This is a genomic window from Serratia sp. K-E0102, assembly GCF_029962625.1.
GTDB classification, from domain to species: Bacteria; Pseudomonadota; Gammaproteobacteria; order Enterobacterales; family Enterobacteriaceae; genus Serratia; species Serratia sarumanii.
Window position 1 is genome coordinate 1360478 of record NZ_CP124754.1, and the last position, 54613, is coordinate 1415090.

The 54613-nt window shown below is 61.9% G+C and carries 58 protein-coding genes and 1 pseudogene (2 of these 59 cut by a window edge); 28 read left to right on the top strand and 31 right to left on the bottom strand.

The window, feature by feature from the left end; translation table 11 throughout:
- From SSARUM2_RS06495 to SSARUM2_RS06505, 3 genes are all read right to left on the bottom strand, one after another.
- Positions 1-289: the start of an MASE1 domain-containing protein gene (locus SSARUM2_RS06495; RefSeq protein WP_033653494.1), read on the bottom strand. It extends 1253 nt beyond the left edge of the window; 289 of the gene's 1542 nt are visible here — the first part of the coding sequence; the start codon lies at positions 287-289; its stop codon lies off the left edge, out of view.
- Complete coding sequence (locus SSARUM2_RS06500; RefSeq protein WP_060438977.1) at positions 289-918, bottom strand: response regulator transcription factor; 630 nt, start codon at positions 916-918, stop codon at positions 289-291. The genes SSARUM2_RS06495 and SSARUM2_RS06500 overlap by 1 nt, the downstream gene beginning before the upstream one ends.
- Before the next feature lie 123 nt (positions 919-1041).
- On the bottom strand, positions 1042-1806 hold the full coding sequence (locus SSARUM2_RS06505; RefSeq protein WP_060429703.1) for an arylamine N-acetyltransferase: 765 nt from the start codon (positions 1804-1806) through the stop codon (positions 1042-1044).
- A 151-nt stretch (positions 1807-1957) separates the two neighbouring features.
- Here SSARUM2_RS06505 and SSARUM2_RS06510 point away from each other — a divergent pair, with 151 nt between their 5' ends.
- Entirely contained in the window at positions 1958-2710 is a 753-nt protein-coding gene (locus tag SSARUM2_RS06510) for an SDR family NAD(P)-dependent oxidoreductase (RefSeq protein ID WP_049234992.1), read from the top strand.
- Here SSARUM2_RS06510 and SSARUM2_RS06515 read toward each other — a convergent pair.
- The gene (locus tag SSARUM2_RS06515) at positions 2695-3591 is read right to left on the bottom strand and encodes a LysR substrate-binding domain-containing protein (RefSeq protein ID WP_049234990.1); all 897 of its coding nucleotides are present in this window, start codon (positions 3589-3591) and stop codon (positions 2695-2697) included. The genes SSARUM2_RS06510 and SSARUM2_RS06515 overlap by 16 nt on opposite strands.
- 116 nt (positions 3592-3707) lie before the next feature.
- On the opposite strand from SSARUM2_RS06515, the gene SSARUM2_RS06520 reads away from it, so the two are divergent.
- Complete coding sequence (locus SSARUM2_RS06520) at positions 3708-4487, top strand: 2OG-Fe(II) oxygenase (protein ID WP_049234988.1); 780 nt, start codon at positions 3708-3710, stop codon at positions 4485-4487.
- Positions 4488-4524: 37 nt separating this feature from the next.
- Here the strand turns inward: SSARUM2_RS06520 and ansP are convergent, their stop codons facing one another.
- Complete coding sequence (gene ansP, locus SSARUM2_RS06525) at positions 4525-5991, bottom strand: L-asparagine permease (RefSeq protein WP_033637529.1); 1467 nt, start codon at positions 5989-5991, stop codon at positions 4525-4527.
- Between the two features lie 436 nt (positions 5992-6427).
- Complete coding sequence (locus SSARUM2_RS06530) at positions 6428-6865, bottom strand: PACE efflux transporter (protein ID WP_041033976.1); 438 nt, start codon at positions 6863-6865, stop codon at positions 6428-6430.
- A gap of 112 nt (positions 6866-6977) precedes the next feature.
- On the opposite strand from SSARUM2_RS06530, the gene SSARUM2_RS06535 reads away from it, so the two are divergent.
- Positions 6978-7871: a LysR family transcriptional regulator gene (locus SSARUM2_RS06535; protein WP_033637531.1), complete on the top strand. Its 894-nt coding sequence runs from the start codon at positions 6978-6980 to the stop codon at positions 7869-7871.
- Positions 7872-7887: 16 nt separating this feature from the next.
- On the opposite strand, the gene SSARUM2_RS06540 is transcribed toward SSARUM2_RS06535, so the two are convergent.
- Both SSARUM2_RS06540 and SSARUM2_RS06545 read right to left on the bottom strand, forming a co-directional pair.
- Entirely contained in the window at positions 7888-8451 is a 564-nt protein-coding gene (locus SSARUM2_RS06540; RefSeq protein WP_033647075.1) for a DedA family protein, read from the bottom strand.
- 50 nt (positions 8452-8501) lie between these two features.
- Positions 8502-9179 (bottom strand): DJ-1/PfpI family protein, encoded by a 678-nt coding sequence (locus SSARUM2_RS06545; RefSeq protein ID WP_047568783.1) that lies wholly within the window; start codon positions 9177-9179, stop codon positions 8502-8504.
- Between the two features lie 91 nt (positions 9180-9270).
- Between SSARUM2_RS06545 and SSARUM2_RS06550 the strand changes: the two genes are divergently transcribed.
- The 3 genes from SSARUM2_RS06550 (at position 9271) to pbpG (ending at position 12445) form a co-directional block, all read left to right on the top strand.
- Positions 9271-10215 carry a GlxA family transcriptional regulator gene (locus SSARUM2_RS06550; RefSeq protein ID WP_049234986.1) on the top strand — a complete coding sequence of 315 codons (945 nt, stop codon included), beginning with the start codon at positions 9271-9273 and terminating at the stop codon, positions 10213-10215.
- A 45-nt stretch (positions 10216-10260) separates the two neighbouring features.
- Complete coding sequence (locus tag SSARUM2_RS06555) at positions 10261-11364, top strand: adenosylhomocysteinase (protein WP_049234984.1); 1104 nt, start codon at positions 10261-10263, stop codon at positions 11362-11364.
- 151 nt (positions 11365-11515) lie between these two features.
- Positions 11516-12445, top strand: coding sequence for a D-alanyl-D-alanine endopeptidase (pbpG, locus tag SSARUM2_RS06560; RefSeq protein WP_041033978.1), 930 nt, complete (start codon positions 11516-11518; stop codon positions 12443-12445).
- Positions 12446-12479: 34 nt separating this feature from the next.
- Here the strand turns inward: pbpG and SSARUM2_RS06565 are convergent, their stop codons facing one another.
- The gene (locus SSARUM2_RS06565) at positions 12480-12935 is read right to left on the bottom strand and encodes a GNAT family N-acetyltransferase (protein WP_033647069.1); all 456 of its coding nucleotides are present in this window, start codon (positions 12933-12935) and stop codon (positions 12480-12482) included.
- A gap of 75 nt (positions 12936-13010) precedes the next feature.
- Here SSARUM2_RS06565 and SSARUM2_RS06570 point away from each other — a divergent pair, with 75 nt between their 5' ends.
- The 3 genes from SSARUM2_RS06570 (at position 13011) to SSARUM2_RS06580 (ending at position 15483) form a co-directional block, all read left to right on the top strand.
- On the top strand, positions 13011-13415 hold the full coding sequence (locus SSARUM2_RS06570; protein ID WP_049234983.1) for a VOC family protein: 405 nt from the start codon (positions 13011-13013) through the stop codon (positions 13413-13415).
- Between the two features lie 79 nt (positions 13416-13494).
- A complete protein-coding gene (locus SSARUM2_RS06575; protein WP_226907352.1) occupies positions 13495-14460 on the top strand; it encodes an alpha/beta fold hydrolase in 966 nt (321 codons plus the stop codon).
- Positions 14461-14562: 102 nt separating this feature from the next.
- Positions 14563-15483 carry a DUF808 domain-containing protein gene (locus tag SSARUM2_RS06580; protein WP_033653484.1) on the top strand — a complete coding sequence of 307 codons (921 nt, stop codon included), beginning with the start codon at positions 14563-14565 and terminating at the stop codon, positions 15481-15483.
- Positions 15484-15712: 229 nt separating this feature from the next.
- On the opposite strand, the gene SSARUM2_RS06585 is transcribed toward SSARUM2_RS06580, so the two are convergent.
- The 5 genes and pseudogenes from SSARUM2_RS06585 to SSARUM2_RS06605 all read right to left on the bottom strand — a co-directional run bounded on the left by SSARUM2_RS06585 (position 15713) and on the right by SSARUM2_RS06605 (position 19319).
- Positions 15713-16252: a GNAT family N-acetyltransferase gene (locus SSARUM2_RS06585; protein ID WP_033653482.1), complete on the bottom strand. Its 540-nt coding sequence runs from the start codon at positions 16250-16252 to the stop codon at positions 15713-15715.
- Positions 16253-16410: 158 nt separating this feature from the next.
- Positions 16411-17223 (bottom strand): MetQ/NlpA family lipoprotein, encoded by an 813-nt coding sequence (locus SSARUM2_RS06590; RefSeq protein WP_033653481.1) that lies wholly within the window; start codon positions 17221-17223, stop codon positions 16411-16413.
- A gap of 130 nt (positions 17224-17353) precedes the next feature.
- Positions 17354-18205: pseudogene (locus SSARUM2_RS06595) on the bottom strand (DUF1460 domain-containing protein).
- A 104-nt stretch (positions 18206-18309) separates the two neighbouring features.
- Complete coding sequence (locus SSARUM2_RS06600) at positions 18310-18852, bottom strand: GNAT family N-acetyltransferase (protein ID WP_060452734.1); 543 nt, start codon at positions 18850-18852, stop codon at positions 18310-18312.
- A complete protein-coding gene (locus tag SSARUM2_RS06605) occupies positions 18852-19319 on the bottom strand; it encodes an acyltransferase (protein WP_049212816.1) in 468 nt (155 codons plus the stop codon). Before SSARUM2_RS06605 ends, SSARUM2_RS06600 begins: the two co-directional genes overlap by 1 nt.
- A gap of 205 nt (positions 19320-19524) precedes the next feature.
- Between SSARUM2_RS06605 and SSARUM2_RS06610 the strand changes: the two genes are divergently transcribed.
- Entirely contained in the window at positions 19525-20115 is a 591-nt protein-coding gene (locus SSARUM2_RS06610) for a Yip1 family protein (protein WP_033637547.1), read from the top strand.
- A gap of 57 nt (positions 20116-20172) precedes the next feature.
- Here SSARUM2_RS06610 and SSARUM2_RS06615 read toward each other — a convergent pair whose 3' ends face one another.
- The gene (locus tag SSARUM2_RS06615; protein WP_060452735.1) at positions 20173-21024 is read right to left on the bottom strand and encodes a DMT family transporter; all 852 of its coding nucleotides are present in this window, start codon (positions 21022-21024) and stop codon (positions 20173-20175) included.
- A gap of 598 nt (positions 21025-21622) precedes the next feature.
- Between SSARUM2_RS06615 and SSARUM2_RS06620 the strand changes: the two genes are divergently transcribed.
- From SSARUM2_RS06620 to SSARUM2_RS06630, 3 genes are read left to right on the top strand one after another with little or no spacing between them, the layout of a single operon-like run.
- Positions 21623-22339: an ABC transporter ATP-binding protein gene (locus SSARUM2_RS06620; RefSeq protein WP_060452736.1), complete on the top strand. Its 717-nt coding sequence runs from the start codon at positions 21623-21625 to the stop codon at positions 22337-22339.
- Positions 22340-22355: 16 nt separating this feature from the next.
- On the top strand, positions 22356-23312 hold the full coding sequence (locus tag SSARUM2_RS06625; protein WP_060452737.1) for an ABC transporter substrate-binding protein: 957 nt from the start codon (positions 22356-22358) through the stop codon (positions 23310-23312).
- Positions 23309-24316 carry an iron ABC transporter permease gene (locus tag SSARUM2_RS06630; protein WP_033653475.1) on the top strand — a complete coding sequence of 336 codons (1008 nt, stop codon included), beginning with the start codon at positions 23309-23311 and terminating at the stop codon, positions 24314-24316. Before SSARUM2_RS06625 ends, SSARUM2_RS06630 begins: the two co-directional genes overlap by 4 nt.
- A gap of 13 nt (positions 24317-24329) precedes the next feature.
- Here SSARUM2_RS06630 and SSARUM2_RS06635 read toward each other — a convergent pair whose 3' ends face one another.
- The 5 genes from SSARUM2_RS06635 to SSARUM2_RS06655 form a co-directional block, all read right to left on the bottom strand.
- A complete protein-coding gene (locus SSARUM2_RS06635; RefSeq protein ID WP_060438974.1) occupies positions 24330-25853 on the bottom strand; it encodes a sulfite reductase flavoprotein subunit alpha in 1524 nt (507 codons plus the stop codon).
- A gap of 5 nt (positions 25854-25858) precedes the next feature.
- On the bottom strand, positions 25859-26284 hold the full coding sequence (locus SSARUM2_RS06640) for a PAS sensor domain-containing protein (protein ID WP_033647052.1): 426 nt from the start codon (positions 26282-26284) through the stop codon (positions 25859-25861).
- Positions 26285-26506: 222 nt separating this feature from the next.
- On the bottom strand, positions 26507-28213 hold the full coding sequence (gene dld, locus SSARUM2_RS06645) for a D-lactate dehydrogenase (protein WP_047568764.1): 1707 nt from the start codon (positions 28211-28213) through the stop codon (positions 26507-26509).
- A 125-nt stretch (positions 28214-28338) separates the two neighbouring features.
- Positions 28339-29133, bottom strand: coding sequence for a type I methionyl aminopeptidase (gene map / locus SSARUM2_RS06650; RefSeq protein ID WP_060452738.1), 795 nt, complete (start codon positions 29131-29133; stop codon positions 28339-28341).
- The gene (locus tag SSARUM2_RS06655; RefSeq protein ID WP_006324220.1) at positions 29130-29333 is read right to left on the bottom strand and encodes a ParD-like family protein; all 204 of its coding nucleotides are present in this window, start codon (positions 29331-29333) and stop codon (positions 29130-29132) included. Before SSARUM2_RS06655 ends, map begins: the two co-directional genes overlap by 4 nt.
- Before the next feature lie 168 nt (positions 29334-29501).
- Between SSARUM2_RS06655 and ddlA the strand changes: the two genes are divergently transcribed.
- Complete coding sequence (ddlA, locus tag SSARUM2_RS06660) at positions 29502-30605, top strand: D-alanine--D-alanine ligase (RefSeq protein WP_049195873.1); 1104 nt, start codon at positions 29502-29504, stop codon at positions 30603-30605.
- A 34-nt stretch (positions 30606-30639) separates the two neighbouring features.
- Here ddlA and SSARUM2_RS06665 read toward each other — a convergent pair whose 3' ends face one another.
- Both SSARUM2_RS06665 and SSARUM2_RS06670 read right to left on the bottom strand, forming a co-directional pair.
- Positions 30640-31419: an ABC transporter substrate-binding protein gene (locus SSARUM2_RS06665; protein WP_060387421.1), complete on the bottom strand. Its 780-nt coding sequence runs from the start codon at positions 31417-31419 to the stop codon at positions 30640-30642.
- Positions 31420-31453: 34 nt separating this feature from the next.
- On the bottom strand, positions 31454-32608 hold the full coding sequence (locus tag SSARUM2_RS06670; protein WP_060438973.1) for a methionine aminotransferase: 1155 nt from the start codon (positions 32606-32608) through the stop codon (positions 31454-31456).
- Positions 32609-32726: 118 nt separating this feature from the next.
- On the opposite strand from SSARUM2_RS06670, the gene SSARUM2_RS06675 reads away from it, so the two are divergent.
- The 3 genes from SSARUM2_RS06675 (at position 32727) to SSARUM2_RS06685 (ending at position 37054) form a co-directional block, all read left to right on the top strand.
- Positions 32727-33647 (top strand): LysR substrate-binding domain-containing protein, encoded by a 921-nt coding sequence (locus tag SSARUM2_RS06675; RefSeq protein WP_033653469.1) that lies wholly within the window; start codon positions 32727-32729, stop codon positions 33645-33647.
- A gap of 112 nt (positions 33648-33759) precedes the next feature.
- A complete protein-coding gene (gene bglX, locus SSARUM2_RS06680; protein WP_060438972.1) occupies positions 33760-36057 on the top strand; it encodes a beta-glucosidase BglX in 2298 nt (765 codons plus the stop codon).
- Positions 36058-36130: 73 nt separating this feature from the next.
- Positions 36131-37054, top strand: a complete 924-nt coding sequence (locus tag SSARUM2_RS06685; RefSeq protein WP_041033990.1) for a PEP phosphonomutase — start codon at positions 36131-36133, stop codon at positions 37052-37054.
- On the opposite strand, the gene SSARUM2_RS06690 is transcribed toward SSARUM2_RS06685, so the two are convergent.
- Both SSARUM2_RS06690 and SSARUM2_RS06695 read right to left on the bottom strand, forming a co-directional pair.
- Positions 37051-37188, bottom strand: a complete 138-nt coding sequence (locus tag SSARUM2_RS06690) for a hypothetical protein (RefSeq protein ID WP_223182132.1) — start codon at positions 37186-37188, stop codon at positions 37051-37053. The genes SSARUM2_RS06685 and SSARUM2_RS06690 overlap by 4 nt on opposite strands.
- On the bottom strand, positions 37188-37409 hold the full coding sequence (locus SSARUM2_RS06695; RefSeq protein WP_225369049.1) for a hypothetical protein: 222 nt from the start codon (positions 37407-37409) through the stop codon (positions 37188-37190). The genes SSARUM2_RS06690 and SSARUM2_RS06695 overlap by 1 nt, the downstream gene beginning before the upstream one ends.
- 501 nt (positions 37410-37910) lie before the next feature.
- Between SSARUM2_RS06695 and SSARUM2_RS06700 the strand changes: the two genes are divergently transcribed.
- The 5 genes from SSARUM2_RS06700 (at position 37911) to SSARUM2_RS06720 (ending at position 42027) form a co-directional block, all read left to right on the top strand.
- Positions 37911-38303 (top strand): hypothetical protein, encoded by a 393-nt coding sequence (locus SSARUM2_RS06700; RefSeq protein WP_038879962.1) that lies wholly within the window; start codon positions 37911-37913, stop codon positions 38301-38303.
- Between the two features lie 186 nt (positions 38304-38489).
- A complete protein-coding gene (locus tag SSARUM2_RS06705) occupies positions 38490-39539 on the top strand; it encodes an ABC transporter substrate-binding protein (protein ID WP_060418323.1) in 1050 nt (349 codons plus the stop codon).
- Positions 39536-40537, top strand: coding sequence for an iron ABC transporter permease (locus SSARUM2_RS06710; RefSeq protein WP_047568744.1), 1002 nt, complete (start codon positions 39536-39538; stop codon positions 40535-40537). Before SSARUM2_RS06705 ends, SSARUM2_RS06710 begins: the two co-directional genes overlap by 4 nt.
- On the top strand, positions 40530-41309 hold the full coding sequence (locus SSARUM2_RS06715) for an ABC transporter ATP-binding protein (RefSeq protein WP_060438971.1): 780 nt from the start codon (positions 40530-40532) through the stop codon (positions 41307-41309). The genes SSARUM2_RS06710 and SSARUM2_RS06715 overlap by 8 nt, the downstream gene beginning before the upstream one ends.
- Entirely contained in the window at positions 41302-42027 is a 726-nt protein-coding gene (locus tag SSARUM2_RS06720) for a substrate-binding domain-containing protein (RefSeq protein WP_080432619.1), read from the top strand. Before SSARUM2_RS06715 ends, SSARUM2_RS06720 begins: the two co-directional genes overlap by 8 nt.
- 28 nt (positions 42028-42055) lie before the next feature.
- Here the strand turns inward: SSARUM2_RS06720 and SSARUM2_RS06725 are convergent, their stop codons facing one another.
- Positions 42056-42856 carry an alpha/beta fold hydrolase gene (locus SSARUM2_RS06725; protein ID WP_077791438.1) on the bottom strand — a complete coding sequence of 267 codons (801 nt, stop codon included), beginning with the start codon at positions 42854-42856 and terminating at the stop codon, positions 42056-42058.
- Between the two features lie 236 nt (positions 42857-43092).
- Between SSARUM2_RS06725 and SSARUM2_RS06730 the strand changes: the two genes are divergently transcribed.
- From SSARUM2_RS06730 to SSARUM2_RS06750, 5 genes are all read left to right on the top strand, one after another.
- Entirely contained in the window at positions 43093-43848 is a 756-nt protein-coding gene (locus SSARUM2_RS06730; protein WP_047568735.1) for a CDP-diacylglycerol diphosphatase, read from the top strand.
- Between the two features lie 170 nt (positions 43849-44018).
- A complete protein-coding gene (locus SSARUM2_RS06735; RefSeq protein ID WP_049212833.1) occupies positions 44019-44543 on the top strand; it encodes a MarR family transcriptional regulator in 525 nt (174 codons plus the stop codon).
- Positions 44540-45871, top strand: a complete 1332-nt coding sequence (locus SSARUM2_RS06740) for a cytochrome c (RefSeq protein WP_080437559.1) — start codon at positions 44540-44542, stop codon at positions 45869-45871. Before SSARUM2_RS06735 ends, SSARUM2_RS06740 begins: the two co-directional genes overlap by 4 nt.
- A 16-nt stretch (positions 45872-45887) precedes the next feature.
- Complete coding sequence (locus tag SSARUM2_RS06745; protein ID WP_060438970.1) at positions 45888-46340, top strand: (2Fe-2S)-binding protein; 453 nt, start codon at positions 45888-45890, stop codon at positions 46338-46340.
- 2 nt (positions 46341-46342) lie between these two features.
- On the top strand, positions 46343-48586 hold the full coding sequence (locus SSARUM2_RS06750; protein WP_060438969.1) for a molybdopterin cofactor-binding domain-containing protein: 2244 nt from the start codon (positions 46343-46345) through the stop codon (positions 48584-48586).
- Positions 48587-48625: 39 nt separating this feature from the next.
- Here the strand turns inward: SSARUM2_RS06750 and SSARUM2_RS06755 are convergent, their stop codons facing one another.
- The 6 genes from SSARUM2_RS06755 to lsrK all read right to left on the bottom strand — a co-directional run bounded on the left by SSARUM2_RS06755 (position 48626) and on the right by lsrK (position 54177).
- Complete coding sequence (locus SSARUM2_RS06755; RefSeq protein WP_033637563.1) at positions 48626-48928, bottom strand: hypothetical protein; 303 nt, start codon at positions 48926-48928, stop codon at positions 48626-48628.
- On the bottom strand, positions 48925-49560 hold the full coding sequence (locus SSARUM2_RS06760) for an AAA family ATPase (RefSeq protein WP_033637564.1): 636 nt from the start codon (positions 49558-49560) through the stop codon (positions 48925-48927). Before SSARUM2_RS06760 ends, SSARUM2_RS06755 begins: the two co-directional genes overlap by 4 nt.
- Before the next feature lie 271 nt (positions 49561-49831).
- Entirely contained in the window at positions 49832-50173 is a 342-nt protein-coding gene (gene yajD / locus SSARUM2_RS06765; protein ID WP_016928619.1) for an HNH nuclease YajD, read from the bottom strand.
- 79 nt (positions 50174-50252) lie between these two features.
- Positions 50253-51146 (bottom strand): LysR family transcriptional regulator, encoded by an 894-nt coding sequence (locus tag SSARUM2_RS06770; protein WP_060438968.1) that lies wholly within the window; start codon positions 51144-51146, stop codon positions 50253-50255.
- A gap of 59 nt (positions 51147-51205) precedes the next feature.
- Positions 51206-52390 (bottom strand): MFS transporter, encoded by a 1185-nt coding sequence (locus SSARUM2_RS06775; protein WP_033647027.1) that lies wholly within the window; start codon positions 52388-52390, stop codon positions 51206-51208.
- Positions 52391-52611: 221 nt separating this feature from the next.
- Complete coding sequence (gene lsrK, locus SSARUM2_RS06780; protein WP_033637567.1) at positions 52612-54177, bottom strand: autoinducer-2 kinase; 1566 nt, start codon at positions 54175-54177, stop codon at positions 52612-52614.
- 193 nt (positions 54178-54370) lie between these two features.
- Between lsrK and lsrG the strand changes: the two genes are divergently transcribed.
- Positions 54371-54613 carry the 5' portion of a (4S)-4-hydroxy-5-phosphonooxypentane-2,3-dione isomerase gene (gene lsrG / locus SSARUM2_RS06785; RefSeq protein WP_004939559.1) on the top strand. It continues 51 nt past the right edge of the window, so 243 of the gene's 294 nt are visible here — the first part of the coding sequence; its start codon is at positions 54371-54373; its stop codon lies beyond the right edge, outside the window.

The window sequence follows — 54613 nt, forward strand, 5'->3', positions numbered from 1 at the left end:
CGGCCGGAAGCAGGGTGATAAACGGCGCGGCCAGCAGGCCGTAGCCGCTCAGCAGGCGTTCGCCGTGCAGCCAGAACAGCAACAGCACCGGCGGAATTATCAGGGCGGGCCAATAGCGGCGCGCCAGCAGGATCAGCAGCGCGAGATAGACGCCGTGCGGCAGAAACAGCGCCGCCTGGTTGCCGTTGTGGGTCAGATAGAAGCCGAGCGTCCACAGCATCAGCCAGCCGCTGCCCCAGGCCAACAGGATAAACAGCGAGATAACCCAGGGCCGGAGTTTGGGCGACATCAATGCCCCGCCAGCAGCTGATGGTCGAGGGCGAAATGCACCAGCTCGATGGTGCTGTTGCACTGCAACTTGCCCAGGACGTTGGCGCGATGCACGTGCACCGTTTTATGGCTGAGCGCGAGCTTGAAAGCGATCTCCTTTACGCTGTCGCCTTTGACCAGCAGATCGAAGATTTCACGCTCGCGCGGGGTCAGCGCTTCCAGCGCCGTGGTCGGCTGCTCGCCGCCGCGCAGCGCTCGCAGCGCGTCGGCGCACAGGTAATGGCCGCCCATATCGACGGAACGCACCGCCTGCACCAGCTCTTCCGGCCCGCAGCGTTTGGTCAGATAGCCGCTGGCGCCGGCGTCCAGCGCGCTTTGCACGAAGGTGGGGGAGTCATAGATGCTGAGGATGATCGCGCGGAACTGCGGCTTCTGCGCCCGCAGGCGCTTCAACAGGCTGAGGCCGTTTTCATCCGGCATGGCGATGTCCATCAACGCGACGCTGACGTCGTCGCGCAGCAATGCCGGCCAGGCCGCCGCCGCGCTGCTGTATTGCCCCACCACGTCGAGATCGTCCTCGAGGCTGAGCAATTGCGCAAAGCCGGAGCGCACCACCACATGGTCATCCACCAGTATCACACGGATCATTTTTCGCACTCTGTTGCCGAATCATGGCCCTATGATGCCTGCCGCCGCGGTGCTGGCAATCAGCCAAGCGCGGTTATGCAATCGGTGTAACAGAATCGTAATAAAAGGGCGCCGCCTGCGCCGTCAACGATCCAAATCGATGGCGAAATGCTGCCACAGCGCGGCGCGCCGCTCCTCTTCCGAATGCAGCGTCGTTTCGTGGCGCTGATGATCTTCGGTCACGATCAGCTTCATGTCGCTGAGGGTCACCCGGCCGTGGTCCGTCGGCCGTGAACACACCAGGCGCTGGGTGAAGTGCGACTGCGGCGAGGTGCTGTGGAAGCGGCACATCTCGTCGAACTCATGCAGCTCGCGCGGTTGAACGGTAAAGCGATACAGGGTTTTGGCATGCGAACGTTGGTCGCCGTTGCGGCGCTCCAGCAGGTAATAGTCGCCTTCCCGCTCCAGGTGGAAGGTGCCGCTGGCCTGCGGTTGCGGCTCGGCGGCGACGATCTTCAGCGGCGTCAGGAAGGAATCGCCGAAACCGACGTCCACTAGCCAGGCCTGGCCCGCCAGATCCACCCGCAGCGCCAGATGGTCGTAGGGCGGGCCGAAATGGCCGTCGCGCGCGCGGATCTCGCCGGAGATGAAGCTCACCTTGAAACCGATCTCCCGCAGCAGCAGAGCGAACAGCGCGTTCAGCTCATAACAGAAACCGCCGCGGTTGCGCTCGACCACTTTGCTGAACAGCGCCTCCGGCGCCAGCTGAATACCCTGATGATAAATAATGCTCAGGTTTTCGAACGGGACGCTCAGCATGTGGCGATGGTGCAGCTGTTGCAACGTGTGGAGGTCAGGGCGGGCGGCGCCGGTAAAGCCGATATGCTGCAGGTAGCGTTGGGTATCCACAGGGAGTCTCGCATGAGAAAAAGTAGGCATAAAATAGCGGGCTTTGCGGCTTTTGTGAGCGCATTACGTGCTGCGCTGTCGCTGCTGCCGCAAACTGTCACTGGCCGGCGCTAGCCTGTTCCCCTGAGTTCAATCTGGCAGGAGAACGGCTATGCAAGATTTCAAACATCGGGTGGCGCTGGTGACCGGCGCTTCCACCGGCATCGGCGAAGCGATCGCCGCCGAACTGTTTCGGCGCGGTGCCACGGTGGTGATGACCGGCCGCCACGCCGCGCCTCTCGCCGCCGCCGCCGCGCGGCTCGATCCCGAGGGCCGACGGGTGATGACGTTGCGGATGGACGTGCGTGAGGCGCCGTCGGTGCAGCAGGGCATTGAAGAGACGGTGCGGCGCTGCGGCGCGCTGCATCTGCTGGTCAACAATGCCGGGATCACCGGCCCGCACGAGGTGGACATCGATCGGTACGCGGTCGAAGACTGGCATGAGGTGATCGCCACCTGCCTGAGCGGCACGTTTTTCGGCATGAAGTACGGCCTGCCGGCGATCGTCGCCGGCGGCGGTGGGGCGGTGGTGAACCTCTCTTCTGCCAACGGCGTGGTGGGGATTGCCGGGATTGCGCCTTATACCGCCGCCAAGCATGGCGTGCTGGGGCTGACGCGCTCGGCGGCGCTGGAATTCGCCACACGCGGCGTGCGCATCAACGCCGTCGGGCCGGGCTATGTGGAGACGCCGGCGATGGGGACGCTGCCGGCGCCGGTGCGGGCGCAGATGGCCGCTTCGCACCCGATGGGGAGAATGGCGACGCGGGAAGAAGTGGCGAAAACGGTGGCTTTCCTGCTCTCGGACGACAGCAGTTTCACCACCGGCGCGTTTTACAGCATCGACGGCGGTTATACCGCGCGCTGAGCCAGCGCCTGCAACCAACTGAGAAACGCCGCTGCGCCGGGTTTTTCCAGCGTGTGCGGCGGGTAAACCACGTAGTAGGGTTTGCTGAGCGGCAGCGCCGGTTCGGCCAGGGTGACCAACTGGCCCTCCGCCAGTTCACGGCCGATCAGCCGCCGCTGGCCGAGCAGCACCCCGCGCCCTTGCACGGCGGCGTCGATGGCCAGTGAAGTCAGGTTATAGGTCAGCCCGCGCCGCGCCGGCGGCATTCGATCGGCGGCGGTAAACCACTCGTGCCAGCCCGGCAGAAACTGGCTCTCTTTGCCCCAGTCGACGTGGATCAGCGGGAGCTGCGTCCAGTCGCCGCGATCGCGCAGCGCCGGGCTGCACACCGGCTGCACCCGATCCTGAAACAGCCGCACCTTTTCCAGCAGCGGATAATCCTGATCGCCGAAGCACAGGGCGAAGTCCGCCGCCGAATAGGCGAAATCGACCGCCGCATGGGTCGCGTGCAGCCGCAGATCGCCGTCGGGGCACTGCGCCAACCAGTCGCCCAGCGCCGGGTTCAGCCACTTGGAGGCCAACGCCGGCAGGGCGAACACCGTCAGCGTCTGTTTGCCGCGCTGGCGCTCGACGTGCTGCTGCGCCACGCGCAGCGTTTCGAACGCCTCCTGCACGTAGGCCAGGTAGTCCGCGCCCTGTTCGGTCAGCGTGACGCCGCTTTTGGCGCGGATGAACAGCGTGATGCCCAGATGCTGTTCGAGCTGGCGGATCTGCTGGCTGACGGCGGCGGCGGTCAGCGCCAGCGTATCCGCCGCGCGGGCCAGGCTGCCGGTGCGGGCGGCGGTTTCGAACGCCAGAATGGCGCTCAGCTTGGGCAAGCGCGCGCGGGACGGTGAGTGCATGGGCAGGGCTATCGCTAAGAATTGGTTAGCTTATCCATAACGTATTTTTGTTATGGCGGCAATGCGCCATTCGCTACAGTGAGAGGCATCCGGCTATCGCACACGAGGGGAACGCCATGCCGCAACTTGCCGATATTATCGATCTGTCCGCTCATCCCATCGACGACGCCGCATTCCGCGTCCGCTGCCGGCAAACGCTGGAGCGCAGCGGCGCGCTGGTGCTGCCGGGATTTCTGCGCGCCGCCGCGCTGGCGACGGTAAGGCTGGAAGGTGCCGAACAGCACCACGCGGCGTTTTACGCCACCAGCAAACACAACGTGTATCTGCGGCCGCAGGACGACGCGCTGCCGGCCGATCACGCGCGCAACCGGCTGGTGGTGTCGTCCAAGGGCTGCATTACCGACGAAGATATTCCGCCGCAGTCGCCGCTGCGTGCGCTGTACGACGCCCCGGCGTTTCGTGCGTTCCTCTGCGCGGTGCTGGATGAGGCGCAGCTGTATCCCTACGCCGATCGGCTGTCGTCGATTAACCTGCATTACGCCCACACCGGCCAGGAGTTGGGCTGGCACTTCGACAACTCGTCGTTCGCTATCACGCTGCTGATCCAGAAACCGGCGGCGGGCGGGCGTTTCGAGTACGTGGAGAACCTGCGCGACGCCGATCGCGGCGAGATGAACTATGCCGGGGTCACGCAGGTGCTGGACGGCGAGCGAGCGGCCAAACGGCTGGCGATGGAGGAGGGGGATTTGGTGCTGTTTCGCGGGCGCAACGCCATGCACCGGGTGACGCCGACCGAAGGCGACATCACGCGCATGCTGGTGGTGCTGGCCTACAATGCGCAGCCGGACGTGATGCTGTCGGAAAGCGCCAGAATGACGTTCTACGGCCGCTTATAGCGGATAAAAAAACCGCCCCGGAGGGCGGTTTGTCGATTCAGTGCGGGTTCTGCTCTTCGTGAGCCTGCTGCTCCCGCTTCACTTCCTGCGCGCGCTTGCGCAGGCCGAACCAGCCCAGCGTCAGCAGCACCGCCAGCACCGGAATGGTGGCGATGGTCCAGGTGCCGTTCGGGTAGTCGAACGCCATCATCACCACCACGATCAGCAGGAACGCCAGCGTCAGCCAGGAGGTGAACGGCGCGCCCGGCATTTTGAACGATACCGGCTGCGCGCGGCCTTCACGCACGGCTTTGCGCAGGCGCATCTGGCAGACGATGATAAACGCCCAGGAGGCGATGATGCCCAGCGAGGCGATGTTCAGCACGATCTCGAACACCTGCGACGGCACCAGATAGTTGAGCACCACGCCGATCACGTAGATGCCGCAGGTGACCAGGATGCCGGCGTAAGGCACCTGCTGGCTGCTCATTTTGGCCATCAGCTTCGGCGCCGAGCCGCCCATCGCCAGCGAGCGCAGGATGCGGCCGGTGGAGTAGAGGCCGGAGTTGAGGCTGGACAGCGCGGCGGTCAACACCACGATGTTCATGATGGTGCCGATGTAAGGCACGCCCAGCTTGCTGAAGAAGGTGACGAACGGGCTTTGGCCGGCCTGGTAGGCGTTCCACGGCAGCAGCAGCACCAACAGCACCACGGAGCCGACGTAGAACAGGCCGATACGCCAGATCACGCTGTTGATCGCTTTGGGCATCATTTTGGCCGGATCTTTACACTCGCCGGCGGCGGTGCCGATCAGCTCGATGCCGGCGAAGGCGAAGATCACCCCTTGCACCAGTACCAGCGCCGGCAGCAGGCCGTGCGGGAACATGCCGCCGTTTTCGGTGATCAGGTGCATGCCGGTGGTGTGGCCGGCGACCGGGGTGCCGGTGCCGAGGAACACCACGCCGACAATCAGGAACAGTGCGATGGCGACCACCTTGATCAGCGCGAACCAGAACTCCATCTCGGCGAACCACTTCACGCCGATCATGTTCATGGTGGCGACGATGCCGAGCGCGCCGAGGGCGAACAGCCACTGCGGCACGTCGGCGAAGGTGCCCCAGTAGTGCATGTACAGCGCCACTGCGGTGATGTCGACGATGCCGGTCATCGCCCAGTTTAGGAAATACATCCAGCCGGCGACGTAAGAGGCTTTCTCACCGAGAAATTCGCGGGCGTAAGAAACGAAGCTGCCGCTGGAAGGGCGATGCAGCACCAGTTCACCCAGCGCACGCAGGATGAAGAAAGAGAAGATCCCGCACACCAGATAGACCAGCGCCAGCGCCGGCCCGGCCAACTCGAGACGGCCGCCGGTACCGAGGAACAAGCCGGTGCCGATCGAACCGCCGATGGCGATCATTTGGATCTGCCGGTTGCCCATGCTTTTGTGATAACCGGATTCATGAGAGTCTAGCCAGCGTCTTCTGGCGGCGTGTTTATCGTCCGCCGACTTTTTTTGTGAGTGCATTATCCGTCCTGTTTACCTGTCTATGATGAACGCCGCCCTGAGCTGCAGGGCAAACGATTGCCATCAGCAATCGTAATGAGAATGAGGTCGTGGCATCATTCCGCTGTTTATTGTGTATACAGCCGCCGTTAAATAACGGCGTGGCATGCTACCGTTTCCCGATAAAGCTGGCAAAAAAACCTGCGTACAAAGCGTGAACAATTGTGTGTATTTTTTAAACTGAAAACAAAAGCGCATATTATTCAGTAAGATGAGTCTCATTATCAACACGGAAATATCGAACGATAAAAGTGATTGAAATCACAGAATAATAATTACCGCGCAAATTAAAGGGATTTTGACGTTATTTTGCGTGAGGGGGAAGGCGGGCGGAAAATAAAGCGATGGCGCCTGCGCAGTAATTAGCGTGCGCAGGCGAATCGGACGCGGGGGCTTTTTAGGCGGATTCACCGGCCGCCAGAGCCGAAGCCGGCAGGCCGAACAGCTTGTCGAACGCCCAGTTAAACAGGAAGGTGTAGCAAGGAATGATGACGATCAGCGCCATATCCAGCAGCAGCGCCTGCCACAGCGTGATGCCCATCCACCAGGCGATCAGCGGGATCAGATACACCACCAGCGTCAGCTGAAAGCCGACGGCGTGCAAAATGCGGCGCTTGAGCGTGCGGGTGCGCGACAGCTGGCGGCTTTCCCACCACTCGAATAAAGAGTTGTAAATGAAGTTCCAGCTGACCGCGATGGTGGTGATCACCACCGCCAGCGGCCCGGTGCTGCTCGGCGCATGGCCCGACAGCAGCGCCAGCCCCAGCGCCGAGATCGCCATGCCGATGATTTCATAAGCGGTGACATACACCAGTTTGCGTTTGACGCCTTGCATTGTTTTCTCCCGATCTGTTTTTAGTTGCCTCTGCGGCGACGGCGGCTAAGATAACGTCAATCACATTGATAGAAAAAGTCAGGAGCTGTCAGTTTAACTGACAGGTTAAACGATGAACTTTTCCAGCGACAATATCGAACTGTTTCTGGCGGTGCTCGATCGCGGTTCGTTTTCCGCCGCCGCCCGCGCGCTGCGGCGCGTACCGTCCGCTGTCAGCATGGGCATCGCCAACATGGAGGCGGAACTCGGTTTCGCCTTGTTCGATCGCTCGCACCGTGAACCGACGCCGACCGCGCTGGCGTTGGCCTTGGCGCCGCACGCCCGCCTGATCGCCGGGCAGCTCAAGCAGCTGCAGGTGCACGCTATCGAACTGTCTCAGGGGCTGGAGAGCCGGCTTTCGATCGGCGTGGCGTCGGACATTAACGGCGCCAGCCTGCTGGCGGCGGTGAAGACGCTGTCGCAGCGTTATCCGCTACTGAACATCGAAGTGCTCAGCGCGCCGCAGGACGACGTGCTGCACATGCTGCACCAGGAGCGCATTGGCGTTTGCCTGGCGTTCGGCGGGCTAAACATCAACAGCGCGGAGCAGTTCCACTCCGTCGGCGCGGAATCGCTGGTGGCGATGGTCTCGCCGCAGCATCCGGCGCTGGACGGCGCGGCGGGCGAACTGTTTCTCGAGGATCTGGTCAACGTGCGGCAGATCATGGTGGCCAGCCGCGATCTGCCGATCGGCGATCTGCGCCCGCAGGTGGCGGAGGCCTACTGGCGCACCGACAGCCTGCCGATGGCGCTGAACATGGTGGAAGCGGGCCTGGGGTGGGGCAATTTCCCGCTGTCGCTGGCCGAGCCGCTGCTGGCGCAGGGGCGGCTGGTACGGCTGAAATTCAAAAACACCAAGAACGAGCTGCGCTTGCCGATGCATTTGATCTGGCTGAAGAATCGCCCGCTGGACAAGGCGGCGCGCGAACTGGTCGAGCTGATGCGCGCGGCACCGCAGGAAGGCTGACGCCCGCTACGCTTGCTTATTCCGCGTGGCGTTTGCGCCACCAGAAGCGCACCAGCAGGATGGCGGCGATCGCCAGCGCGACAAACAGCAGGCTGGAGAGTTTTTTGTCGAAGCCGGTAACGAAGCGTTCGATCGCCTGGCCGCCAAAATAGCCGAGCATGACGAAGATCGTCGCCCACAGAATGGCGCCGAGGATATTGAGCGGCACGAAGCGCGACGGCGGCAGGCGGCTGGCGCCGATCAGCACCGGGCCGATGATGCGGAAACCGTACATAAAGCGCACCCCGATAACGAACAGCATTGGGTGGCGGGCGATCAGCTTTCTGGCGCGCGCGATGCGCTTTTCCTGCCCCTTGAGCCGCGAGATGACCCGGCCTTCGAACCGGCGGCCGGCGAAGTACAGCAGCTGATCCCCCAGCGTACCTCCCAGCGCCACCACCGCGATCACCCACGGCCAGTGCAGCAAGCCTTCATGGGCGGCGATGCCGCCCAGCAGCGTGATGGTTTCTCCCTCAGCCAGGCAGCCGATAAACAACGCCCAGTAGCCGTAGTCCGTAATGTAGTGGGCCAAATCGGTCATTCCTTACTCCTTATGTGACTGACGCATAAGGGCAAGTATACGCCCGATCGCTAGCCTTGGGCGATCTGGGCCACCAATGCTCTGCGCCGCGCCAGGCTTTCCGCCATCTGCGCCTGTACCCTGGCATAAATGTGCGGCGGGGCCAGTTCCGGCGTGCCGCCCGTGAACGGCGGGGCCGGGGCGTATTCCAGATAGAGTTGGATCGTTTGGGCTGTGTCTTCGCCGTGCAGTTCGGCGATCAGCGCCAGCGCGAAATCGATGCCGGCGGTGACGCCGCCGCCGCTGATCACGTTGCCGTCGCGCTCTACGCGTGCAGCGCTGGGGATGGCGCCGAACAGCTTCAGGCTGTCGCGCATCGACCAGTGGCAGGCGGCGCGTTTGCCCGCCAGCAGGCCGGCCGCGGCCAGGATCAGCGAACCGGTGCACACCGATGTCAGGTAGCGGGCATCGGCGCCCAGCCGCCGGATTTGCTGCATGAACGCTTTATCCTGCAGCGCCTGGGTGCAGCCGCTGCCGCCCGGCACGCACAGCACGTCGCAGCGCGCGATCTCCGGCAGCGGGCGCAGCTGGGTGAAGTGCAAGCCTTCCGATTCGACATCCGCGCCGTCTACCGAAGCGACGATGATTTCCGCCCCCGGCATATGGCGCAGAAACTGCAGCGGGCCGGTGAAGTCGAGCTGGGTGACGCCTTGATAGATGGGAAATACAATCACGAGTGGTTCAGACATGACATTCGCCTCATTTTTATCGTTGGACCTGGGCCATAATAGCCGCCCTGTTTTTGGCTGGTATGACAGATAACCCTCAAAAAGCGCCATCATGAAAACGATCGGTTTTGTGGTTTTTCCCGGTTTCAACCTGCTGGACTTTGCCGGCCCGCTGGCGGCGTTCGATAACGTCAGCCAGTTTACCGACCCGCCGGCCTACCGCTGCGTAGCGATCTCGCCGCAGGGCGGGATGGTCGCCAGCTCGGCCGGGGTGGAGATCGCCACGCAGCCGTGCGGCGATGAGCGTTTCGATACGCTGGTGGTGGCCGGCGGCAGCGGCAACGTGATGGCGGCGCAGTCACCGGCGCTGACGGGGTTCCTGACCACCCACAGCCGGCGAGCGCGGCGCATCGCCAGCGTGTGCACCGGCGCGTTTATTTTGGCGGCCTGCGGTTTGCTGGACGGCAAGCGCGCCACCACCCACTGGTATCATGCGGCGCGGCTGCAGCAGAGTTATCCGCGCATCCGCGTCGACAGCAACCGTATCTTCATTCGCGACGGCGATATCTGGACTTCGGCCGGCATCAGCGCCGGCATCGATCTGGCGCTGGCGTTGATAGAAGACGACCTTGGCGCCACCCTGGCGGCGGCCGTGGCGCGGCAGCTGGTGGTCTATCATCGGCGCCCCGGCGGGCAGTCGCAGTACTCGCTGCTGCTGGCGTTGAACCCGTCGTCGGATCGCATGCGCGCCGCGCTGTCGTTCGCGCGCGAGCATTTGCACCTGCCGCTGTCGGTGGCGGATCTGGCCGACGCCGCCTGCCTGAGCGAGCGCCAGTTCGGCCGGCTGTTCCGCGCCGAAACCGGGCAGACGCCGGCCAAGGTGATCGAACAGCTGCGGGTGGAGGCGGCTAGGGTGCGCATCGAAGAGAGCGCCGAGCCACTGGAGGCGATTGCTCGCTCGGTGGGGTTCAGCGATCCGGAGCGCATGAGGCGGGCGTTTATCCGCGTATTTGGCCTGTCGCCGCAGGCGATCCGCCGGCTCGGCCGCGCGGGATAACTTTTTTGCCACGCCTGGCGGCGGGGCACACCAGAGGAGCAACGGATGTATCAGGATTTCGAGAGCGAATTGAACTGGGCGATGCGCCATATGCCGCGCACCCGGGCGGCGGTGGCGGCGTTGCCGGACCTGCACGGGGTGCGGCTGGCGTGCAATATGCACCTGGATCTGAAAATGGCGCCGCTGGTGGCCGGCCTGCTGGATAAGGGCGCGGCGATCTTCCTGACCACCTGCAATCCCACCACGGTGCAGAACGACGTGGTGGCCTGGCTGGAACGGCGGGGCGCGCAGGCCTATGCCTGGCGCGACATGAACGCCGGCGAATGGTCGGAGTCCTTCGACCGCGCGCTGGCCTGGCAGCCGACTCACCTGTGCGAAATGGGGGCGGATCTGACCACCCGTTTGCACCAATCGCCGAACGGCCCGCGGATCGTCGCCGGGCTGGAAGCCACCGGCTCGGGCATCAGCCGGTTAAACGGCGTGGCGCCGCGCTACCCGATCTTCAACTGGGACGATCTGCCGGTGAAAGAGGGGCTGCACAATCGGCATATGGTTGGGCTGACTGCCTGGCACACCTTCTTCCAGACCACCCATTTGACGCTGCACGAAAAGCGCGTGCTGGTGATTGGCTACGGCCTGGTCGGGCAGGGGACAGCGGCGGCGGCCAGGGCTTACGGCGGCCAGGTGATGGTGGCGGAAATCGATCCGGCGCGCGCGCTGCAGGCGCGTTATGACGGCTGGCAGGTGGTGGATCTGGCGAGCGCCGTCGCGCAGGCGGACGTGATCGCTACCGCAACCGGCGCGAAAAACGTGCTCTCGGCGCAGCATTTGCAACAGGCGCAAGACGGCGTGTTTATCCTCAACGTCGGCCACGTGGCGGAAGAGATCGACGTCGGCTTCCTGCAAGGCCTGCCGCACCACGAGCCGATGCCTTATGTGAACGCTTACCAACTTAATGAGAAGACGGTGTATTTGCTGGCCAACGGCTCGATGTTTAACCTGACCGCCGGCTATGGCGACAGCCTTAACGCCTTCGATGTGACGCTGGCGGTGATGGCGGCCGGCATCGGCCATATCGTCGGCGCCGGGGCGCGGCAAACGCCGGGGCTGTACCTGTTGCCGCAGTCGGCCTGGCAGCCGGCGCTGTAACTTTTTCCACGCGGGCGTTCATCCCAGAGCGCCCGCGGGCTGCGTCGTTTTTCAGCGGACAGAATTTGTCACAAATCCGCCATACAATCCCAGTGCCAAGCGCTGAACCCTCACATATAATTCGCTGAGTTCAAGCCCCCATTTCAGAGTAATGCCTGTGAAAATACGTGTTTTGGTTCTGACCCTGCTCGCTTTGCAGGCGGGCGCAGGCTTTGCGCCGCGCGCGTTGGCCAGCGACAACGCCGCCGCCCTGCACGCCACCCAACCGGAGCTGGCCTCCGGCAGCGCGATGGTCGTCGATATGCAAACCCATAAGGTGATGTATGCGCGCAACCCGGATGAAGTGGTGCCGATCGCCTCGATTACCAAGCTGATGACCGCCATGGTCACGCTCGACGCGCACCTGCCGCTCGACGAGATGCTGGCGGTGGACATCCGCCAGACGCCGGAGATGAAAGGGGTGTATTCACGGGTGCGGCTGAACAGCGAAATCAGCCGTAAGGATATGCTGCTGCTGGCGCTGATGTCGTCGGAAAACCGCGCCGCCGCCAGCCTGGCGCACCACTATCCGGGGGGCTACAACGCCTTCATCAAAGCGATGAACGCCAAGGCCAGGGCGCTGGGCATGACCAATACCCATTATGTGGAACCGACCGGGCTGTCTATTCATAACGTGTCGACGGCGCGCGATCTGACCAAGCTGCTGATCGCCACCAAGCAATACCCGTTGATCGGCCAGCTCAGCACCACCACCGAGCGCATGGCCAGCTTCAAGGATCCGAACTACACGCTGCCGTTCCGCAACACCAACCACCTGGTGTACAACCCGAAATGGAACATCCAGCTGACCAAAACCGGCTTCACCAACCAGGCGGGCCACTGCCTGGCGATGCGCACGGTGATCGGTAACCGCTCGGTGTCGCTGGTGGTGCTGGACGCCTTCGGCAAATATACCCACTTCGCCGACGCCAACCGGCTGCGCAGCTGGATTGAAACCGGCAAGGTGACGCCGATCCCGGCCGCCGCCCGTGACTATCGCCGCCAAAAAGACGCCCGTCTGGCGAAGAACGACAGCGAATAACCCGCCTGGCGGCCTGCCCGTTTGCGGCAGGCCGCTATCGGCCCTCGGGCCGTCTGATGACAAATCCCCGCTCGCGATCGCCGTCGAAACCCGCCTTGAGATAAAGCTGGTGCGCGCCGGTGCGTTGCTGCCCCGACAGCAGCATCACCTTGTAACAGCCCTTGCGCCAGGCCAGCTGCAGCGCGTATTCGATCATCGCGAGCGCCACGCCGTGGCCGCGATAGGGCTCCGCCGTCACCACGTGTTCGATGACGCCGAACGGCTGCGCCTGATGCGCCAGCCCCGGGATCAGCGCCAGCATGCAGGTGGCGATCGGCTGTTCCTCTTGCGCCGCTACCACCAGACGGATCGCCGGATCGTCCAGCAGGCGCTGCAGGGCACGACGCGCGTCGTCGCTGCGCAGCGGCGCATCCTGTGGGCGCAGCTCGCGATACAGAGCCAACAGGCCGTTGAGATCGTCCGGCTGCGCCAGGCGATGAATGATGCTCATGGTTGCTCCTTTCGCCGCTTCAAGGGTAATCCGCTATCCTCCATTAATACCACAACGATTACCGAAGGGGATGTTATGAGTCAGGTTTCGACCTTTGTCATGTTCCAGGGGGAGGCGCAGCAGGCGATCGACCTCTACAGCCAGGTGTTTGAGCGTTTTCGGCTCATGCAGGTGCAGCATTACGACCCGACGCCGGACGGCCGGCGGTTAATCAAGCATGCCACCATCGATTTCGATCGGCAGAACCTGGTGTTTATCGACAGCCCGATCAGCCATGATTTCAGCTTTACCCCGGCGGTGTCGCTGTTCATCAACCTGCCTAACGAAGAAGCGTTGGAGAGGGCGTTCCACCGCCTGGCGGAGGGCGGTAAGGTGCTGATGCCGCTCGACGACTACGGCTTCAGCGCGCGTTTCGGCTGGCTCAACGATCGCTTTGGGCTCTCCTGGCAGCTCAATGTGCCGGCGGGGGATCTGCCCTGAGGCTAAGGGGAAGTGTGCAAAAGGCATGGTAGTTCCTGCTGTTGTTTCATATGCTTATCGCCGGGGCAGGAACTCTGCCGTGGGGAATACCGACAACATCATGGAAAGGTGCGATTTGATTGATTTTGACCGCTATGTTGAGCAAGCGAAGTCTTACGGTGAGTGGCCGGGGGCACAGGTGGGCACGTTGTCCGGTTGTGTTGAGGGATTGAGCTACCGCCTGTATCGGCAAACTGCCGAGAGCGAAGACGTGATCGTGGTTTATCACGGCGGCGGGGTTAACAGCGCCGCCGGGTATGACATTCTTGCGCGCCAGCTGGCTGCCGAGCCAACGCTCGCGGTGTGCCTGGTCGATATTCGCGGGCATGGCGATTCCATGGGAGAGCGGGGGACGGTTGAGCGGCCTGAGCGTATTTGGCGCGATGTCGATGTCATCCTGGCGGAAATGCGCCTGCGTTTTCCGTTAGCGCGCAGGCACCTGCTTGGCCATTCCAGCGGCGCCGGGATGTTGCTCAACTACCTGACCCGCTATCCTTGTGAACAGCAGGCGGACAGCCTGATCCTGCTGGCACCCGAGCTGGGGCCATTTTCCGGGATGGCCCGCGATCTGGCGGCGGCGGCCCGTTTTGCCCAGGTGCGCCAATGGCCTTTTGTGGCCAATGCGCTCAGCGGTGGGCGATGGTTTGGGCAGTCTCGGGCGGTCAGCCTGAATTTTCCCCCGGCCGTGCTGGCCGCCTCCCCCGATTTTGTCTGCCAATACAGCGTTAATATGGCTAACGCGTTGACGCCACGCACCCCGGCAAAGCAACTGGCGGCGCTGCGATTGCCGACTTTGCTGCTGGCGGCAGCGCAGGATGAGTTGTTCAGCGCGCAATCCTTGCAGCGTTTCGTCGAACAGCATGGCAGCGTGCATGTTGCCTTTGGTTTGCTTGAGGGCAGTACGCATTTATCGTGCGTCTTTGAGGCCCACGGCCCGGTCCTTCAACATATCTCACGCGCGTTCGCTCTCGGAGCTGATGAGGGACTGTCAGGCGAGAGGTTTTAACTTCCACCCGGCGTTTTCCGCGATCCTCCCATATCCTTTCATGACGCTTTACCGCTATGCTAAATATAGAATGGCCCGTGAACATGAAAAGGATGAATCATTTTGGCAGGAAGTAGCTTACTTACCCTTATCGACGACATCGCCTCGTTGCTGGACGATGTCTCTTTGATGACCAAGATGGCGGCCAAAAAAACCGCTGGGGTGCTGGGGGACGATCTGGCGCTCAACGCGCAGCAGGTCACTGGCGTTAAAGCTGACCGCGAACTGCCGGTGGTGTGGAGCGTCGCCAAAGGTTCGCTGATCAACAAGGCGATCCTGGTGCCGCTGGCGCTGCTGATCAGCGCTTTCGCGCCCTGGGCGATCACGCCGCTGCTGATGGTGGGCGGCGCCTACCTGTGCTACGAAGGGTTCGAAAAGGTGTATCACAGCCTGAGCCAAGACAAGCAGGCGCATGAGGATAAGCAAGACGGACCGGGCGCCAATGAGGATGTGGCGGCCTATGAAAAGCGCAAGATAAAAGGGGCTGTGCGTACCGATTTCGTGTTATCCGCCGAGATTATCGCCATTACGTTGGGCACCGTCGCCGGCGCCACTTTCAGTCAGCAGGTGATCGTGCTGTGCGGCATCGCGCTAGTGATGACGCTGGGGGTTTACGGCATCGTCGCCGGTATCGTCAAGCTGGATGATTTGGGGCTGTACCTGAGCCGCAAGGGCAGCGCGTTGGCGCGCGCCGTCGGCGGCGGCATCGTGCGCGCCGCGCCTTATTTGATGAAAACGCTGTCGATCGTCGGCACAGTCGCCATGTTTATGGTCGGCGGCGGCATCCTGACCCACGGTCTGCCGCCGGTGCACCATCTGTTTGAGGACTGGGCTTCCTACGCTACGGTGGTGCCGACGTTGGGGCATATTTTGCAGGGTGTCATTCCAGCTCTGCTGAACGTGGTGTTCGGCGCGATTGCCGGCGGCGTGGTGCTGGCGGTGGTGTCGGCGCTGGGCGCGGTGCGCGCGCGTTTCAAGGCATGATGAAAAGTCTCGCCCCGCAAGGGGCGGGACGGAGCTGACGCTTTAAAAAATCAGTTTGAGAACGCCGGTAATCGTCAACAAACCCACGATGAAGATGATGGCGACAATCCACAGAATAATTTTCATTTACTTCTCCCTTACCGGTTAAATGTGGCGCACGATTGGCGCTAACTTAATGAAATCACTCTTCACTATAGACGCTAACTTCCTATCGTGCGTCGCCATGTATTCAAGGATGCTGACTGTCGCCCGCGCCCAGCGCGCGCTGCATTAGGTGGGTGTCGCGCCATTCCCCCAGTTTGAACCCCACGGCCTTTAACGTCCCGACGCTGGTAAAGCCGAGCGACTGGTGCAGCGCCAGCGAACCGCGGTTGGCGGCGGAATCGCCGACGATCGCCAGCATCTGGCGCCAGGGGCCTTGCTCGCAGCGGGCGATAAGCTTGCTCAGCAGCGCCTTGCCGACGCCTTTACCCTGTTGCCCCTCGGCGATATACACCGAGTCTTCCACGGTAAAACGATAGGCCGGCCGGGGCCGATACGGCGTGGCGTAGCAGTAGCCCACAATATGGCCTTCGCTTTTCGCCACCAGCCAGGGCAGCCCGGCTTCTTGCACCTTGCTCAGCCGCAGCTGCATTTCCGCCAGGGGCGGCGGCTGTTCTTCAAACGAGGCGGCACCGTACAGCACGTGGTGAGTGTAAATTTGCAGCACGGCGGCCATATCGTCCGGCGTGGCATCGAGGAGGCTGAGTACGGGAGCGGAGAGCGTCATGGTAATGCCTGTTTACCTTGGAAATCAGCGGATAAACGCCATTATGCGCGCCGCTCGCCGCCGGGATAAATCGGGTTTTCTTATGGTGAGATAAGAAAAGGCGATGATGATGTGGCAGGGGCTCTTTGGGGAGAGCCCCTGTGGCGCTGTGCCTGGAATTACCAGCCTTTCACCGCGCCGCCGTTGAAGATTTTCTCGGCGGCCTTGGCCACTTCGTCAGACTCATAGGCTTTGATGAAGTTCTGCACGTTCGGCGCGTCCTTGTTGTCTTCGCGGGTGACGATGATGTTGGTGTACGGCGAGTCTTTATCCTCGATGAAGATGCCGTCTTTGGTCGGCGACAGGCCGGTCTGGTTGATGTAGGTGGTGCTGATGACGGCGACGGTGACCTTTGGATCGTCCAGCACGTGCGGCAGCTGCGCGCCTTCCAGCTCCATGATTTGGTAACGGTGCGGGTTGGCGCTGATGTCCAGGGCGGTGGGCAACAACCCCTTGCCTTGTTTCAGCGTAATCAATCCGGTTTTTTCCAGCAGCAGCAGAGCGCGCCCCAGGTTGGTCGGATCGAGCGGGATGGCGATCACCGCGCCGTCCGGCAGCTCTTTGAGCGATTTTATCTTTTTGGAGTAGCCGGCCATCGGGAAGACAAAGGTATTGCCGACCGCCACCAGCTTATAGCCGTGATCTTTGTTTTGCTGTTCGAGGAACGGGCGGTGCTGGAACACGTTGGCGTCCAGTTCGCCCTTGTCGGTGGCGTCGTTCGGCAGCAGCGAACCGCTGAAGCCGACCAGCTCGACGTCCAGTCCGTATTTCTCTTTCGCCACTTGCCTGGCGACTTCCGCCACGTCCTGTTCCGCGCCGTTGATGACGCCGACCTTGATATGGTTCCGATCGGTTTTTTGATCGCAGCCCTGAAGCGCCAAAACGGCGGCGAAGGCCGCCGCCAGAGGGGTGATACGCCAGCGTAAGGTCATCGAAGTCTCCCTGAAAAGAACAATAAAATCAGTTGGTTTTTGTTCTTACAGCTAAGCTTGAACCGCCGATGAAGTCAAACGCTCGCTCAGCATAAACGGCTATAGCTTATAGCCGTTATGCGGCGGGGGATTACCGGCTGAGCGAACGCAGCACCACGATGCCCGGCGTGGCCATCACGTAATCCATAAAGGGCGAATCGACCACCCGCATGTTGGCCTTGCGCGATGAGGCGTTGCGCAGCACCGGGCCGTTGTCGGTCATCACGAAGATGCCGGTGTGGGTCACGTCCAGCCCGTCCAGGTTGGTGTAAATGCCGATGTAATCGCCGGTGCGCAGCTGGGCCAGCACCTTGTCGTCGATGCGGTCGCTGGGGATATAGGTCACGCTGCGTTGTACGTCGGGCAAGCCGGGCAGGTAGCTGCCGCCATCCGCTTTGCGGTTGAGGGTTTTCACGAGGGTGACGGCGTGCGGGCTGAGCCGCGCGGTGATGTCTTCAGCCACTTTTTTCGGCCGCTACGCCCAATCGGTGAAGAAGTGTTTGCGCTGCGGGAAGGCGATTTTGCCGTCGACGTAGCGAATGTCTACCAGGCGCTGTACGAACTCGCCCTCGCTGCGGGCGGTGCTGAGCGCTTCCACATAATCGATGTAGGTGAAGCAATCCAGCCCGCGGAAGTCGATCACCAGCTGCTCGGGCGTGCTCTGCGAACCGATCAGGCGGTTGGCGAGATAGGGCGTGCCGAGAAACTCGCGCGAAATCAAATCGACGGTGCGGCCATGCGGCTGCGTGGCGGGCCAACCGGCGCGCAGCGCGAGGATCTCATGCAGCTTGCTGCGCGTGCTGGCGTCCATCTGCGGTTGCACAGCCGGCGGCGAAACGGTGACGTCGGTCGGCGGCGTTGCGGGGGAGACGGCGGTGGGGCGCTCGGCGCATCCGCTCATGGCGATAGCTAACATCAGTAAAACAACCTTGTTCTGGTTCATACGGCCCTCCCTGGGTGTCGCTGGCTTATCAGAGTCAGTGATAACAGTTCTCATCCGATGGTAGGGGTTAAAAAGTAAACATAGCCTCAATGGCGGCCGATAAATCAGTAACCGATTTCGCTATTGAACGGCAAATACCAGAACAGCGCGATTTCGTGATCGGCGATCTCCGGCTCGGCGCGGTACAGCAAACGGTCGATGCCGCCGAGAATAAACCCGTAATGCTGGTAGCAGCGACAGGCGGCCAGATTGTTGTTCTGCGTTTCGAGCATCATACCTGAGGTTTCCTGCTGCCGCGCCCACTGTTTGGCGCAGTCCAGCAGCGCCCCGGCGATGCCCTGACGGCGCGCGTGAGCGCTGACCGCGATCTCGTCGATCAGGGTGTAACCGTTCCAGTTTTTGCTCAGCGTGATGTGGCCAACGGCTTGGTCCTGGCGATACGCCAGGAAAGTCGCGCTGTCTTCGTTGGCGAACGGCGCCAAGGGATACTGTTTGCGAAACGGCGCCACCGGGCGGGTTGGCCAGCTGTCGACCGGGGTGTCGAACTGCGGCAGGGCGTAACAGCGGATGGTAAAGCCGAAATCGCCGCGCGTCAGGTAATCATCGGGCAGCGCCTCAATGGCCGCGATGCGGATGACCGCGGTCATTACGGCAGCTCCCGCAGCAGGCGCGCCGGGTTGCCGGCATAAATCCCCTTGCGGGTGATGTTGCGGGTCACGACCGCCCCGGCGCCGATCACCGCGTCGCTGCAGATCTCCACCGCCAGGATGGTGGCGCCGGAGCCGATGGACACCCGATCGCCGACGCGCGTGCGCCCCCAGCTGGCCGGATCGGCATTGGGCGCGCCGTCTTTGAACAGATCGTTGGCGAAGGTGACGCCGTGGCCGACAAAGCACGCTTCGCCGAGGGTAACGTATTCGCAGATAAAGCTGTGCGACTGAATTTTACTGCGCGCGCCGATGCTGACGTGGCGCTGGATCTCCACGAACGGGCCGACGAAGACATCGTCGCCGAGCCGGCAGCCGTACAAATTGCAGGGCTCGATAACGGTGACGTTGCGCCCGGCGTCGACGTCGACGATCCCCGCCTGGCGGGTGGTGATAACGGATGACATGGCCTTCCTCGCAGCCTGGTTTTTATGGTGGGAGTATAAGACAAAGCGCCGCGGCGTTGCGCTTTCCGCACGTTTTTTCGCCGAAAGACTATAATGAGTACAGGGGAGAGAGCCCCGTGGCCGCAATCCTCGCACGGGTAGCAGTCCGTCGGAGGTGTGAAATTCGTTCGCCGATCGCGGCCTACGGCGAGATAGGAGGTGTCTCATGGTCAGTCATGTTTGGGGACTTCTGGCGCATCCCAGCGCCGAGTTCGAACAGATCAAAAACGAGAATGAAAGCGTCTCGCACCTATACACCCATCACGTGTTGCTCTTGGCAGCAATCCCGGTGGTCTGCGCCTTTATCGGCACCACCCAGTTGGGCTGGCTCTCCGGCGAGGGACATGCCATCAGGCTCGACATGTTTACCGCGCTTTATACCGCCGTGGCGTTTTACCTGCTGATGCTGGCGGGCGTAGCGGCCATGGGGAAAGTCATTCACTGGATGGCGCGGCGCTATGAATCGCGCCCCAGCCTGCACCGCTGCATGGTGTTCGCCGGCTACGTGGCGACCCCGATGTTCCTCAGCGGGATTGTGGCGCTCTATCCGGTCGTCTGGCTGTGTCTGTTTGTCGGCATTATCGGCCTGTGCTATTCGGGCTATCTGCTGAATCTGGGGATCCCGCACTTCCTGAATATCGACAGTAAGGAAGGGTTCATCTTCTCCAGCTCGACCTTCGCCATCGGCATTCTGTTGCTCGAGCTGCTGCTTGGGGTGACGGTGCTGCTGTGGGGGTACGGTTCCTGGTTATTCTGAGTTAACGGCTGTTGTTGTCGCCCCCGCGCCGGTGGAACGGCGCGGGGGCTTTTGCTTTTATGCGCGGCGGAAAACCAGCATCACGCCGAGCACGATGCCCGCCATGCCCAGCAGGCTCAGCGCCGCCAGCGTGTGGCCGAGCAGCAGGTAGTCCAGCAGGGCGGTGACCGCCGGGATCAGATAGAACAGGCTGGTGACCTGCACCAGGTTGCCGCGCTGGATCAGGCGATACAGCAAGAAAGTCGCCAGCACCGAGATCACCACCGCCATCCACAGCAGCGGCAGCACGAACTCTGGCCGCCACTCGACCCGCAGCGGCTCAAACGGCAGCGCCAGCGTACACATCAATAGCCCGACGGCATACTGCAGCGGCAAGACCGCCAGCGGCGGCTGCGTCATGCCTTTTTGCAGCAGGGTGCCGGCGGTCATGCAGCCCAGCGCGATAAAGGCGAACAGCATGCCGCTCAGCGAGAAGTGGGCCACCATCAGGCTTTGGTACACCACCAGCGTCAGCCCGGCCATCGCCAGCGCCAGGCCGAGCGCCCGCAGCCCGGTGCAGCGCCGTTCGGTGATGAACTGGGTGAGGATCGGCTGTACGCCAAGCAACGTGGCCAGCACGCCGGGCGTAATACCCTGTTCCAACGCCAGCAGATAGCAGATTTGATAGCTGCCGATCATCAGCACGCCAATCAGCGCGACGCGCCGGCGGGTGCCGGGGGCGGGCAGGCACTGGCGCTGCCACAGGCCGATGGCCAACAGCACCGCCAGCGCGATGGCGCAGCGGAAGAACAGAAAAGCGAAGGCGGAGGCGTGCTCCAGCCCCCAACGGGAGAAAATCGCGCCGCTGCTCCAAAGCAGGACGAACAGCGTAGCCAGGCCGGCATTGGCCCAGAGAGAAGGTAATCGCATGTCAATTTCACCTGTCGTGAAAATTACAGGCTCCGGCGCGCGCGGCGGTCTACGCCTGAACGCAACAGATCAATAAGCCGGAGGTAAAAAGTCGGTTTGGCTTAGCGCACGACCACAATGCGTGGCGGGTAAGCGGCAACCGCTGAAACGACAGAGGAAACGGCGGGTGGAGCGGAAGAAGCACACAGCAAAACGGCGGCCGGAACGGTCGCGTTTGTCGGATCTGTGCTGTGCGCCAGGTAGGCCATGTGAGTTCCTGAAAACCGGGAATGAAACTAATCGCTCAAACATAACTAAGTTCAGCGGGGCGTGCAATCGGAAATCGCAGTGATTTAAATGATAATGAAAATCATTATCATTTATTGAGAGGTATGCTATGTTGCTTTGGCCGCGCAGTTTTGACGCAGAGGGCGCGGCTTGCTCTTGCCTCGGTTCACGCAATGCGTGCGACGAAAGACGCTGCGATTCGCTTTTGCAGAAGGCGCGTAATCGTGGTAAAAATATTGATATGTTATAATATAACAATTTGCGCATAATGAATTCAGTTCACGACATCCTCCACGTTGATGGGATTAGCCTGACCGGCCACGGCGGGGCATTGATACTCGACAACATCCATTTCGCGCTGCACGCCGGTGAGAAGCTGGCGGTGATCGGCCCTAACGGCAGCGGCAAGTCCAGCCTGTTGCGTGCCCTGATCGGTGAAACGCGGCCGGACAGCGGCGGCATTTACTGGCGAGGGCGCGCCTTGTCCGCGTGGCCGGCGGCGGAGCGCGCCAGAAGCATCGCCTTTCTGGCACAAAACGATTCGCCGGATTTGCGGCTGTCGGTTGAGGACTACGTGGCGTTGGGCCGTTTGCCGCATGGCGTATGTTCTGCGACGGGAAAGCGCATCGTTGACGAAGCCATCGGGGAAACCGGGTTGGCGCCGCTCAGGCGCCATCCGTTGGGGCGGCTCTCGGGCGGCCAGCGCCAGCGTGCCGCGCTGGCTCGGGCGTTGGCGCAGTCTCCCGATCTGCTGTTGCTGGATGAACCGACCAATCACCTCGATCCGCCCGGGCGCTCGGCGCTGCTGTCGTTAGTGAAAAATAAAGACATCGCCGTGATTGCGGTCTTGCACGATCTGCCCGTGGCAGAGGCGTTTGCCGATCGGATCCTGGTGCTCAACGAAAGCCGTCAGGTGGCCTGTGGTACGCCCGAGGCGGTGTTGCAGACCCCGGTGATTCTGCCGGTGTTCGGCATGAACAGTTTCAAGGTGGCACATCCCGTCAGCGGGAAAACGCTGCGCATTTTTGACGTTCCCCATTGCGCTTGATAAACCAGAGAGAAACATGAACACACGCGTATTCATCCTGCTTCTGCTGTTGGCCGCCAGGTCGGCGGCGGCTGAACAATTTCCCGTCACCGTAGAAAGCTGCGGTGTGCCGGTCACCTTCAACCAGGCGCCGCAGCGCGCCGTCATCAACGACATCAACATGGCCGAGATGGCCTTTGCACTGCATCTGCAGGATCGCATTGTCGGGCTGACCGGCATCACCGGCTGGTACAAACTGACGCCCGACTTCAAGGCCGCGATGGGCACCATTCCCGAGCTGGCGCCGAAATATCCCGCTTTGGAAACGCTGCTGGCGGCACAGCCGGATTTCTTTTTCGCCGGCTGGAATTACGGCATGAAGATCGGCGGCGACGTCACGCCGGAGAAGCTCGCCCCGTTCGGCATCAAAACGCTGGTGCTGAGCGAGAGCTGCGTACAGGCCGGCGGGCGGCCGCAGAAGGCCGATATGAACCTGCTGTATGACGATGAGCTGAAGCTCGGCAAGATTTTCGGCAAGCAGCAAGAGGCCACCGCGCTGGTTGAGGGCTGGCAGCGCCGGTTGGCTGCGCTTCCCGCCAGGCCGGCGGGCCAGCCGCCGCTCAAGGTGTTCGTCTATGACTCGGGGGAGGAGAAGCCTTTCACCAGCGGCAAATACGCTATGCCGACGGCGATCATCGAAGCGGCGGGCGGCCGCAACGTGATGGACGGTTTGCCGGCGAGCTGGACGACGGCGTCCTGGGAGGCGGTAGCGGCGGCCGAGCCTGATTTCATTATTCTGCTGGATTACCAGACCGGTTCGGGCGCCGATGCGCTGCGGCGCTTCCTCGAGTCTCACCCGTTGATGAAATTGACGCCTGCCGTACGGCACCACCGCTATCTGAAACTGCAGTATGCGGAGCTGACGCCGGGGCCGGCCAACATCGGCGCAGTGGAAAAGCTGGCGCGGGCGCTGTACGCGCCGGAGGCTGAATGAACTCGCCGACTCGGCGCTTTATGCTGCTCGCACCGCTGGCGCTGTCGGTATTGTGCGGGCTAATGATCTGGAGCCTGCAGCTGGGGAGCGTCGCGCTGTCATGGCGGCAGGCGTTTGCGGCGTTAGGGCTCGGTTCGGCGCCGCTTTCCGGCATGCTGGACACCATCGTCGTGCAGCTGCGGGTGCCCAGGGCTTTGTTGGCGGCGTTAACCGGCGCCGGACTGGCGATGACCGGCGCGCTGCTGCAGACCACCACCCGCAATGAGCTGGCCGATCCTTTTTTGTTTGGGCTCTCTTCCGGTGCCTCCGCCGGCGCGGTGCTGGTCATCACGCGCTTCGGTGATGCGCTGGGCGCACTGACGTTGCCGCTGTCCGCTTTCGTCGGCGGCATTCTGTCCGCGATGGCGGTGATGATCCTGTTTCGCGTCAGCCGGGTCAGGCGCGCCGAGCAGTTGATCGTCTGTGGCCTGGCGGTCTCATTTTTGTTTAGCGCGCTCACCAGCTACCTGGTGTTTTCCGGCGATCAGCGGGCGGCCGGTTCGGTGTTGTTCTGGTCGCTCGGCGGGCTGGGGCTGGCGCGTTGGGATAATCTGTTCATTCCGCTGGCGAGTTTCGTGCTACTGGCCGGGTTTACGGCGCTGCGTTGGCGGGCGCTGGACGCGCTGCTGGCGGGCGAGCAAACCGCCCATTCGATGGGGGTCAACGTGGCGCGGCTGCGCACCGAGACCTTTCTGTGCTGCGCACTGTCCACGGCGTTTCTCGTTTCGCTGACGGGCGTGATCGGCTTTGTCGGGCTGATGGTGCCTTATCTGGCCCGGAGCCTGGTGGGCGTGCGCCACCGATTGTCCGTGCCGATGTGCGGCATGCTGGGGGCGATGCTGCTGACCGGCGGTGACATGCTCAGCCGCAGCCTGATCCCCAATCAGGAACTGCCCATCGGCATCATTACGGCGGGGCTGGGGGGCGCGTTCATCGTGTCCTTGCTGCTGCGCGCGGAGCGGTGAACGCCGCCCTGTCTCAATAGAGCTCCAGATGCAGGCGCTGCTGCTCAATCAGCGTCTGCCACAGGTTTTCCGCCCCGTGGGCTTGCTCCAGCGCCGTCGCCACGGCATGTTCCAGATACTGACGATTGCCGCACAGGTAGACATGCGCCCCCCGCCGCAGCAGGCCGCTGACGACATCGGCGTGATCGTCGATGGCGTGTTGCACGTAATACTTGTCGGCGGTGTCGCGCGAAAATGCCGTGATGAGCCGCGTGAGTACGCCCGCCGCGTTCAGCGTGACCAACTCCTCGCTATACAGGAAGTCTTCATCGCGCCTTTTCTCACCGAAGATCAGCACGGTTTCACGCCGTTCGCCCTGGGCGGCCATTTCGCGCAGTAAGCCAATCAACGGTGCGATGCCGGTACCGGTACCGATAAGCAGCACCGGTACGGTGGTATCGCGCGGCAGGTAAAAGCCGGGGTTGGCGCGGCAGAAGAGGCGGAAAGGGCCGGGTTGGCTGAGCAGCCAGCCGGTCGCCGTGCCGCGCCGGGTGCGGCCGCCGCGTTCATAATGCACGTCGCGCACGCACAGATCGAGGCTCTCTTCCCGCGTTGCCGAAGCGATGGAGTAGGCGCGCGGCAGGCAAACGGGCAGCAGCGTCAGCAGGTTCTCCAGCGTGACCGCGTGCGGCGGGCAAAAATCGTGCAGCACGTCCAGCAGATCGGCGCCGTACAGATAACTCTCCAGGGCTTTGCGCTGGCGGATCTTGAGCAAGCCTTTGAGTTCTTCGCTGTCGGCCAACTGCGCCAGTTCGCGCAGCGTCATTTTGCTGAGCTGGCGCAGCTCCCGACGCCGCAGCGCGTCGGCGGCCTCCGGCCTGCCGAGCCAGTCAGCCAGCCGGGTCAATAATCCTTCGTCGTTCTCCGGCAACAGATAGACGGTATCTCCCGCCCGGTAAACGATGCCGCTGCCGGCGATATTCAGCCGCAGGTGCCAGGCCTGTGGCGTGCGTGCGCTGAGCGGCCGCCGTTCGAGGAGGGCGGCGCTGAACGCATGGTCTTCACCGTAGGCGGTTACGCGCAGATGTAAATCGCGGCCGGCCTGGGCATCGCCGGCCAGCACCTTATCCAGCGTCGTCAGCCAGGTTGCGAAGAACGGTTCGAAGTTAACGTCTGCGTCGACGCGATTGACGATGGCGTGGGCGCCGTATTGCGTCAGGCGTGCATCCAGCGCCTGCGTGAAGCCGCAGAAATGCGGGTACGCGGTGTCGCCGAGGCCGAAGATGGCGTAACGCAACCGATGGCGGTTAGGCCATTGCGCCAGCGCGTCGGAAAAACGTTCGGCGTTGGCGGGCGGTTCGCCGTCGCCAAATGAGCTCGAGACGATCAGTAGGGCGTCATGCTCGCCCACATCGGCGGGCTGGATGGCGTTGAGTTCTTTCACGACGGGGCGGTAGGGTTGCAGGCTGCTTTGCTCGCCCAGGCGCATCGCCAGCGCCCGGGCGTTGCCCGACTCCGAACCGTAACCAATCAGGATGCGTTCGATAAGGTCGGCCATGGCGGTTACTTGTCGTAGTGGTTGTCGAACTGTTCTTTGGCGAATTCCACCGATTCGAAGTCGGTCATCAGATCGTTGATCACGCGGCGGATGCTGATATAGGCCGCGATATTGCCCTGGGCGTCATACAGCGGTTGCACTGTGGTGTCGACCACGTACAGCACGCCGCCTTTGCCGACGTTCGGAATGATGCCGGTCCAGATGCCGCCCGCCTTGATGGTGTCCCACATCGCTTTGTAAACCGCTTTCGGCACGGAAGGGTGGCGCACGATGCTATGGGGCTGGCCCACCAGCTCTTCCCGGGAAAAGCCGGTCAGTTGGCAAAACAGATCGTTGACGTAGGTGATGGTGCCTTGCAGATCGGTGGTGGAGATCACCATCACTTTATCGAGCGCGGCTAACAGCTGGGCGGAATCGAGGGTCTGACTCATGGTAGGTTCCTTCTCATTAACAACTTCGCGGTGATTGCCACGGCGGATGCCATGTATCCGTCATGACAGTTTTGTAATTGATTCTCATTTGCGATGAATGGTAATCGGGAAATTTATAAGTTGCAATATAAATGCATCTTTAAGGGCGCAGAAAGATCACGATGAGGCAGGCAGGGGAGAGTAGGCCCGCGCCGGGTGCGGCGGCGGGCCAATCGGGCGGTCTTAGCGGGGGACTTCGGCCCAGCCTTTGCGTTTACTGGTTTTGCCGATGCCGGGGTTGAAGCTGTTGGTCGGATCGGCGGCGCGGTAGAACGCCTGCAGATCCGGTTTGGCGTGATACAGGTGGCCGACGTTATGCTCCGCCGGGTACTCGGCGCCGCGCCGGTTGAGGATCTCGAGCATCTTTTCTTTCAGTGCGTGGCTGTCGACGCCTTTTTTCACCACGTAGTCCTGATGGAAGACGTGGCACATAAAGTGGCCGTAATACAGCTTATGCACCAGCTGGCTGTCGATTTCCGGCGGCAGCGTTTCAAACCAGTCGGTGTCGTTGCGGCGCAGGGCGATATCCAGCGCCAGAATATCCTCCACCTTGTCGGCGTGCACCGCATGGTAGCGCACGGCGGCGCCGGCGGCGGCGAAGCGGTGCAGGAAGGCCTTTTTGCCTTCGTCAGGCGTGCAGGCGAAGAAAGCGCCTTCGGCCTGGGCGAAGTACTCGGTCAGGTAGCGCTGCGCTTCGTCTACGCCGGGGCCGGCCATCTTCAGTAGCAGGTGATGTTCGAAACGTTCGCGGTAGTCCTTCATGCGCTTCGGCAGGTGGCTCGGCGCCAGATGGCTCAGGCCCTGCATCAGCCGGTCGGTCAGGTTGTGCGGCAGCAGCGGCAGCTTGTTGAGGCTGGCGTCCATGCGGCCTTTCAGGGTGAAGAAGCGTGGCATCTGATCGGTGCCGAGCTTGTCGATCATCATGAAGGTGTCTTTGCCGTACACCTCGGCGATGTCGAAGATATCGCGGTGCATGTACTCACCGGCCACCGGCAGGTTTTCGAACTGGCTCAGCATGTGGCGGCGCAGCTCGGTCAGCACCGCGGTGTCGTTGGTGCCGATATAGAATACCTGCTCTTTGCCTTCTTTCTCGAAGGTGTCGAGCCGCACCGCGAACACCGCCAGCTTGCCGGCGCAGCCGGAGGCCTCGAACAGGCGGCGTTTGTCGGCGTTAAAGCGGGAAGGGGTATCGGCATCGACGTCGCGCACCCGGCTGGCGTACTCGTTATCCGAGGCGCGCAGCTCGCCGTATTCGACGTCGGTCGGGCGATAGTCGCCTTTTTCCAGCCGGGTGAGGATCTCTTCCGGCGTGTCGCCGAGGCGGATGCCCAGATGGTTCACCAGGCGCAGCTGGCCGTCTTCCCCTAGCTGGGCGTACAGCGCCATTTCGGTATAGGCCGGGCCGCGTTTCACCAGCGAGCCGCCGGAGTTGTTGCACACGCCGCCGATCACCGAGGCGCCGATACAGGAGGAACCGATCACCGAATGCGGTTCGCGGCCGTAGGGTTTGAGCAATTTCTCGAGGTGGTGCAGGGTGCTGCCGGGGAAGCCGACCACCTGCTTGCCGTTGTCCAGCACCTGAATATGGTCGAGGCGCAGGGTGCTGACGATGACGATGTCGCGATCATAGTCGTTGCCGCTGGGGGTCGATCCTTCGGTCAGGCCGGTATTGGCGGCCTGCATGATGACGATTTTGTCGGCGGCCACGCAGGCCTGCAAAATGCGCCACAGCTGCAACAGGCTGGTGGGAAACACCACCGCCAGCGCCTGGCCTTCGCCGGAGCGGAACCCCTTGCGATACCGCTCGGTGTTGCGATCGCCGGTCAACAGCTGCGGGCCGCCGACGATGTCCTTGAGCTGATTGATAAACGCCTGATTGCCTGACTGCATGCTGTCTGTCTCCCTGTCATCCCCGTCACTTTAACCGCGGCGCCGGAGTGCCGCATATAAGCTAAGAGGTTATCAATTAAATAACTTATTAAGCTATCAGCTTGCCAGGCTAATGGCTTGCGGGTTTAGTAACGCTCGGCGTAGCCGGCCCGGCGCTCTTCGTCGCGCAGCGTCAGGATCTCCACGCCGTCGGCGGTGACCGCCACGGTATGCTCCCACTGCGCCGACAGTTTTTTGTCACGCGTCACCACCGTCCAGCCGTCTTTCTTCTGCTTGATGCGGCGGTCGCCCTGGTTGATCATCGGCTCGATGGTGAACACCATGCCTTCCTGCAGCACCAGACCGCTGCCGGGTTGGCCGTAGTGCAGCACCGCCGGCTCTTCATGCATATCGCGGCCGATGCCGTGGCCGCAATATTCCCGCACGATGCTGTAGCCGGCCTGCTCGGCGTGCCGCTGGACGGCATGGCCGATATCGCCGAGGGTGACGCCCGGTTTCACCGCGCGAATGCCCTGCCACATCGATTCATAGACGTTGCTCACCAGCCGTTTGGCCAGCGGCGTCACCTGGCCGATGCAGTACATCTTGCTGGAGTCGGCGATGTAGCCGCCGTTTTCCAGCGTGATGTCCACGTTGACGATCATGCCGGAACGCAGGATTTTGCTGGCCGACGGCACCCCATGGCACACCACGTCGTCGATTGAGGTGTTGAGCACATAGGGGAAATCATACTGCCCCTTGCTGGCCGGGCGCGACTTCAGCTCTTCGACGATAAACGCCTCGGCGCGGTCATTGATCTCCATGGTGGAGATGCCTTCGACGATGACCTCATCGAGCATAGCAAACACTTTCGCCAGCAGGGCGCCGGAATGGCGCATTTTGGCAATCTCTTCCGGCGTTTTAATCACAATCTGTTTCACCCGACAATCTCCTTCAGCGTCAGCGCGTTATCTTTCATCATTTTTTTTACCAGCTGCGGGTAGGTCAGTTCCGGATGGAACTCCGCCAGCATGCCGATCTTGATCCAGTACTCGGCCTGCGCGTTGATCGAACGCGTCATGGTCAGGCTGGCGAGGCGCAGATCGTCATGCAGCGCGTCTGAAATTTTTACGATGCCCATCGGCGTCTCCCTAAGTGAACGATATACGAAGTGTATACGTTTAGGATGGTGGCGATGTGGCATTCTGTGGCGTAAGAAGATTCTGGCAACAACGATTGCCGCCGCCAGGCAATGCGTTTATTGTGATAAACGACTTTTTTGCCATGATTTTTCAGAAGGATTTAAGGCGTGACTAAACTACGTGTTGGGGTGATTTTTGGCGGTAAGTCGGCGGAGCATGAGGTGTCGCTGCAGTCGGCCAAAAACATTGTGGATGCAATCGACAAAGAGAAGTTTGACGTCACGCTGCTGGGGATCGACAAACAGGGGCAGTGGCACATCAACGACGCCTCCAACTACCTGCTCAACGCCGAGAACCCGGCGCTGATCGCGCTGAACCGCTCGAACAAGAACGTGGCGCTGATCCCGGGCCAGGAAAAACAACAGCTGATCGAAGCGGGCAGCGCCGGCGCGTTGGGCCAACTCGACGTCATCTTCCCGATCGTGCACGGCACGCTGGGGGAGGACGGCTCGCTGCAGGGGCTGCTGCGCATGGCCAATATGCCGTTCGTCGGCGCCGGCGTGCTCGGCTCGGCGGTCAGCATGGATAAAGACGTGACCAAGCGCCTGCTGCGCGATGCCGGGCTGGCGGTGGCGCCGTTCGTCACCCTGACCCGCGCCAACCGCGCCGGATTCACGTTTGAGCAACTGAGCGAGCGCCTCGGCCTGCCGCTGTTCGTCAAGCCGGCCAACCAGGGCTCGTCGGTCGGGGTCAGCAAGGTGGAAAATCGCGCCGAGTTCGACGCGGCGGTATCGCTGGCCTTCAGCTTCGATCATAAGGTGCTGGTGGAGTCGGCGATCGTCGGCCGCGAGATCGAGTGCGCGGTGCTGGGCAACGACGATCCGCAGGCCAGCGTATGCGGCGAGATCGTGCTGAGCGACGCCTTCTATGCTTACGACACCAAATACATCAATGAGCAGGGCGCTCAGGTGGTGGTGCCGGCGGCAATCGCGCCGGAAGTGAGCGACCACATCCGCGAGGTGGCGCTGAAGGCGTTCCGCGCGCTGGAGTGCTTTGGCCTGGCGCGGGTGGATGTGTTCCTGACGCCGGACAACCAGGTGGTGATCAACGAAATCAACACGCTGCCGGGCTTCACCAATATCAGCATGTATCCCAAGCTGTGGGCCGCCAGCGGCGTCAGCTATCAGGCGCTGATCACGCGCCTGATCGAATTGGCGCTGGAGCGCCACCAGCAGGATCGCGCGCTGAACAGTTCGGTGTTCGATCGCTAAACGCGGCAGGGGGCGGCGGTGCCGCCCCCGTCTCTCACTTCACCGTCACATCGATATCGCCGAAATACTTCTTCGACAGCGCCGCCACCGTGCCTTGCTGTTTCACTTTGGCGATGGCAGCATCCAGTTTTTTCTTCAGCGCCTCATCCCCTTTACGCAGGCCGAAGGCGATACCTTCACCGAGGATTTTGTCGTCGCGCACCGCCTCGCCGACGAAGGCGAAGCCTTTGCCGTCTGGCTGCGACAGGAAGCCGCTTTGCCCCGACGGCGCCATCACCAGCGTGGCGTCGAGCCGACCGGCCGCCAGATCGAGGTAAACCTGATTCTGATCCTGATAAGACACCACGTCCACGCCCGCCGGCGCCCAATGGGTTTTGGCGTAAATCTCCTGAATCGATCCTTGCAGCACGCCCACGTGTTTGCCCGCCAGCGATTTGGCGTCCGGCAGCAGGCCGCTGCCGGCTTTGGCGATCAGGCGGTTCGGCACCTGATAGATGGCGTCGGTGAAGGCGATCGCCTGACGCCGCTGTTCGGTCACGTTCATCGCCGAGTTGATGGCGTCGAACTTGCGCGCCTGCAGCGCCGGGATCAGGCTGTCGAACGAGGTTTCCACCCAGCTGCATTGCAACTGCGCGGCGGCGCATACCGCGTCGCCCAGTTCGATATCGAACCCTTCCAGTTTGCCGCTGGCGGATTTGGATTCGAACGGCGGATACAGCGCTTCCAGGCCGAAGCGCAGGCTGTTTTCCGCCGCCAGCGAAGCGCCGGCGGCCAGCAGGCATCCGGCGGCGAACAGCGTTTTCAATGCTTTCATAGGCAGTGCCCCTTTCCCATGGTTGGACAAAAAATCACACCTGGCTCAGGCGGCGCGCGCCTTCCAGCAGGGTCTCGTTATCTTTGGAAAAACTCAGCCGGATAATGCCGGTATCGGTGCCGTCGCTGTAGAACGCCGACAGCGGGATCGTCGCCACCTTCGCTTCGCGGATCAAGCGCACGGCGAAATCATTGTCGCTTTCGTGACTGAAGCCGCTAAAGCGGGCCAGCATGAAGAAGCTGCCGCGGCTGGGCAGCAGCTCAAAGCGCGAATCCTGCAGGGCGCTGGCCAGCAGATCGCGCTTTTGTTGATAAAACGCCGCCAGCCCCAGGTAGCTCTGCGGGTTGGCGAGCGCGGCGGCGAAGGCGTGCTGCATCGGCGTATCGGCGGAGAACACCATAAACTGGTGCACCTTGCGGATCTCGTCCATCAGCGCCGCCGGCGCCAGGCAGTAGCCGACGCGCCAGCCGGTGACGTGGTAGGTTTTACCGAACGACGACACGATCACGCTGCGTTCCGCCAGCTGCGGGTAGCGCGCCATGCTGTGGTGAATATCGCCGTCGAACACCACGTGCTCGTAGACCTCGTCGGACAGGATCACGATGTCGGTGTCGCGGGTCAGGGCGGTCAGACGTTCGATGTCGTGCGCGTCAAACACCGCGCCGGTCGGGTTGTGCGGCGTGTTGACGATGATCATGCGCGTTTTGCCGTTGATGGCGGCGGCCACTTCGTCCCAGTCGACGCGAAAATCCTGCAACGACAGCTTGATCGCCACCGGCGTGGCGCCCTGCAGGCGCACGATCGGCGCATAGCTGTCGAACGCCGGTTCGAAATAGATCACCTCGTCGCCGGGATGCACCAGCGCGCTGATCGCCGAGTACAGCCCTTCGCTGGCGCTGGCGATCACCGTGATTTCTTCGTCGGCGTCATAGCGTGCGCCATACAATCGTTCAGCTTTTTCCGCCAGAGCAGCACGTAACGCCGCCACGCCGCTCATCGGCGCGTATTGGTTATGACCTGCGCACATGGCTTGCGCCGTTGCCTCGATCAGCTGCGGGTCACCGGCGAAGTTGGGCGCGCCCTGCGACAGATTGAGGGCCTGATGTTCGGCGCTGAGTTGGCCAATGACGGTGAAAATGGTGGTGCCGACGTCCGGCAGCTTCGAGCGGGATGAACAGGCGCTCTGCATGATGGGCTCCAGGCAAACAGGGAAGTGTTGAGCGATTAAGCATCAGCCGGCGTAGGCGGACAAGGGAAAGTTTGTCATACTTGCCATGCACTACGATCATACCTAATCGAGGCCCGCTATGCCGATATCCCTGCCGTCGCTCGACGTGTTGAAAACCTTCGTGGTGGTGGCGCAACGCCTCAACTTTACCCATGCCGCCCGGCAGCTGCACCTGACGCAGGGGGCGGTCAGCCGGCAAATCCTCGGGCTGGAACAGCGCCTGGGCTATCCGCTGTTCAGCCGCCAGGCGCGCGGTTTGGCGCTGACGCCGCAGGGCGCGCAGCTGTTGGCGCCGGTGCAGCAGGCGCTGGGGCAGTTGGACGAGGCGCTGACGCGGGCCGCCGCCCCGCCGGGGGCGCTGCGCATCAAATGCCCGACCTGCGCCATGCGCTGGGTGCTGCCGCGCATCATTCGCCTGCAGAATGAACGGCCGGACATGCATATTGAGCTGACCGCTTCGGTGTCGCACGGTCTGGATTTCAGCACCGAGCAATTTGACGCCGCGGTGGTATTCGGCCGGCCGCCGGGCAAAAAGCTGAGCGCGCACCTGCTGTTCGACGAAATCCTCACGCCGGTCTGCACGCCGACGTTCCTGCCGCCAACGCCCCGGCTGGCGGACTTGACGGACAAAACCCTGCTGCACCCGACGCGCGATCGGCGCGACTGGCTGCGCTGGCTGAAGGCGGCGGGGGCCGATGCGCTGCCGTCCGGCAAGGCTCAGCATTTCGATACCCTCGATCTGGCGATGAGCGCCGCACTGCAAGGGTTTGGCATCGCCATCGGCGATCTGTGCCTGCTGGAGGAGGATATTCAGGCGCGGCGTATCGTCACGCCGTTCCCGCTCTGCGTCAGCAGCGGCGCGGCCTATTATTTGGTCTATCCTGAACGCGGGGCGCCATCGCCGGCGCTGGCGCAGTTTATCGATTTCCTGACGGCGGAGGCCGCCGACAGCCGCGCCCGGCTGCAGAATTACCTGCCGATAACCTGTAATGCTTTGTAAACATTAACGATGCGAATTACCTTGGCGATGAAACAGAGTGTGGCAAACTGTTTCTTCACTCCGATTAAACTCCGCGGCGTTGGCGGCGGAAACACGCCTGAGATAAAACAAGATGAAATGGCTTTGTGTGGTGAGTATGTTGTCCGGTCTGGCCCTCAGCCCGGCTTTTGCGCAGGAAACGCCGATAACGCAGGGCATGCACGCCCAGCAGCGCGACGCCTTCGTGTCCAATTTGATGAAGCAGATGACGCTGGAAGAGAAGATCGGCCAGCTGCGGCTGATCAGCGTCGGGCCGGATAACCCGAAAGAAGCGATCCGCGAGGGCATCCGCAAAGGGCAGATCGGCGCCATCTTCAATACCGTTACCCGGCCGGATATCCGGGTGATGCAGGATCAGGCGATGCAGCTCAGCCGCCTGAAAATCCCGTTGTTCTTCGCTTATGACGTGGTGCACGGCCAGCGCACCGTGTTCCCGATCAGCCTGGGGCTGGCGGCCAGCTTCGATCTGGAAGCCATCGCGCTCAGCGCCCGGGTGGCGGCGCAGGAGGCCAGCGATGACGGCCTGAACATGACCTTTGCGCCGATGGTCGATATCACCCGCGATCCGCGCTGGGGCCGGGTCTCCGAAGGCTTCGGCGAAGACACCTGGCTGGTGTCGAAAATCGCCAAGGTGATGGTCGATGGTTTCCAGAACGGCGACCCGGCCAAACCCGGTTCGGTGATGGCCAGCGTTAAGCACTTTGCGCTGTACGGCGCCGTCGAAGGCGGCCGCGATTACAACACCGTCGACATGAGCCCGCTGCGCATGCATCAGGACTATCTGCCGCCTTATAAAGCGGCGGTGGATGCCGGCAGCGGCGGGGTGATGGTGTCGCTCAACGCGATCAACGGCGTGCCGGCCACCGCCAACCCGTGGCTGCTGAAAGATCTGCTGCGCGACCAGTGGGGCTTTAAAGGCATCACCATCAGCGACCACGGCGCAATTAAAGAACTGATTAAACACGGCGTGGCCGCCGACGCGCGCGACGCGGTGCGCCTGGCAATCACCTCCGGCGTCGACATGAGCATGAGCGACGAGTTCTACGACAAATACCTGCCGGGCCTGGTGAAAGACGGGCTGGTGGCTGAAAGCGATATCGATCGCGCCTGCCGCGACGTGCTGAACACCAAGTACGACATGGGGTTGTTCACCGATCCGTATGTGCATCTGGGCCCGGCGGGTGCCGATCCGCAGGACACCAACGCCGAAAGCCGCCTGCACCGCGCCGAGGCGCGGGTGGTGGCGCGCAAAACGATGGTGCTGCTGAAGAACGATAAGCAGACGCTGCCGCTGAGCAAACAGGCGACCATCGCGCTGGTCGGGCCGATGGCCGACAGCCAGCGCGACGTGATGGGCAGCTGGTCGGCTGCCGGGGTGGTCAAGCAGTCGGTGACCCTGCGCGAAGGGCTGGAGCGGGCGGTGGGCGACAAGGCGCGCATTCTTTACGCCAAGGGCGCCAACGTCACGCAGGATAAAGGCATTATCGACTACCTGAACGAGTATGAGCCGGCGGTGGCGTTCGATACCCGTTCGCCGCAGCAGATGATCGACGAAGCGGTGCAGGCGGCGAACAAGGCCGACGTGGTGGTGGCGGTGGTGGGGGAATCGCAGGGCATGGCGCATGAGGCCTCCAGCCGCGCCGACATCACGATCCCGCAGAGCCAGCGCGATCTGATCGCCGCGCTGAAAGCCACCGGCAAGCCGCTGGTGCTGGTGCTGATGAACGGCCGGCCGCTGGCGCTGAGTTGGGAGAGCGAGCAGGCGGACGCGATGCTGGAAACCTGGTACAGCGGCACCGAGGGCGGCAACGCGGTGGCGGACGTGCTGTTCGGCGACTACAACCCGTCGGGCAAGCTGCCGATGACCTTCCCGCGCTCGGTCGGCCAGATCCCGATGTACTACAACCACCTGAACACTGGCCGCCCGTTCGGCAAGGAGAATCCGGGCAAGTACACCTCGCGCTACTTCGATTCGCCGAACGGCCCGCTGTATCCGTTCGGTTACGGCCTGAGCTACACCACTTTCAGCCTGTCGGACCTGAAATTGTCCAGCCCGACGATGGCGCGCAACGGCAAGCTAACCGCCAGCGTCACGCTGAAGAATACCGGCAAGTACGACGGCGCCACGGTGGTGCAGCTGTATCTGCAGGACGTGACCGCCTCGGTCAGCCGGCCGGTAAAAGAGCTGCGCAACTTCAAGAAAGTGACGCTGAAGGCCGGCCAGTCGCAGCAGGTTGAGCTGCCTATTAGCGAAGACGATCTGAAGTTCTACAACGCCAGCCTGAAATGGGGGGCGGAGCCGGGCAAATTCAACGTGTTCGTCGGCCTGGACTCCGACAACGTGCAGGCGCAAAGCTTTACGCTGAAGTAACCCTGTCCCCTCGTTCGCCGCGCTGAGCGAGGGGCATCTATTCATTCCCGCTAACGTCATTGGAGCTTGCCTCATGAAACGCTATCTGGACTGCAGCGCCAGCGATCTGGCCGATATCGGCAAAGCCGATCTGCTCTACGCCATCCGCGCCAGCGAAGGGCGCATCTTGGTCAGCGAAACCATCGCGGTCACTCAGCCGCTGCTCAATAACGTCACCAACGCCGAGCTGGCGGCCAGCCAGGGCGCCGACCTGCTGCTGCTGAACCTGTTCGACGTCGACCAGCCGCATATTGCGGGGCTGCCCGCCGACGTGCCGCCGCAGGAGGCGCTGCGCACGCTGCAGCGCCTGACCGGGCGGGTGATCGGGGTGAACCTGGAGGCCGTCGATCCGGCCTTCGCCACCGAACATAACGATTTCTGGCAGATGACGGCGGGGCGTGCCGCCACCGCCGAGAATGCGCGCAAGCTGTATCAACTCGGCGCGCGCATGCTGGTGCTGACCGGCAACCCGAACAACGGCGTCAGCAATCAGGCGATCGCCGCCGCGCTGAAAGCGATCCGTGATGAGGTGGGCGACGAGATGGTGCTGGTGACCGGCAAGATGCACGGGGCAGGTATCGTGCGCGAAAGCGGCAGCCAGCTGATCGGCGAGCAGGACATCGCGCTGTTCGTGGAGAACGGCGCGGACATCGTGCTGTTGCCGGCGCCCGGCACCATTCCCGGCATGTCGCAGGAGAAAGTGGCGGCGCTGATCGCTTATGCGCAGCGGCAGGGCGCGCTGGCAATGACGGCGATCGGCACCTCGCAAGAGGGGGCCGACGTGCAGACCGTGCGGCAGATTGCGCTGATGAGCAAAATGGCCGGGGCGGACCTGCACCATATCGGCGATACCGGCTATCTGGGGCTGGCGCTGCCGGAAAACATCTTCGCTTACAGCGTGGCGATTCGCGGCGTGCGCCACACCTACAGCCGCATGGCGCGCTCGGTGAACCGCTAAGCCCGGGGTTTTTGCGCCGTCACGATGCTGAAATAGCCGAGCGACGGCAGCACTTGAGCAGGCCCGACGTCGCGCAGCTGGTCGCCGATTTCCCTGCCGGAGTATTGGCGGCCCTGCGTCCATCCCATCATCATCAGGCCGTATCCCGCGGCGGCAGACCGAACACGATGCCCGTCAGCGCGCCGGCCAAACGCTGCTGATCAAATCCCAGAAATAACGCGGTGTTTTTAACAAAAAGGGTTCCGCTTCCGGTGTAAGATGAAATGTTTCGCCGTCTCTGGCGATCAATTTCAATGCCAATAGCGCCATGATCAACGTTTCCGCCGGGCGTCTTTCCACATTGGCCTGAGCGCATATATCAGTCATGTTGAGGGGGGCAGAGCAATAAACTCAAAGATGCCCAGGCGATGCGCGATAAGCACCGCTGGATAGAGATATAAATTCATCGTGATATCGAGAAGGGTTTTTCGTCGCATTGCGGCGGCCGGACGGCATGGTTCATGTGAATCCCCTCCCACTAAGGCATGACGCGTCTTAACAGGCTATGCCACGCCGGTGGTTTTGGCAAAGAGGGGCGCACCATTGACCGCAGGCCAACGCTTATTTTGTAAATAATTCCTGGGTGAGATTATTTTTACTATGAATTGAGTGCGGCCAATACCGAACGTGAAAAAATGACAGCGGGCGGAGATTATTACCCCAGCATGCGTTTTTATTTTATTGAGGCTTAACTTAATCACCGCTATTAATACATTAGGGTTGTGTTAATCTAGGCCGCCGTTATACCGTACCGATATTCACACTCTATTTGTGAATGATTAAAAATTAAATAATTCATTATTAAAACGAGTTAACAATGAAAAAAAGCATTCTGACCGGCATGATTGCCGCGACTCTGGGCCTGTTCAACACCGCTAACGCTGAAGGGATGGATCCTGCCGCATTGAAAAACGTCTATGACATCACGCGCAATACCGCCGGGCTGATGTCTTACTGCGTCGATAAAGGCTTCCTGAAAGCCGACAGCATCGACAACGCCAAGAAAATGGTGGCCTACGTGGCGGCTATTCCCGGCGGCGTCGACACCCGCGACGGCGACAAGCGCGAAGCGATGGGCCGCGAAGGCAATGTGCTGAACGACGACGGCAAAGTGGTCGCGTTGGAAAAAGAAGCGCCGCAGGGGCTGCAGGCATGGTGCCAGCAGGCTGACGAAGGGATCCGCCAGGGGCTGACGTCTATCGGTCAGTAAGTCTTCTTCACGCGCCCTTACAGGGCCGATGGGATCCGTCGCCACACCGGCGGATCCGCTTCCAGGATCGCATTCACGCCTCGTTTTACCGCCCGAGTACCCGCATCCGGTTTGATCCCGCTGATTGTTTCGCCATGCACATCGCTATATTATTTGCTATACAACGATAACCAATCGGTCACTGCCATGTTTAACTTTCTCCCGCGCCTGCTGTTGGCGCTTGTTTTGTTTTCCACCGCCGCCCAGGCGGATCGCCAGGTCACCGATCAGCTCAATCGCCAGGTCACGCTGCCCGATCGCATCACCCGCGCGGTGGTGCTGCAACACCAGACGTTGAACCTGTTGGTGCAGCTTGATGCGATGCCTCAGGTGGTCGGCGTGCTCAGCAGTTGGAAAAAGCAGCTGGGGCCAAACTACCTGCGGCTGGCGCCGACGTTGGCAACCCTGCCGATGCCGGGCGATCTGACTTCGGTGAATATCGAGAGCCTGCTAGGCCTGCATCCGCAGGTGGTGTTCGTGGCCAACTATGCGCCGCCGGAGATGATTGCGCAGATCGAACGGGCGGGCATTCCGGTGGTGGCTATCTCGCTGCGCCGCGAGGCGGCCGATCAGGCGGGTAAAATGAATCCGCAGCTGAGCGATGAGGATCGGGCCTATACGCTGGGGCTGCAGGACGGCATTCGCCTGATCGGCGAAGTGATGTCGCGTCAGCCTCAGGCCGAAGCGTTGATTAAGGACGTCATTCAGCAGCGCGCGTTGGTCGCCGAACGGCTGCGCGATCTGCCGGAAAATCAGCGGGTACGGGTGTATATGGCCAACCCCGATCTCACCACCTACGGCGCCGGCAAGTATACCGGGTTGATGATGCGGCACGCCGGTGCGCTCAACGTGGCGGCGAAGGACATTCAGGGGTTTAAACAGGTTTCTATCGAGGATGTCCTGAAGTGGGATCCGGCAGTGATTTTCGTGCAGGAGCGCTACCCGGACGTGGTGAAACAGATCCTGACGTCACCGCAGTGGCAGCCGATCGACGCGGTGAAGAATAAGCGGGTCTACCTGATGCCGGAGTACGCCAAGGCCTGGGGGTATCCGATGCCGGAAGCGATGGCGTTGGGTGAGTTGTGGGTGGCGAAAAAACTTTACCCGCAGCGTTTTGCCGATATCAATCTGCAGCAGCGGGTCGACGCTTACTATCAACGTTATTACCGCGCCACCTGCTGCCAGAGCGGGCAATGAGGCTGGGCTGGCTGGCGTTGTTGACGCTGTGCTGCGCGCTGTTTTCGCTCGGCGTTGGCCGCTTTCAGGTGCCGATGACGCACAGCCTGATGATTTTGCTGGAGCCGTTCACCGGGCAGCATTATGCCGGCATCGATGCCATCCAACGCCAGGTGATCCTGGGTGTGCGCGTGCCGCGAGTGCTGTTGGCGATGGGCGCCGGCGCGGCGCTGGCCCTATGCGGCGCGGCTTTGCAAGGCGTCTTTCGCAACCCGCTGGTCGACCCGCATATCGTCGGCGTGTCGTCCGGCGCGGCCTTTGGCGGCACGCTGGCTATCCTGCTCAGCCTGCCGTTGGCGGCGCTGCTGCTGTCGGCTTTTGTTTTCGGCATGGCGGCGCTGCTGCTGATTTTCACTCTCACCAGCGCCATTGCGCGGCGCAATATTCTCTCTTTGGTACTGGCGGGGGTGATCCTCAGCGGCTTCTTCTCAGCCTGCGTCAGCCTGATGCAATATCTGGCGGATACCGAAGAGAAACTGCCGAGCATCGTGTTTTGGCTGCTCGGCAGCTTTGCCACCGCCGATCGGCAAAAGCTGCTGATGCTGTTTGTGCCTTTGCTGTTGGCCGGCGGCTTGCTGTTGGCGCTGCGCTGGCGCATCAATCTGCTGTCGTTGGGTGATGAGGATGCCGGTGCATTGGGCATTAACGTTGAGCGCACCCGCTGGCTGATTTTGACGCTGTGCGCCGCCATCGTGGCCGCCCAGGTGGCGGTCAGCGGCAGCATCGGTTGGGTCGGCTTGGTGATCCCGCACGTGGCGAGGCGGCTGGTGGGGCCGGATCACCGGCGCCTGTTGCCGGCTTCACTTTGCCTGGGGGCCCTGTACATGCTGGTGATCGACGATTTGGCGCGCACGCTGAGCAGCAGCGAAATCCCGCTGGGCATTCTGACCGCGCTGATTGGCGCGCCGCTGTTCGCGCTGCTGCTGCGCCGCGCGCAAGTGAGAGGCTGGCATGACTGACACCTTATTGGTCGCCAGGGGCGTAAGGTTCGCCTGGCCGGGCGGGGCACCGCTGTTCCAGCATCTGGACATTCAGCTACGGCGCGGCGAAGTGCTGGCGGTATTGGGCCCGAATGGGCGTGGCAAGAGCACGCTGTTGCAGCTGTTGTTAGGCAGCCTGACGCCGCAATCCGGCGAGATTGAGCGCCACGGTGAGATGGGCTTTGTCCCGCAGCACTTTGCGCCGCCGTTCGCCTACCGGGTGCTGGATATCGTATTGATGGGGCGGGCGCGCCATGTCGGCCTGTTTCGTTCACCGTCAGCCGAGGATCATCGGCTGGCGAGAGAAGCGTTGCAGTCGTTGGATTTGCAGCACCTGGCAGAGCGCGAGTTTGGCAGCCTATCCGGCGGTCAACGTCAATTAGTGATGATCGCCCGCGCGTTAGCGATGCGCTGCGAGGTGTTGATCCTGGATGAACCGACTTCGGCGCTGGATCTGCATTATCAGGATCGGGTGTTGAGCCTGATGGCGAGTCTGGCGCGGGAGCAGCAGTTGGCGGTGGTGTTCTCTACGCATCAACCCAATCATGCTCACGCGGTGGCCGATCGGGCTTTGCTGTTGGGCAAGGAAGGGCGCAGCCGGCTCGGTGCCTGCCGCGAGGTGTTAACGGCGCAATCCCTGTCACCCCTGTTCGAGCTGGCGATCGAACGGGTGCCGCTGACGGTGGCGGGCCGCCGCTACGCGACGCTGGTGCCGCTGTATCGCAGCCAACTGGAGCGACATGATGAGTGATATCCTGCTGTTTGCCGCCGGCAGCCTGCGGCTGGCGTTTGCGCCGCTGCTGTCGGCATTTCAGCGGCGCGCCGGGCAAAAAGTCACGGCGGAATTCGGCCCGGCGGGGTTGTTGCGCCAGCGGATAGAGAATGGCAAGCGGCCACAGCTGTTCGCCTCGGCCAACGTGGCGCACCCGCAAAGGTTGGTGGATCTTGGGATAGCGGGGGCGGTGCAGATTTTTGCGCGCAATCGGCTCTGTGTGACGGTACGCAACGTGCCGGCATTAACCGAACGTCCGCTGCCGCAGGTGCTGTTCGATCCCCACTGGCGCCTTGCTACCTCGACACCGGGGGCAGATCCTTCCGGCGATTATGCGCTGCAGCTTTTCGAACGCTGTGAGCAATACTGGCCGGGGCAAGGGGAAGCGTTGCGCCGCCGGGCGCTGCCGTTGGTTGGCGGCAGGGATTCTGCCCCTGTGCCGGCGGGCCGATTGGCAGCGGAATATCTGATCGCCGGCGGGCAGGCGGATATTTTTCTCGGCTACGCCAGCTATGCTCCGGCCTTAGCCGCCTACCCGACGTTGGCGGTGCGGCCGTTGGCGCCGCCGCTGGACATCGAGGCGGATTACGGTTTATGCCTGTTGGATGACGGCGCGCAGCGGTTAGCCGCATTTATCTTGAGCGAACAGGGGCAGGAAATCCTGAGCCGACACGGGTTTATGCGGCGCGCGGAATGACTCGCCGGGCCTGACGGCCCGGAGAATGTTACCAGAACAGCGGGGTGGTGTTTTCAGCCAGAAACGCCAGCAGGGTTTCGTTGACCGCCGTCGGGTTTTCCTTGTTGCTGATATGCCCGGCGTTGGGGATCAGCACATGTTGACAGCCGAGAAGATCCGCCATGCGCTGGCCTTCCGCCGGCGGGCGCGGCTTATCCTGGGCGCCGGTGATGACGATGCTGGCGGCGGTGATGTTTTCCAGCAGCGCCAGCTTGTCGGGGCGGCCGAAGATCATCCGGCCCAGCGGTACGATGCTCTCGCGCAGGCGATCGGCGGGCAGGCTCTGGAGCTGACACAACAGCGATTGCAATAAGGCGTCGGGGACGTCATCGGAATAAAACAGCGACGCGACATGTTCCAGCAGCGGCGAGGTGATGGCGCCGGCTTGCTCCACGGCGGCCAGCATGCCCATATAACGCTGCCGCGCCTCCGGCGTTTCGTCGCCCAGGTAGCTGTCCATCAGCGCCAGCACCTTGACCCGTTCCGGCGCCAGCGCCGCCAGTTCGGCGCCCCACATGCCGCCGACGGACAGGCCGACGATGCCGAACTCTTCAATATCCAAGCGATCCATCAGCGCCAAATGATCGGCGGCGATATCCGACAGGCTGTTTCGCCCGGTCGGCAGCGCCGGTGAGTCGCCGTGGCCCCAGAGATCCGGCACGATCAGGCGGTAGCGTTTCGCCAGCGCTTCAAACTGCGGCGCCCACATGTTCAGATCGAACAGATAGCTGTGGCCCAGCAGCAACGGAAAGCCTGAGCCTACGTCGAGATAATGCAGGGAGTTGCCCATCGTTGGCATCTTATCGGTTCCTTATATAAAGAGAGTCCGGCTGCTTATATCACACTCATATTCTAACTGCGGTATTAATTTACCTTAAATTACTCAGGCAAATCCTTATTTTTAATTGTCCTTGATAACAAGACGTCAATGAAAGGTAATGCTAATGATAATATTCTGGTGACGATAAGCGCCTTGGTTTATGCTGGCGCTCCTTTCAAGATGGAATAGCTAAACAGGGAGTCATGATGAAAAAACTTTTCAGACTATTAATTATTTTGCTTGTCATTTTACTGCTGGCGGCGGTGCTGTGGTGGTTCTTTGGGCGCGGCAATCCGAATGCGCTGTGGCAAATCGTCAGCCAACAGTGCGTGCCCAATCAGCAGCAGAACGACGATCCGGCGCCCTGCTTAAAGGTTGATTTAACACAGGGTTATGTGCTGTTTAAGGACAGCAAAGGCCCCTATCACGATCTGGTGATGCCAACCGAAAAGGTCAGCGGCATCGAGAGCCCGGCATTGCAGACGGAGCACGCGCCGCCTTATTTCGCCCAGGCCTGGAATAACCGCGAACATATATCCGGCGAGCTGGGCAAACCGTTAAAAGATGCGTGGCTTTCGCTGGCGGTCAATTCGAAATATGGCCGTTCTCAAGATCAGCTGCATATTCACGTTGCCTGCCTGCGTCAGGATGTCTATAACGCGCTGGGGCAACAGGCGGAGCAATTAGATCAGCAGTGGCGCCCGCTGGCGGTGAAATTGGTCGGCCACCAATATCTGGCCAGAAAATTGGCGGGCACCGATTTAACCCAGGAAGATCCTTTCCGTTTGCTGCACAACTATGTGGTCGAGCAGGGCGACAGCATCGGCAATTATGGCCTGGCGCTGGCGGTCAGCCCGCAGGGCGAGATGCTGCTGTTGGCCAACCGTTTGAAGTTGACCGATCTGAACCTGGGCTCGGCCGGCGAAATTCAGGACTACCACTGCGCGGTGGCGGGGAACTGAGTTTTTCTTATCGCTCCCCGCGTTGTCGGGGAGCGAATCTGTAAAAATGCGATATATCGCTCTGTATTAACTGGATTTAATTTTATTCTGCGACATCTGCTTGATCCCATCAGAACGTTCGATCTACTATTTGTTTGCACAAGCAAATAAATAGTAGAGAGCAATCCGGTATGTCACAACCACGCAAACTTCCTGCTGCGCTGGGCATCCATCTGGATGTGACCAATCGCCTGTGGCGCACGGCGATGGACCAGTCGGTAAAAATGACCAATCTGACGCGCCCGCACTGGCTGGCGCTGAGTGCGATTGCCGATTTGGGGGATGGCTGCACCCTGAAAGACGTTTCGCAGCATTTGAACGCCGAAGTCTCGACGATGTCGCGTGCGTTGCTGTTTTTGGAAAAAAATCGGCTGATCGCTCGCGATGCCCTGTCTGAGGATAAGCGCGCTAAAGGCGTGAGAATGACCGCGGCCGGGCAGGAGATGCTGGCGCAGTTGGATCACTCCAGCCAACAGGCACGGCAAAAGCTGCTCAACGGCATTTCGGCCGGCGATCTGGAGGCTTTTTACCGCGTATTGTTTGGCATCAAACATAACGCGATAGCGATGCTCGAACAGGAAAATCTATTGCCGGACGAGTTTGCGCTGTTGGCGGAGGAGCGAGCAGGTGCGATGAAGCCGGAAGGTGAAGCGTGAACGGCCGCTGGCGGAGAGCACAACAGCTGTGCGTTATCGCGTTGGGGATCTTCTCCTGCCCGGTCTTCGCCAGCCAGAATGACCAACAGGTCATCGCACGCGGAAAATACCTGGCGATCGCCGCAGATTGCGCGGCTTGTCACCGCGGCAGCGCCCAACAGGACGCCCCCTACGTCGGCGGTTATGCCATCGCTTCGCCGATGGGCAATATCATCGCCAGCAATATCACGCCCGCCAAAGGAACCGGCATTGGCGACTACAGTGAGCCAGAGTTTCGCCGCGCGTTAACGCAGGGCATCCGGCGAGACGGCCAACCCTTGTATCCCGCCATGCCCTATACCGCTTATCGGGGGTTGAGCGATGACGATCTGCACGCGCTGTATCGTTATTTCATGGCCGGCGTCGCCCCGGTCGATCGCGCGGTGCCTGAGACCCAACTGGCGTTCCCTTTTTCCTGGCGTTATGCGATCCACGGCTGGAACTGGCTGTTTCTGAAAAAAACGCCCGTCGATGAAGACGTGAAAAAAGCGCGGGGTCGCTATCTGGTGGATGTTTTGGGGCATTGCTCGGCGTGTCACAGCCCGCGCAACGCGATGATGGCCGAACGCGACGATCGCTATCTGGCGGGCGGGGAGGTCGGCGGTTGGATCGCGCCGAATATCACCTCGGATCCCGTCAGCGGCATCGGCGGCTGGAGCAGGGAAGAGTTGGTGCAGTATTTGCGTACCGGGCGCAATGACAAAGCCCAGGCGGCCGGCGGCATGGCGGAGGCGGTGGAGCACAGCCTGCGTTTCCTGAGCGACGACGATCTCGACGCCATCGCCGACTGGCTTAAACAGACGCCGCCGATCGCCACCGCGCATGGAACGAAAGCGGCGTATGGCTATCAGGGAGGCGGTGAAGGCCGTGCCGCCGGGCAGGCGCTGTATGCCGCTGCCTGCGCCAGTTGCCATCGCCTGGGCGGCGAAGGCGCCTACGACGGCCATTTCCCTTCTTTGACACACAATTCCACCGTAGGCAGCGAGCAGGCCAATAACCTGATCATGGTGATGCTGCATGGCGTGCAGCGCCAGGGAGAGACGCTGCAAACCTGGATGCCGGGATTCGCCGACAGCCTGGATGACCGGCAACTGGCCGAGCTGGGCAATTACGTATTGCAGCAATTCGGCAATCCGGCGGTCAGGATAACGCCGGAGCAAGTGGCTCAGCTGCGGGCTGGCGGTGAGAAACCGTGGTTGATCGCGTCACTGCCTTATGTGTTTTGGGGCGGGGTATTGCTGGCATTGATCGTCATCGGGGCGTGGGTGAAACGTCGGGTGAAGCGTTGAGCGAGGAGAGAGTGGCATGAAGTTCAATCTGAACGGCCAGGCGGTCGAATTTAACGGCGAGCCGGATACGCCGCTGCTGTGGGTGATCCGGGAACATTTTAAGTTAACCGGCACCAAGTTCGGCTGCGGTATCGGCGCCTGCGGCGCCTGTACGGTACATGTCGACGGTAAGGCAGTGCGTTCATGTTGCTATCCGCTGCAATTGGTACGCGATCGGCAGGTGACCACCATCGAAGGATTGTCCACCGATCGCAGTCATCCGGTGCAGCAGGCCTGGATTGCAGAGGATGTGCCGCAGTGCGGCTACTGCCAATCGGGCATGATCATGGCGGTCAGCGCGTTGCTGGCGGAGCACCCGAAGCCGGACGACCGGCAGATAGATACCGGCCTGACCAATCTGTGCCGCTGCGCCACTTATCACCGTATCCGTGCGGCTGTGCACCGCGCCACCGACAAGGGAGAACCCTAAGCATGGCGATCACCCGCAGAACCTTGCTAAAAGGCAGCGCGTTGGCGGTGGCCGCCATGCTGCTGCCGATATCGACGCGCAGCCTGGCGGCCGTGGTTTCGCAGGATGCGGCGCCGCCCGACGGTCAGTATGAATTGAACGATTGGATCTGGATCGATAGCGGCGGCCGCATCGTCATCGGCGTGTCGCAATGTGAGGTCGGGCAGGGGATTTACACCGGCCTGGCCGAAGTGGTGGCGGCGGAAATGGATGCCGATTGGGCGCAGGTGACGGTGAAGTTCGTCACCGGCCGCGATGCCTACCGTCAGGTTGCCGGGGGCGAGGCTTTCGCGCAGTTTGTCGCCGCCTCAACCTCAATGACCAAATTTTATCAGCGTACCCGGCTGGCCGGCGCGCAGGCGAGAGACTTTTTTCTGCGGGCCGGTGCGCGACATCTTGCACTTTCACCGCGGCAGTGCCGTACGGAGAAAGGTTGGGTGATTGAGGAGGACGGGCAGCGTAAGGTCGCCTATGGCGATTTGGTGCGCTATGCCGCCGAGCTGCCGTTGGATCCGCAGCCTGCTTTAAAGAGCGAAGCGCAAGAGCAAGAGAGTTTCATCGGCAAGCCGCTGTTGCGGGTCGATACGCCGGAGAAAGTGGACGGCAGCGCGATTTACGGTATCGATATTGACCTGCCGGAGATGCTGATCGGCGTCCCCTGGATGGTGCCCGATCTCAGCGGAAAGCTGGTCGCCGTGCGTAATGAACGGCAGATCCGGGCCATGCCGGGCGTAGTGGATCTGGTGCTGACCCGGCAGTGGTCGATGAACAACATGGTCGGATTGGATCACGATATGTCGCTCAATACGGTGATCGTGGTGGCGGCGAGCTACTGGCAGGCCAAAAAGGCGGCGGATTTGCTGGAGGTTGACTGGCTGCCGGGCGCTGGACAAGCGCTGTCCGGTAGCGCGATTGCGGCGGAGAATCTGGCGATGCTGGACGGCGATACCTTGGTGCCGGCGGTCAATCGCGGTGAGGCGTCGGCGTTGATCCATGACGCTGAGCAGGGTTCGCGCCTGCATGAGGCGCGTTACAGCGCGCCTTATGTGGCGCATGCCACCCTGGAGCCTTGCAACGCCACCAGCCATTATGAAGAGGGCCGTATCGAAACCTGGGGCCCTTTCCAGGGGCAGGACATGGTGCGCAACGTTCTGGCGAAAATGTTCGGGCTGAAGCCGGCGGATGTGGTGGTGAATACGACCTACCTGGGGGGCAGCTTTGGGCGCAAATATCTGCCGGATGCCGTAATGCATGCTACCGCCGCCTCCCGGGCGGTGGGGAAACCGGTCAAGGTGATCTATCCGCGCGAGATCGACATGCGGCATGAATATTATCGTCCGGCCTGCATCAGCCATTATCGGGCGCTGCTGGATGAAAACGGCTACCCGCAGGCGCTGTGGGCGCGCTATGCCGGGCAGTCGCTATTCTGGCAAATGCGGCGCGAAACGGTACACGAGGCCGGGGGATGGGATGAAAGTATGGTGGAGTGCGTTTACAGCACGCCGTATCGCATCCCTCATCTGAAGGTGGAGGCCGGCATCGTCGAACAGCCGATTTCCCTGAGCTATCTGCGCGGCGTCGGCAGCGTCGCCAGCCTGTTCTTTTTGGAAAGCTTTATCAGCGAACTCAGCCATAAGGCCAAGCGGGACGAGTATCAGTATCGGCGGTATCTGCTGCAGGGCAACCCAGAGGCGTTGCGCGTACTGGAGGCTACCGCGGCGGCGGCGGGTTGGCAGCGCGAACCGTCGCCGGGCGTTTATCGCGGGATGTCGTGCAATATTTGGCTCGGCCGCAATAACGCTTTCACCACTTACGTCGGTTTGGTGGTTGAAATCGCCATTCAGGAAGGGCGGCTGCGGGTGCTCCGCGCGGTATGTGCGATTGACTGCGGCAAGGTGATAAACCCGAACCTGGTGCGCGCCAACGTAGAGGGCGGCATCGGCTTTGCGCTGACCACCTGTCTGCACAGCGAACTGCACTTTGAACGGGGCGGTGTGGTGGAAGGGAATTTCGATCGTTATCCGCTGCTCGCGATCGCCGAAATGCCCAAGGTGGAAGTGGTGGTGCTCGACAGCGCGCGTGCGCCGCAGGGATGCGGAGAAGTGTCGACTGCGGTGGTCGCTCCGGCGATAGCCAGCGCGCTGCATAAGGCCACCGGCAAAACCTATCGTACGATGCCGTTCCCACGCGAGTTCTCCTCGGTGTAACGGCCCGCCGGCGATGGCCAGCCGGCGGCTGCCGCGCGGTCAGAGCTTCTTCAGCAGCGCCAGCAGCTGCGCTTCGCTTTTCTCCGCCAGCCCGTCGATGGCCAGCTTGATGATGTCGGAGCGGGTAATGCGCACGATGCCGCTGCGCGCCGCCTGCACGATCACTTCATCGATGGCTTCAATGTGGCTGTCCGTCAGGCTGACGGAAATCGCCTTATAGGTGCGCTTGCGGCCGGCCGGTTTGGCTTCCGGCGCGGGCGCCGCGACCGGCAGCGTGTGCGAGGTGGCGCTGTTGATGAATTCGTCTTCCGACATGCGGTGGGTGGGGGTGCGCTTCTTCACAGGATCACCTCTTTCACCAGGCATTCAATTTCGCTCTGCGCCTTTTCGTTGTTCGCCTCATGCACGGTGATGGCTTCGCCCCAGGCGTCACGGTAAATCTTGCGGTCGCACAGGCGGTGGCTCACCAGGGTGAACTCCGGATATTCGCTCAGCACCTGCGCCGCTTCGTTGGCTTCATTGATGAAGATGTTGGTCGGGCACATGTTCAGCACGATGTAGCCTTTGACCTTCTCGTTGTATTCCTGCGCGGTGGAGAACATCTCCGACAGATAGCCGATGGTATCGAGATCCATCTGCGAAGGGCGCAGTGGCGAGAGGAACAGATCGGCGGCCAGCAGCCCGGAGCGCAGTTCGGCGCTGTCGCGGCCGGCGGTGTCGACGATCACGTAGTCGTAATGGCGATCCAGTTCCAGCAGCGTTTCCTTGATTTTGCCCGACGCGGCCACCACCGGAATGTGCGGCAGCCCCTCGACGTTCTGACGGTCGTTGTACCAGGTCATGATCGATTTCTGGTCGTCGGCATCGACGATGATCGCCGTCTTGCCTTGCTTAAGAATCAGATACCCGGCGATATTCACCGCTTTCGTCGATTTGCCGACGCCGCCTTTTTGCGAGCCAATCAGAACAATCATGCTGCCATCTCTCAAGTTATTAAGCTGATAACTTATTAAGTTAATGTGCTTATTAGGTTGATAATCAAACAGGTTAACAAGAACAACTCGCGAACAATATGCACCAACTGCGGCGGCTTGCCAAGCCAGTATGTCGTTAACTGCGCAGCTTATTTTGCGCTGGAAGGCCCGGATGGGTAAGTAGGAATTCTCTGGGAAGTGGCGATGCGGAGGCGGGGTTTGTTAATTTAACAGCTTAATAAGTTAGTGGCTCATTAAGCTGTCGGTGGCGTTACTTCTTCATCATCGCCTTCAGGTTGGCGAACGGGTTATGGGTGGCGACGCCGACATCTTTCTGCGCGTCTTCACCGGCCACCACCGTCGAACCGTATTGATCGGCCTCGGTGTATTTCGAGTGTTCATGGTCGTGGCAGTACAGGCACAGCATTTCCCAATTGCTGCCGTCTTCGGGGTTGTTGCTGTGATCGTGATCGATGTGGTGCACCGTCAGTTCGCGCAGGTTGGAATAAACGAACTCGCGCGAGCAGCGCCCGCATACCCAGGGGAACAGTTTCAGCGCTTTTTCGCGGTAGCCGGTTTCCAGCTTCGCATAGTTTTTGGGGATATAGGCCATGGTGGTCGTCCGTCGTGAATCACTATGCGGCAAATAATACCACACTGCGTGCGGCGACAACGTGCGGCTCATCCTGTCGCTAGCGAAATGTCTCCACCGCCCAGTCGATAAACGCCCGCAGCTTGCCGCTGAGGTGGCGATTGGACGGGTACACCACGTACATCTGCTCCGGCGGCGGCTGCCAGTCGTGCAGCAGGCTGACCAGCTCGCCGCGCTCGAGGTGCGGCTGCGCCATAAACCGATAGATCTGGATGATGCCCAATCCGGCCAGGCTCGCCGCCAGCAGCGCGTTGCCTTCGTTAATGCTGACCGGGTAGCGCTGTTGAATGGCGATCTCTTTGCCGCGTTCGACATAGCGTTGCGGATGGATGCGGTCGTTGACCGGATGGCGATAGTGCACCATCGGGAAACTCTGCTCCAGATCGCACGGGTGGCGTGGGGCGCCGTGGCGCGCCAGATAAGCCGGGGTGGCGCAGCTGACCCAATCCAGATCGAACAGACGCCGGGCTATCAGGCTGGAGTCGGCCAACGGGCCGCTGCGGATCACGCAGTCCGCGCTGTCGCTGATCAGATCGATAACGCGATCGCCGATGCTGAGATCGATCTGGATTTGCGGGTAGCGTTCCAAAAAGCCGGGCAGCGCCGGCAACAGCAGCTGGCGGGCGGTGCCGCTGCCGGTATCGATGCGCAGCACGCCCTGCGGAGAATTCTGTGACTCGGTCAGACAGCCCTCCATCTGCTCCAAATCCGCCAGCCATTTCACCGTATTCTGGTAATAGCATTCGCCTTCGCGGGTGACCGACACGCTGCGGGTGGTGCGCTGGAACAGCTTGGTCTGCAGGTGATCCTCCAGATTCTGGATCAGCTTGGTGACCGTCGCTTTCGGCATGCCCAGCGAATCGGCGGCGCGGGTAAAACCGCCGGTTTCCACCACGCGGTTAAATACCCGGATAGCGAGCAAATGATGGTCCATAGGTTCCCAACGTCATGCCCCGGCAGTGGCCGGGGCATGTTTCTGCAGATAGATAATGATTAACACTGTTTAGCGCCAATCGCGCCGGAGCGCAAGCTGAGGCCGAACACCAGCGTGGCGGAGAGGATCAGCGCGCCGCCGAACAGCATGGCGCTGCTGACGCCCTGCCAGTCCACCACCTCGCCGCCCAGCAGTGCGCCGGAGGCCAGCGCGATCTGGATGACGCACACCAGCAGCGCCTGGCCGGCTTCCGGCGCCTGCGGCACCGCGGCGAACATCCAGTTGGTGGCGCAGACCGGCACGGCGCCGAACGCCAGCCCCCAGACCAACACCATCAGCGTGGCGCCGGCGAGGCCGCTGAGCAGCGGCGAAACGATCAGAATGCCCGCCAGCATGGCGGCGATCAGGATAAAGGTGGCGCGCAGGCTGTACTCCCCCAGACGCTCGCCGAGGAAGGTGCCCAGCAGGCCGATGGCGCCATAGGCCAGCAGCTGTAGCGAGATCGCCGATGGGCTGAGCACGAACACCTGTTGCAGCAGAGGGCGCAGATAGGTATAGGCGGCGAAGTGGCCGATGAACAGCAGCACGATGGCGATCAGGCCGATGCGCGCCATCGGCAGGCGCAGCGGCAGCACCAGATCGCGCGGCGTAACCGGCCGGGAAGGCGGTACCGACGTGAGTAAACGCAGCTGCGCCAACAGTACGCCGACCGCCAGAGCCGCACCGCCGAAGAAGGCGGCGCGCCAGCCGAACAGATCGCCGATCAGCGCCCCCGCCGGCACGCCGCACACCGCGCCGACCGAGATGCCGCTGAGGATCAGCGCGGTGGCGCGGCCCTGGCTGGCTTCCGGCACCAGATGGCGGCCGTAGTTGGCGGCGAACGACCAAAAGCCGCCGACGCAGACGCCCAGCAGCACGCGGCCCAACAGCATCATCGGGAAGTTGACCGCCAGCGCCGCCACCAGGTTGGACACCATCAGCAGCAACGACAGTCCCAGCATCAGCAGGCGTCTGTCCAGCCGGCCGGAAGCCAGGCTCAACACCGGTGCGGCCACCGCCGCCACGATGCCGGGCATGGTGACCATCAGCCCGGCGGTGCCGGTGCTGACGCCGAGCGAAGGGGCGATGTTGGTCAGCAGGCCGATCGGCAGAAACTCGGTGGTGACCATGACAAAACAGGCGACCGTCAGCGAGAAGATCGCCGGCCACGGGGATGATGCAGGTTTATCTTTATTATTCAGCATAATGCCGCTCGTCTTGGGTGAATGCGCAGGCCGCGCTCGGGGCGCGGTGTGACCGAAGTCACAATCTACGGCAGGCCGAAGCCGCGGATAAATCCGTTTGCGGTGGTTACACTGTTTCTGAGGGGAAACAATCGCCGGCGGCGAGTGAAAACGCGGCTTGCGCCGCGCTACGGGGGAAAGGAATAAAACGGCATAAGGTTATGACCGAATGCCGCTTGCGTTTAAAGCCCCGGCGCTTTCCACAGCGAGGTGGTCAGGCCGTTATCCACCAGCGTTAGCTGATCGGCGTAAACCTGCCGCCAGGTTTCTTTCTGTTCCTGATACAGCGCATGGTGGGTCATGTCGGGTTGATGCTCGCGCTCCCAGCGCACCAGGCGTTCGCCGGTTTCGGCCAGCGACTCGAACAGCCCGGCGCCGACGCCGGCGGCGATCGCGCAGCCCAGCGCGGTGGCTTCTTTCACCACCGGCACCCGCACCGTCAACCCGGTGACGTCGCTGAGGATCTGGCTCCACAGCTTGCCCTTGGCGCCGCCGCCGGCGAACACCAGCGAGCGCGCCTGCACGCCGGAGAAGGCGGCGATCTGCTCCAGGTTGCAGGCGGAGACGATGGCGGCGTTCTCCTCCAGCGCGCGGAACAGCGTCTGTTTATTGCAGCGCTCCGGGTCGATCGACATATTGATGAACGACGGCGCCGCGTGATACCAGGTTTTGAAATGCATGGCGTCGGAAAAAATCGGCATCACGCCGTAGGCGCCCGGCGGTACCCTGGCCGCCATCTCTTCCAGCAGGCTGTAGGCATCGACCCCCAGCCGCTCCGCCAGCAATTTTTCCTCCGCGCAGAAGGCGTCGCGGAACCAGCGCATGGTCAGGCCGGTAAAGAAGCTGATGGATTCCGCCTGCGCCATGCCGGGAATGACGTGGGGGTTGATGCGGATGTTCATCTCCGGATCGATGGCCGGCTCCGGCAGGTTGACGATCTGCTGCCAGAAGGTGCCGCCGAGCACCGCCGTCTGCCCGGCGCGCACGATGCCAAGCCCCAGGCTGCCGAGCTGCACGTCGCCGCCGCCCATCACCACCGGGGTGCCGCGCAGCAGCCCGCTCTCCTGCGCCGCCTGTTCGGTGACGCGCCCCAGCACGCTGCCGGTCTCTTTCACCGGCGACAGAATATCGGCGCGCAGCCCGGCCATGTCGAGCAGCGCCGGCCGCCAGTCGCGGCTGGTCAGATCCAGCATGCCGGTGGTGCCGGCGTTGGAAGGATCGACCGCCAGCTCGCCGCTGAGCATGTTGGCCAGCCAGTCGCTGATCATGGTCAGCGTCGCCGCCTGGCGGTAGATGTCCGGCCGATGGTGCGCCAGCCATAGCAGGCGCGGCATGGCGCTCAGCGCCAGCGTCTGGCCGGAGTATTGATACACCTCGCGTTCGAAGCCGTGGTTATGCAACTCTTTCAGCTCGCTGACTTCGTGGCTGGCGCGCGCGTCGACGTTGGCGCAGGCCCAGATCGGCACGCCGTTGCGGTCGTACAGAACGATGCCTTCACGCATCGAGCAGCAGGCCACCGCGCGTATCGCCTGCGCCGTCAGCCCGGCGCGCTGCAAGGCCTGGCGAATGCACTGGCAGGCCAGCTGCCAGTTGCGGCTGAGGTCAAACTCCATCGAGCCGGGCACGCCCGGCACCGCCAGGTGTTGCCACTCCGCCTGGCCGTGCGCGATCTGATTGCCCGCCAGATCGAAGATCACCGCGCGAATACTGCCCGTTCCTGCGTCCAGCGCCATCAAGTAGTTATCCATAGCCTATGCTCTCAGGGGGAGGAGTGTTAACTATAGATGCCGCCGCCATACCCCGCCGGGGGAGGAGTGGGCGTCGCCGGTGCGATTTGTGAGCCAGGCGGCAAAATTGCCGTTGCGGCAGGGCAATCGACGGGAATAAACCTATGGTTGGAAAGCGCCATGCTACGGCGCGCCGTTCAAACAAGGAGCTGTCATGCACGTCACATTGGTTGAGATCAACGTTAAACAAGACAAAATCGACGAATTTATCGATGTTTTCCGCGCCAATCACCTGGGTGCAATCGAAGAGCCGGGCAACCTGCGCTTCGACGTGCTGCAGGACGAACAGATTCCGACGCGGTTTTACATCTACGAAGCCTATCGCGACGAGCAGGCGGTGGCGGCGCACAAGCAGACCCCGCACTACCTGCAGTGCGTGGAGAAGCTGGAAGCGCTG

Coding starts and splice junctions, on each gene's coding strand:
- SSARUM2_RS06590 (WP_033653481.1), bottom strand. CDS start 17,223: ATGACCTTACGCTGGCGTATCACCCCTCTGGCGGCGGCCTTCGCCGCC.
- SSARUM2_RS06710 (WP_047568744.1), top strand. CDS start 39,536: ATGAGGCTGGGCTGGCTGGCGTTGTTGACGCTGTGCTGCGCGCTGTTT.
- SSARUM2_RS06550 (WP_049234986.1), top strand. CDS start 9,271: ATGAAAACGATCGGTTTTGTGGTTTTTCCCGGTTTCAACCTGCTGGAC.
- SSARUM2_RS06515 (WP_049234990.1), bottom strand. CDS start 3,591: ATGCACTCACCGTCCCGCGCGCGCTTGCCCAAGCTGAGCGCCATTCTG.
- SSARUM2_RS06675 (WP_033653469.1), top strand. CDS start 32,727: ATGCCGATATCCCTGCCGTCGCTCGACGTGTTGAAAACCTTCGTGGTG.
- SSARUM2_RS06720 (WP_080432619.1), top strand. CDS start 41,302: ATGAGTGATATCCTGCTGTTTGCCGCCGGCAGCCTGCGGCTGGCGTTT.
- SSARUM2_RS06615 (WP_060452735.1), bottom strand. CDS start 21,024: ATGCGATTACCTTCTCTCTGGGCCAATGCCGGCCTGGCTACGCTGTTC.
- SSARUM2_RS06585 (WP_033653482.1), bottom strand. CDS start 16,252: ATGACGCTCTCCGCTCCCGTACTCAGCCTCCTCGATGCCACGCCGGAC.
- SSARUM2_RS06605 (WP_049212816.1), bottom strand. CDS start 19,319: ATGTCATCCGTTATCACCACCCGCCAGGCGGGGATCGTCGACGTCGAC.
- SSARUM2_RS06600 (WP_060452734.1), bottom strand. CDS start 18,852: ATGACCGCGGTCATCCGCATCGCGGCCATTGAGGCGCTGCCCGATGAT.
- SSARUM2_RS06750 (WP_060438969.1), top strand. CDS start 46,343: ATGGCGATCACCCGCAGAACCTTGCTAAAAGGCAGCGCGTTGGCGGTG.
- SSARUM2_RS06565 (WP_033647069.1), bottom strand. CDS start 12,935: ATGAGCATCATTCATCGCCTGGCGCAGCCGGACGATCTCAACGGCCTG.
- lsrK (WP_033637567.1), bottom strand. CDS start 54,177: ATGGATAACTACTTGATGGCGCTGGACGCAGGAACGGGCAGTATTCGC.
- SSARUM2_RS06775 (WP_033647027.1), bottom strand. CDS start 52,390: ATGCTGAATAATAAAGATAAACCTGCATCATCCCCGTGGCCGGCGATC.
- SSARUM2_RS06630 (WP_033653475.1), top strand. CDS start 23,309: ATGAACTCGCCGACTCGGCGCTTTATGCTGCTCGCACCGCTGGCGCTG.
- SSARUM2_RS06540 (WP_033647075.1), bottom strand. CDS start 8,451: ATGACCGATTTGGCCCACTACATTACGGACTACGGCTACTGGGCGTTG.
- SSARUM2_RS06545 (WP_047568783.1), bottom strand. CDS start 9,179: ATGTCTGAACCACTCGTGATTGTATTTCCCATCTATCAAGGCGTCACC.
- SSARUM2_RS06670 (WP_060438973.1), bottom strand. CDS start 32,608: ATGCAGAGCGCCTGTTCATCCCGCTCGAAGCTGCCGGACGTCGGCACC.
- SSARUM2_RS06625 (WP_060452737.1), top strand. CDS start 22,356: ATGAACACACGCGTATTCATCCTGCTTCTGCTGTTGGCCGCCAGGTCG.
- SSARUM2_RS06685 (WP_041033990.1), top strand. CDS start 36,131: ATGAAACGCTATCTGGACTGCAGCGCCAGCGATCTGGCCGATATCGGC.
- SSARUM2_RS06640 (WP_033647052.1), bottom strand. CDS start 26,284: ATGAGTCAGACCCTCGATTCCGCCCAGCTGTTAGCCGCGCTCGATAAA.
- bglX (WP_060438972.1), top strand. CDS start 33,760: ATGAAATGGCTTTGTGTGGTGAGTATGTTGTCCGGTCTGGCCCTCAGC.
- SSARUM2_RS06735 (WP_049212833.1), top strand. CDS start 44,019: ATGTCACAACCACGCAAACTTCCTGCTGCGCTGGGCATCCATCTGGAT.
- SSARUM2_RS06570 (WP_049234983.1), top strand. CDS start 13,011: ATGAGTCAGGTTTCGACCTTTGTCATGTTCCAGGGGGAGGCGCAGCAG.
- SSARUM2_RS06555 (WP_049234984.1), top strand. CDS start 10,261: ATGTATCAGGATTTCGAGAGCGAATTGAACTGGGCGATGCGCCATATG.
- ansP (WP_033637529.1), bottom strand. CDS start 5,991: ATGCACTCACAAAAAAAGTCGGCGGACGATAAACACGCCGCCAGAAGA.
- pbpG (WP_041033978.1), top strand. CDS start 11,516: ATGCCTGTGAAAATACGTGTTTTGGTTCTGACCCTGCTCGCTTTGCAG.
- SSARUM2_RS06715 (WP_060438971.1), top strand. CDS start 40,530: ATGACTGACACCTTATTGGTCGCCAGGGGCGTAAGGTTCGCCTGGCCG.
- SSARUM2_RS06695 (WP_225369049.1), bottom strand. CDS start 37,409: ATGCGCTCAGGCCAATGTGGAAAGACGCCCGGCGGAAACGTTGATCAT.
- SSARUM2_RS06500 (WP_060438977.1), bottom strand. CDS start 918: ATGATCCGTGTGATACTGGTGGATGACCATGTGGTGGTGCGCTCCGGC.
- SSARUM2_RS06700 (WP_038879962.1), top strand. CDS start 37,911: ATGAAAAAAAGCATTCTGACCGGCATGATTGCCGCGACTCTGGGCCTG.
- SSARUM2_RS06610 (WP_033637547.1), top strand. CDS start 19,525: ATGGTCAGTCATGTTTGGGGACTTCTGGCGCATCCCAGCGCCGAGTTC.
- SSARUM2_RS06760 (WP_033637564.1), bottom strand. CDS start 49,560: ATGATTGTTCTGATTGGCTCGCAAAAAGGCGGCGTCGGCAAATCGACG.
- yajD (WP_016928619.1), bottom strand. CDS start 50,173: ATGGCCTATATCCCCAAAAACTATGCGAAGCTGGAAACCGGCTACCGC.
- SSARUM2_RS06635 (WP_060438974.1), bottom strand. CDS start 25,853: ATGGCCGACCTTATCGAACGCATCCTGATTGGTTACGGTTCGGAGTCG.
- SSARUM2_RS06535 (WP_033637531.1), top strand. CDS start 6,978: ATGAACTTTTCCAGCGACAATATCGAACTGTTTCTGGCGGTGCTCGAT.
- SSARUM2_RS06530 (WP_041033976.1), bottom strand. CDS start 6,865: ATGCAAGGCGTCAAACGCAAACTGGTGTATGTCACCGCTTATGAAATC.
- SSARUM2_RS06770 (WP_060438968.1), bottom strand. CDS start 51,146: ATGGACCATCATTTGCTCGCTATCCGGGTATTTAACCGCGTGGTGGAA.
- SSARUM2_RS06510 (WP_049234992.1), top strand. CDS start 1,958: ATGCAAGATTTCAAACATCGGGTGGCGCTGGTGACCGGCGCTTCCACC.
- SSARUM2_RS06690 (WP_223182132.1), bottom strand. CDS start 37,188: ATGATGATGGGATGGACGCAGGGCCGCCAATACTCCGGCAGGGAAATC.
- SSARUM2_RS06520 (WP_049234988.1), top strand. CDS start 3,708: ATGCCGCAACTTGCCGATATTATCGATCTGTCCGCTCATCCCATCGAC.
- SSARUM2_RS06665 (WP_060387421.1), bottom strand. CDS start 31,419: ATGAAAGCATTGAAAACGCTGTTCGCCGCCGGATGCCTGCTGGCCGCC.
- SSARUM2_RS06745 (WP_060438970.1), top strand. CDS start 45,888: ATGAAGTTCAATCTGAACGGCCAGGCGGTCGAATTTAACGGCGAGCCG.
- SSARUM2_RS06725 (WP_077791438.1), bottom strand. CDS start 42,856: ATGGGCAACTCCCTGCATTATCTCGACGTAGGCTCAGGCTTTCCGTTG.
- SSARUM2_RS06655 (WP_006324220.1), bottom strand. CDS start 29,333: ATGGGCATCGTAAAAATTTCAGACGCGCTGCATGACGATCTGCGCCTC.
- SSARUM2_RS06705 (WP_060418323.1), top strand. CDS start 38,490: ATGTTTAACTTTCTCCCGCGCCTGCTGTTGGCGCTTGTTTTGTTTTCC.
- dld (WP_047568764.1), bottom strand. CDS start 28,213: ATGCAGTCAGGCAATCAGGCGTTTATCAATCAGCTCAAGGACATCGTC.
- SSARUM2_RS06730 (WP_047568735.1), top strand. CDS start 43,093: ATGAAAAAACTTTTCAGACTATTAATTATTTTGCTTGTCATTTTACTG.